General features: G+C 43.3%; 49 protein-coding genes, 17 pseudogenes and 1 other annotated feature (1 of these 67 running past the window's edge). Of the genes and pseudogenes, 42 read left to right on the top strand and 24 right to left on the bottom strand.

Annotated features, from left to right (window positions below; all coding sequences use genetic code 11):
• The 4 pseudogenes from MMY81_RS23245 to lpdA all read left to right on the top strand — a co-directional run.
• Nucleotides 1–274, top strand: a pseudogene (locus MMY81_RS23245) (alpha-ketoacid dehydrogenase subunit beta); it begins 703 nt to the left of the window's first position.
• A 115-nt stretch (nt 275–389) separates the two neighbouring features.
• Nucleotides 390–903 (top strand): annotated as a pseudogene (locus tag MMY81_RS35740) (E3 binding domain-containing protein); the annotation flags it as partial.
• Between the two features lie 128 nt (nt 904–1,031).
• A pseudogene (locus tag MMY81_RS35735) lies at nt 1,032–1,638 on the top strand (dihydrolipoamide acetyltransferase family protein); the annotation flags it as partial.
• 73 nt (nt 1,639–1,711) lie between these two features.
• Nucleotides 1,712–3,120 (top strand): annotated as a pseudogene (gene lpdA, locus MMY81_RS23215) (dihydrolipoyl dehydrogenase).
• Here the strand turns inward: lpdA and MMY81_RS35730 are convergent.
• From MMY81_RS35730 to MMY81_RS35720, 3 genes and pseudogenes are all read right to left on the bottom strand, one after another.
• Nucleotides 3,042–4,050 (bottom strand): annotated as a pseudogene (locus tag MMY81_RS35730) (BCCT family transporter). The pseudogenes lpdA and MMY81_RS35730 overlap by 79 nt on opposite strands.
• Nucleotides 4,051–4,246: 196 nt before the next feature.
• Nucleotides 4,247–4,309 (bottom strand): hypothetical protein, encoded by a 63-nt coding sequence (locus tag MMY81_RS35725; RefSeq protein WP_374562661.1) that lies wholly within the window; start codon nt 4,307–4,309, stop codon nt 4,247–4,249.
• Nucleotides 4,281–4,832 (bottom strand): annotated as a pseudogene (locus MMY81_RS35720) (BCCT family transporter). Before MMY81_RS35720 ends, MMY81_RS35725 begins: the two are co-directional and overlap by 29 nt.
• Before the next feature lie 294 nt (nt 4,833–5,126).
• Here MMY81_RS35720 and MMY81_RS23205 point away from each other — a divergent pair.
• Nucleotides 5,127–5,942, top strand: a complete 816-nt coding sequence (locus MMY81_RS23205; RefSeq protein ID WP_308215452.1) for a polysaccharide deacetylase family protein — start codon at nt 5,127–5,129, stop codon at nt 5,940–5,942.
• Nucleotides 5,943–6,087: 145 nt separating this feature from the next.
• A pseudogene (locus MMY81_RS35715) lies at nt 6,088–6,138 on the top strand (GapA-binding peptide SR1P); the annotation flags it as partial.
• A gap of 13 nt (nt 6,139–6,151) precedes the next feature.
• Here the strand turns inward: MMY81_RS35715 and MMY81_RS23195 are convergent.
• On the bottom strand, nt 6,152–7,186 hold the full coding sequence (locus MMY81_RS23195) for a DMT family transporter (RefSeq protein WP_252314716.1): 1,035 nt from the start codon (nt 7,184–7,186) through the stop codon (nt 6,152–6,154).
• Nucleotides 7,187–7,258: 72 nt separating this feature from the next.
• On the opposite strand from MMY81_RS23195, the gene MMY81_RS23190 reads away from it, so the two are divergent.
• Nucleotides 7,259–7,870, top strand: coding sequence for an XRE family transcriptional regulator (locus MMY81_RS23190; protein WP_252314715.1), 612 nt, complete (start codon nt 7,259–7,261; stop codon nt 7,868–7,870).
• Here the strand turns inward: MMY81_RS23190 and MMY81_RS23185 are convergent.
• Nucleotides 7,860–9,335 carry an aminotransferase class I/II-fold pyridoxal phosphate-dependent enzyme gene (locus tag MMY81_RS23185; RefSeq protein WP_252314714.1) on the bottom strand — a complete coding sequence of 492 codons (1,476 nt, stop codon included), beginning with the start codon at nt 9,333–9,335 and terminating at the stop codon, nt 7,860–7,862. The two genes, MMY81_RS23190 and MMY81_RS23185, sit on opposite strands and share 11 nt — an antisense overlap.
• Before the next feature lie 95 nt (nt 9,336–9,430).
• Here MMY81_RS23185 and MMY81_RS23180 point away from each other — a divergent pair, with 95 nt between their 5' ends.
• Both MMY81_RS23180 and MMY81_RS23175 read left to right on the top strand, forming a co-directional pair.
• A complete protein-coding gene (locus MMY81_RS23180; protein WP_252314713.1) occupies nt 9,431–10,393 on the top strand; it encodes an NAD(P)H-dependent flavin oxidoreductase in 963 nt (320 codons plus the stop codon).
• A gap of 1 nt (nt 10,394) precedes the next feature.
• Nucleotides 10,395–10,673 (top strand): UPF0223 family protein, encoded by a 279-nt coding sequence (locus MMY81_RS23175; RefSeq protein ID WP_252314712.1) that lies wholly within the window; start codon nt 10,395–10,397, stop codon nt 10,671–10,673.
• A 47-nt stretch (nt 10,674–10,720) separates the two neighbouring features.
• Here the strand turns inward: MMY81_RS23175 and MMY81_RS23170 are convergent.
• Nucleotides 10,721–11,295: pseudogene (locus MMY81_RS23170) on the bottom strand (YktB family protein).
• Nucleotides 11,296–11,558: 263 nt separating this feature from the next.
• Here MMY81_RS23170 and MMY81_RS23165 point away from each other — a divergent pair.
• From MMY81_RS23165 to MMY81_RS23150, 4 genes and pseudogenes are all read left to right on the top strand, one after another.
• Nucleotides 11,559–11,747: a hypothetical protein gene (locus MMY81_RS23165; RefSeq protein ID WP_252314711.1), complete on the top strand. Its 189-nt coding sequence runs from the start codon at nt 11,559–11,561 to the stop codon at nt 11,745–11,747.
• A 180-nt stretch (nt 11,748–11,927) separates the two neighbouring features.
• On the top strand, nt 11,928–12,725 hold the full coding sequence (locus MMY81_RS23160; RefSeq protein ID WP_252314710.1) for an inositol monophosphatase family protein: 798 nt from the start codon (nt 11,928–11,930) through the stop codon (nt 12,723–12,725).
• A 219-nt stretch (nt 12,726–12,944) separates the two neighbouring features.
• A pseudogene (locus tag MMY81_RS23155) lies at nt 12,945–13,792 on the top strand (MIP/aquaporin family protein).
• 221 nt (nt 13,793–14,013) lie between these two features.
• Complete coding sequence (locus MMY81_RS23150) at nt 14,014–15,330, top strand: CitMHS family transporter (protein WP_252314729.1); 1,317 nt, start codon at nt 14,014–14,016, stop codon at nt 15,328–15,330.
• Nucleotides 15,331–15,453: 123 nt separating this feature from the next.
• Here MMY81_RS23150 and MMY81_RS23145 read toward each other — a convergent pair.
• The 3 genes from MMY81_RS23145 to MMY81_RS23135 form a co-directional block, all read right to left on the bottom strand.
• Nucleotides 15,454–16,814 (bottom strand): IS1182 family transposase gene (locus MMY81_RS23145; protein ID WP_374561984.1). Its coding sequence is split into 2 segments (ribosomal slippage): nt 15,454–16,233 and nt 16,236–16,814, totalling 1,359 coding nucleotides; the frame shifts between segments, so codons are not numbered across the junction.
• 122 nt (nt 16,815–16,936) lie between these two features.
• Complete coding sequence (locus MMY81_RS23140) at nt 16,937–17,638, bottom strand: response regulator (RefSeq protein ID WP_252314709.1); 702 nt, start codon at nt 17,636–17,638, stop codon at nt 16,937–16,939.
• Between the two features lie 15 nt (nt 17,639–17,653).
• The gene (locus MMY81_RS23135; RefSeq protein ID WP_252314708.1) at nt 17,654–19,255 is read right to left on the bottom strand and encodes an ATP-binding protein; all 1,602 of its coding nucleotides are present in this window, start codon (nt 19,253–19,255) and stop codon (nt 17,654–17,656) included.
• Nucleotides 19,256–19,450: 195 nt separating this feature from the next.
• Here MMY81_RS23135 and MMY81_RS23130 point away from each other — a divergent pair, with 195 nt between their 5' ends.
• Nucleotides 19,451–20,362: a Gfo/Idh/MocA family protein gene (locus tag MMY81_RS23130; protein WP_252314707.1), complete on the top strand. Its 912-nt coding sequence runs from the start codon at nt 19,451–19,453 to the stop codon at nt 20,360–20,362.
• Between the two features lie 58 nt (nt 20,363–20,420).
• Here MMY81_RS23130 and MMY81_RS23125 read toward each other — a convergent pair whose 3' ends face one another.
• The gene (locus MMY81_RS23125) at nt 20,421–21,266 is read right to left on the bottom strand and encodes a DegV family protein (protein ID WP_252314706.1); all 846 of its coding nucleotides are present in this window, start codon (nt 21,264–21,266) and stop codon (nt 20,421–20,423) included.
• A gap of 198 nt (nt 21,267–21,464) precedes the next feature.
• Between MMY81_RS23125 and MMY81_RS23120 the strand changes: the two genes are divergently transcribed.
• The 5 genes and pseudogenes from MMY81_RS23120 (at nt 21,465) to MMY81_RS23100 (ending at nt 24,919) form a co-directional block, all read left to right on the top strand.
• Nucleotides 21,465–21,929, top strand: coding sequence for a flavodoxin (locus tag MMY81_RS23120; protein WP_252314705.1), 465 nt, complete (start codon nt 21,465–21,467; stop codon nt 21,927–21,929).
• Between the two features lie 136 nt (nt 21,930–22,065).
• Nucleotides 22,066–23,046, top strand: a complete 981-nt coding sequence (locus MMY81_RS23115; protein WP_252314704.1) for a zinc-binding metallopeptidase family protein — start codon at nt 22,066–22,068, stop codon at nt 23,044–23,046.
• A gap of 185 nt (nt 23,047–23,231) precedes the next feature.
• A pseudogene (gene map / locus MMY81_RS23110) lies at nt 23,232–23,944 on the top strand (type I methionyl aminopeptidase).
• Nucleotides 23,945–23,966: 22 nt separating this feature from the next.
• Nucleotides 23,967–24,620, top strand: coding sequence for an O-methyltransferase (locus MMY81_RS23105; RefSeq protein WP_252314703.1), 654 nt, complete (start codon nt 23,967–23,969; stop codon nt 24,618–24,620).
• Nucleotides 24,621–24,679: 59 nt separating this feature from the next.
• Nucleotides 24,680–24,919, top strand: coding sequence for a hypothetical protein (locus MMY81_RS23100; RefSeq protein ID WP_120192376.1), 240 nt, complete (start codon nt 24,680–24,682; stop codon nt 24,917–24,919).
• Nucleotides 24,920–24,932: 13 nt separating this feature from the next.
• Here MMY81_RS23100 and MMY81_RS23095 read toward each other — a convergent pair whose 3' ends face one another.
• Complete coding sequence (locus MMY81_RS23095) at nt 24,933–25,112, bottom strand: DUF5325 family protein (RefSeq protein ID WP_120192375.1); 180 nt, start codon at nt 25,110–25,112, stop codon at nt 24,933–24,935.
• Between the two features lie 182 nt (nt 25,113–25,294).
• Between MMY81_RS23095 and typA the strand changes: the two genes are divergently transcribed.
• Nucleotides 25,295–27,127 carry a translational GTPase TypA gene (gene typA / locus MMY81_RS23090; RefSeq protein WP_252314702.1) on the top strand — a complete coding sequence of 611 codons (1,833 nt, stop codon included), beginning with the start codon at nt 25,295–25,297 and terminating at the stop codon, nt 27,125–27,127.
• A 45-nt stretch (nt 27,128–27,172) separates the two neighbouring features.
• Entirely contained in the window at nt 27,173–27,526 is a 354-nt protein-coding gene (locus MMY81_RS23085; RefSeq protein ID WP_120192373.1) for a YlaH-like family protein, read from the top strand.
• A gap of 103 nt (nt 27,527–27,629) precedes the next feature.
• On the opposite strand, the gene MMY81_RS23080 is transcribed toward MMY81_RS23085, so the two are convergent.
• Nucleotides 27,630–27,830: a YlaI family protein gene (locus MMY81_RS23080; RefSeq protein ID WP_252314701.1), complete on the bottom strand. Its 201-nt coding sequence runs from the start codon at nt 27,828–27,830 to the stop codon at nt 27,630–27,632.
• 212 nt (nt 27,831–28,042) lie between these two features.
• On the opposite strand from MMY81_RS23080, the gene MMY81_RS23075 reads away from it, so the two are divergent.
• Nucleotides 28,043–28,498: a pyridoxamine 5'-phosphate oxidase family protein gene (locus MMY81_RS23075; protein ID WP_252314700.1), complete on the top strand. Its 456-nt coding sequence runs from the start codon at nt 28,043–28,045 to the stop codon at nt 28,496–28,498.
• Between the two features lie 89 nt (nt 28,499–28,587).
• Entirely contained in the window at nt 28,588–29,916 is a 1,329-nt protein-coding gene (locus MMY81_RS23070) for a PhoH family protein (protein ID WP_252314699.1), read from the top strand.
• Here the strand turns inward: MMY81_RS23070 and MMY81_RS23065 are convergent, their stop codons facing one another.
• The gene (locus MMY81_RS23065; protein ID WP_252314698.1) at nt 29,917–30,420 is read right to left on the bottom strand and encodes a peptidyl-prolyl cis-trans isomerase; all 504 of its coding nucleotides are present in this window, start codon (nt 30,418–30,420) and stop codon (nt 29,917–29,919) included.
• Between the two features lie 168 nt (nt 30,421–30,588).
• Here MMY81_RS23065 and MMY81_RS23060 point away from each other — a divergent pair, with 168 nt between their 5' ends.
• The 7 genes and pseudogenes from MMY81_RS23060 to MMY81_RS23045 all read left to right on the top strand — a co-directional run bounded on the left by MMY81_RS23060 (nt 30,589) and on the right by MMY81_RS23045 (nt 37,172).
• Nucleotides 30,589–30,870 carry an Fpa/YlaN family protein gene (locus MMY81_RS23060; RefSeq protein WP_120192368.1) on the top strand — a complete coding sequence of 94 codons (282 nt, stop codon included), beginning with the start codon at nt 30,589–30,591 and terminating at the stop codon, nt 30,868–30,870.
• Between the two features lie 156 nt (nt 30,871–31,026).
• Nucleotides 31,027–33,337 (top strand): annotated as a pseudogene (gene pyc, locus MMY81_RS23055) (pyruvate carboxylase); the annotation flags it as partial.
• A gap of 28 nt (nt 33,338–33,365) precedes the next feature.
• Nucleotides 33,366–33,596 (top strand): hypothetical protein, encoded by a 231-nt coding sequence (locus tag MMY81_RS35710; protein WP_374562635.1) that lies wholly within the window; start codon nt 33,366–33,368, stop codon nt 33,594–33,596.
• Nucleotides 33,550–34,050 (top strand): annotated as a pseudogene (locus MMY81_RS35705) (pyruvate carboxylase); the annotation flags it as partial. The gene MMY81_RS35710 and the pseudogene MMY81_RS35705, both read left to right, overlap by 47 nt.
• A 171-nt stretch (nt 34,051–34,221) precedes the next feature.
• The gene (locus MMY81_RS35700; protein ID WP_374562659.1) at nt 34,222–34,467 is read left to right on the top strand and encodes a biotin/lipoyl-containing protein; all 246 of its coding nucleotides are present in this window, start codon (nt 34,222–34,224) and stop codon (nt 34,465–34,467) included.
• 106 nt (nt 34,468–34,573) lie between these two features.
• The gene (locus tag MMY81_RS23050; protein WP_252314697.1) at nt 34,574–35,998 is read left to right on the top strand and encodes a cryptochrome/photolyase family protein; all 1,425 of its coding nucleotides are present in this window, start codon (nt 34,574–34,576) and stop codon (nt 35,996–35,998) included.
• A 1-nt stretch (nt 35,999) separates the two neighbouring features.
• Nucleotides 36,000–37,172: a GNAT family N-acetyltransferase gene (locus tag MMY81_RS23045; protein WP_252314696.1), complete on the top strand. Its 1,173-nt coding sequence runs from the start codon at nt 36,000–36,002 to the stop codon at nt 37,170–37,172.
• Nucleotides 37,173–37,333: 161 nt separating this feature from the next.
• Here the strand turns inward: MMY81_RS23045 and MMY81_RS23040 are convergent, their stop codons facing one another.
• Complete coding sequence (locus tag MMY81_RS23040) at nt 37,334–38,257, bottom strand: COX15/CtaA family protein (protein WP_252314695.1); 924 nt, start codon at nt 38,255–38,257, stop codon at nt 37,334–37,336.
• A 294-nt stretch (nt 38,258–38,551) separates the two neighbouring features.
• On the opposite strand from MMY81_RS23040, the gene MMY81_RS23035 reads away from it, so the two are divergent.
• The 6 genes and pseudogenes from MMY81_RS23035 (at nt 38,552) to MMY81_RS23010 (ending at nt 44,170) form a co-directional block, all read left to right on the top strand.
• Nucleotides 38,552–39,439, top strand: a complete 888-nt coding sequence (locus MMY81_RS23035; protein WP_252314694.1) for a UbiA family prenyltransferase — start codon at nt 38,552–38,554, stop codon at nt 39,437–39,439.
• A gap of 58 nt (nt 39,440–39,497) precedes the next feature.
• Nucleotides 39,498–40,601, top strand: a complete 1,104-nt coding sequence (gene coxB, locus MMY81_RS23030; RefSeq protein ID WP_374562657.1) for a cytochrome c oxidase subunit II — start codon at nt 39,498–39,500, stop codon at nt 40,599–40,601.
• Nucleotides 40,602–40,623: 22 nt separating this feature from the next.
• Nucleotides 40,624–42,507: a cytochrome c oxidase subunit I gene (gene ctaD / locus MMY81_RS23025; RefSeq protein WP_120192362.1), complete on the top strand. Its 1,884-nt coding sequence runs from the start codon at nt 40,624–40,626 to the stop codon at nt 42,505–42,507.
• A 1-nt stretch (nt 42,508) separates the two neighbouring features.
• Nucleotides 42,509–43,120: pseudogene (locus MMY81_RS23020) on the top strand (cytochrome (ubi)quinol oxidase subunit III); the annotation flags it as partial.
• Complete coding sequence (locus tag MMY81_RS23015) at nt 43,109–43,474, top strand: cytochrome C oxidase subunit IV family protein (protein WP_308215454.1); 366 nt, start codon at nt 43,109–43,111, stop codon at nt 43,472–43,474. The pseudogene MMY81_RS23020 and the gene MMY81_RS23015, both read left to right, overlap by 12 nt.
• 129 nt (nt 43,475–43,603) lie before the next feature.
• Nucleotides 43,604–44,170 carry a DUF420 domain-containing protein gene (locus MMY81_RS23010; RefSeq protein WP_252314693.1) on the top strand — a complete coding sequence of 189 codons (567 nt, stop codon included), beginning with the start codon at nt 43,604–43,606 and terminating at the stop codon, nt 44,168–44,170.
• A gap of 46 nt (nt 44,171–44,216) precedes the next feature.
• On the opposite strand, the gene ytvI is transcribed toward MMY81_RS23010, so the two are convergent.
• The 3 genes from ytvI to MMY81_RS22995 all read right to left on the bottom strand — a co-directional run bounded on the left by ytvI (nt 44,217) and on the right by MMY81_RS22995 (nt 46,341).
• On the bottom strand, nt 44,217–45,281 hold the full coding sequence (ytvI, locus tag MMY81_RS23005) for a sporulation integral membrane protein YtvI (RefSeq protein WP_120192359.1): 1,065 nt from the start codon (nt 45,279–45,281) through the stop codon (nt 44,217–44,219).
• Nucleotides 45,282–45,494: 213 nt separating this feature from the next.
• Nucleotides 45,495–45,761: a YugN family protein gene (locus MMY81_RS23000; RefSeq protein ID WP_308215451.1), complete on the bottom strand. Its 267-nt coding sequence runs from the start codon at nt 45,759–45,761 to the stop codon at nt 45,495–45,497.
• A 163-nt stretch (nt 45,762–45,924) separates the two neighbouring features.
• A complete protein-coding gene (locus MMY81_RS22995) occupies nt 45,925–46,341 on the bottom strand; it encodes a PaaI family thioesterase (RefSeq protein WP_252314692.1) in 417 nt (138 codons plus the stop codon).
• 273 nt (nt 46,342–46,614) lie between these two features.
• Here MMY81_RS22995 and MMY81_RS22990 point away from each other — a divergent pair.
• Together MMY81_RS22990 and MMY81_RS22985 are read left to right on the top strand one after the other, a co-directional pair.
• Nucleotides 46,615–46,907, top strand: a pseudogene (locus MMY81_RS22990) (YlbF/YmcA family competence regulator); the annotation flags it as partial.
• 63 nt (nt 46,908–46,970) lie between these two features.
• Nucleotides 46,971–47,411 (top strand): SRPBCC family protein, encoded by a 441-nt coding sequence (locus MMY81_RS22985; protein ID WP_252314691.1) that lies wholly within the window; start codon nt 46,971–46,973, stop codon nt 47,409–47,411.
• Between the two features lie 319 nt (nt 47,412–47,730).
• Here the strand turns inward: MMY81_RS22985 and cbpB are convergent, their stop codons facing one another.
• Together cbpB and MMY81_RS22975 are read right to left on the bottom strand one after the other, a co-directional pair.
• Nucleotides 47,731–48,165, bottom strand: coding sequence for a cyclic-di-AMP-binding protein CbpB (cbpB, locus tag MMY81_RS22980; RefSeq protein WP_120192647.1), 435 nt, complete (start codon nt 48,163–48,165; stop codon nt 47,731–47,733).
• A 230-nt stretch (nt 48,166–48,395) separates the two neighbouring features.
• Nucleotides 48,396–48,700 (bottom strand): annotated as a pseudogene (locus MMY81_RS22975) (MerR family transcriptional regulator); the annotation flags it as partial.
• 377 nt (nt 48,701–49,077) lie between these two features.
• Between MMY81_RS22975 and MMY81_RS22970 the strand changes: the two are divergent.
• Nucleotides 49,078–50,444: pseudogene (locus tag MMY81_RS22970) on the top strand (aspartate kinase).
• A 60-nt stretch (nt 50,445–50,504) separates the two neighbouring features.
• Here the strand turns inward: MMY81_RS22970 and MMY81_RS22965 are convergent.
• Nucleotides 50,505–51,296 carry an ion transporter gene (locus MMY81_RS22965; RefSeq protein WP_308215450.1) on the bottom strand — a complete coding sequence of 264 codons (792 nt, stop codon included), beginning with the start codon at nt 51,294–51,296 and terminating at the stop codon, nt 50,505–50,507.
• 191 nt (nt 51,297–51,487) lie between these two features.
• Here MMY81_RS22965 and MMY81_RS22960 point away from each other — a divergent pair, with 191 nt between their 5' ends.
• A complete protein-coding gene (locus tag MMY81_RS22960; RefSeq protein ID WP_252314690.1) occupies nt 51,488–52,489 on the top strand; it encodes an NAD(P)/FAD-dependent oxidoreductase in 1,002 nt (333 codons plus the stop codon).
• A gap of 40 nt (nt 52,490–52,529) precedes the next feature.
• Here MMY81_RS22960 and proC read toward each other — a convergent pair whose 3' ends face one another.
• The 3 genes and pseudogenes from proC to proB form a co-directional block, all read right to left on the bottom strand.
• The gene (gene proC / locus MMY81_RS22955) at nt 52,530–53,366 is read right to left on the bottom strand and encodes a pyrroline-5-carboxylate reductase (protein WP_252314689.1); all 837 of its coding nucleotides are present in this window, start codon (nt 53,364–53,366) and stop codon (nt 52,530–52,532) included.
• Between the two features lie 9 nt (nt 53,367–53,375).
• A pseudogene (locus tag MMY81_RS22950) lies at nt 53,376–54,622 on the bottom strand (glutamate-5-semialdehyde dehydrogenase).
• A gap of 46 nt (nt 54,623–54,668) precedes the next feature.
• Nucleotides 54,669–55,736, bottom strand: coding sequence for a glutamate 5-kinase (gene proB / locus MMY81_RS22945; protein WP_308215449.1), 1,068 nt, complete (start codon nt 55,734–55,736; stop codon nt 54,669–54,671).
• Between the two features lie 54 nt (nt 55,737–55,790).
• Nucleotides 55,791–56,010: a binding site (T-box leader), on the bottom strand.
• 115 nt (nt 56,011–56,125) lie between these two features.
• On the opposite strand from proB, the gene MMY81_RS22940 reads away from it, so the two are divergent.
• Nucleotides 56,126–56,704 carry an SDR family NAD(P)-dependent oxidoreductase gene (locus MMY81_RS22940; protein ID WP_252314688.1) on the top strand — a complete coding sequence of 193 codons (579 nt, stop codon included), beginning with the start codon at nt 56,126–56,128 and terminating at the stop codon, nt 56,702–56,704.
• Nucleotides 56,661–56,909 (top strand): SDR family oxidoreductase, encoded by a 249-nt coding sequence (locus MMY81_RS22935; protein ID WP_252314687.1) that lies wholly within the window; start codon nt 56,661–56,663, stop codon nt 56,907–56,909. The genes MMY81_RS22940 and MMY81_RS22935 overlap by 44 nt, the downstream gene beginning before the upstream one ends.
• Before the next feature lie 13 nt (nt 56,910–56,922).
• Here the strand turns inward: MMY81_RS22935 and MMY81_RS22930 are convergent.
• Nucleotides 56,923–57,671 (bottom strand): Rossmann-fold NAD(P)-binding domain-containing protein (locus tag MMY81_RS22930; protein WP_483882499.1); only part of this gene is annotated, 749 nt, incomplete at its 5' end.

Raw genomic sequence — 57,671 nt, 5'->3', positions numbered from 1 at the left:
ACCTTCGTACGATCAGTCCTATTGATATAGAGACTATTCTTGAGTCTGTAAGAAAACAAATCGTGCTGTTGTTGTTCAGGAAGCGCAGAAAATGGCTGGTATCGCAGCAAGCGTAGCAGCTGCTATTACAGATGAAGCTATTCTTCATTTGGAAGCGCCGGTTCTTCGTGTTACAGCTCCGGACACTGTCTTTCCATTTGCAGCAGCAGAAGATGTGTGGCTGCCTAATGAAACAGATGTTAAAGAGCGCGTAAAAGCAGTTATAAACTTCTAAATAAAGCAATTCAAGAAAGCAGGCTGAAAAAGAAATCAGAAACAAGGTTTCCTTTTTCAGTCTCTTTTATCCTTTATATAAAAAATGATAGGTAGCAGAAAGGGAGGCAATTATAGTGGCTTTCGAATTTAAATTACCAGATATTGGTGAAGGTATCCATGAAGGCGAAATCGTTAAATGGTTCGTCAAAGTAGGAGACACCATTAAAGAAGACGATATCCTTGTTGAAGTACAAAACGATAAAGCTGTAGTAGAGATTCCTTCTTCAGTTGATGGCACGGTTAAAGAAGTAAGGGTAGATGAAGGTGTTACAACTACTGTAGGTGAAGTCATTCTCGTTATAGATGATGGCAGTGAAGATGCACCGCAGAAGAAGCGCCGAAAAAGAACCAAAAGAAGATAAAAGTAAATCAGGTGAAGAACAAAATGCAGAAAATCCTGCAGACGAAACAGAAAAACAGCCTGATGAACAGCCATCTGAAAAGCCGGCTGCTGAAGATACAGAGGATGATGACTCCAGAGTAATCGCAATGCCATCTGTACGTAAGTTCGCCAGAGAAAAAGATGTAACATCCGTAAAGTCAGCGGAAGCGGCAAAAACGGACGAGTATTAAAAGAAGATATTGAGTCCTACTTGAGCGGCGGACAGGAAACAGAGGAAGCATCATCAGAGCCTGCTGATGCAAAAGAAGAAAGCAAATCTGCTTCTAAAGCTCCTGTTTCCCAAAACACAACTGAACTTGAAGAGCGCGTACCGATGAAAGGTATTAGAAAAGCAATTGCTAAGGCAATGGTTAATTCTAAGCACACCGCTCCTCACGTAACGCACATGGATGAAATTGATGTAACAAACCTTGTAGCAAACCGTAAAAATTCAAGCCGATTGCTGCAGATAAAGGAACAAAACTTACGTATCTGCCATATGTCGTTAAAGCACTTACTTCTGCTTTAAGAGCATATCCTTCATTAAATGCATCAATTGATGACGAAAACCAAGAAATTGTTTACAAAAACTATTATAATATAGGTATTGCTGCAGATACGGAGCAAGGACTTGTTGTTCTGTAGTAAAAGATGCTGATCGTAAATCAATTTTCATGCTTGCTGATGAAATTAATGAGCTGGCTGTAAAAGCCCGCGACGGCAAGCTCAGCTCTGATGAGATGAGAGGCGGAACAAGCACTATTTCCAACGTAGGATCTGCTCAGGGTCTCTGGTTTACTCCAGTTATTAATCACCCGGAAGTAGCAATCCTTGGTATTGGCCGTATTGAAGAAAAAGCAGTTGTACGCGATGGGGAAATTGTTGCCGCACCAATGCTTGCTCTTTCATTAAGCTATGACCACAGACTAGTGGACGGCGTAACAGCTCAAAGCGCATTGAACCACGTGAAGCGTCTATTGAATGATCCAGAACTAATCATCATGGAGGATAAGAATGGTAGTAGGAGATTTCGCAGAAGAAGTAGATACACTAATAGTAGGTTCAGGTCCAGGGGGCTATGTCGCGGCAATCCGTGCAGCCAGCTTGGACAAAAAGTAACAATCGTGGAAAAAGGCGAAATAGGCGGTGTCTGCCTTAACGTCGGATGCATCCCATCTAAGGCGCTTATTCAGGCCGGCCACCGTTTCCATGATGCACAGCATGGAAGCGAAGATATGGGAATCGCTACAGAAAAAGCAACAGTAGATTTTTCTAAAGTCCAGGAATGGAAAGCCGGCGTTGTGAAAAAGCTGACCGGCGGCGTTGAAGGACTTCTTAAAGGTAATAAAGTTTAATCGTACAGGGAGAAGCATACTTTTCTGATAAAAATCAGGTTAAGGTTTCTTCTGATGAGTATAACTCACAGACGTACAAGTTTAAAAACTGCATTATCGCTACTGGTTCAAGACCAATTGAGATTCCGACTCTTAAGTACTCGGACCGTGTGATCAATTCCACAGGCGCCCTGCAGCTTGAAGAAATTCCTAAAAAGCTGGTTGTTGTCGGTGGAGGATATATTGTGTCGAGCTTGCTACAGCCTATGCAAACCTTGGTTCTGAAGTAACTATTCTTGAAGGGGAAAAGCGGATTCTTGGCGGATTTGAAAAGCAGATGAGCCAATTGGTTGACCGCCGCCTGAAAAAGAATGGTGTAACGGTAGAAACAGAGGCATTTGCTCAATCTGTTAAAGAAACGAAAAAAAGTGTTAAGCTTACCGCCGAAGTAAAAGGCGAAGAAAAAACGTTTGAAGCGGACTATGTTCTTGTATCTGTAGGCCGCAGACCAAACACGGAAGAACTCGGTCTGGAGCAGATCGGTGTAGATATCACGGACAGAGGGCTTATTAAAATCGACAAGCAGTCCCGTACAAGCTTAGATAACATCTATGCTATCGGAGATATTGTAGATGGTCCTGCACTTGCTCATAAAGCTTCTTATGAAGGTAAAGTAGCAGCAGAAGCAATTTCCGGTGAAGCATCGGCTATTGATTATCTTGCTATCCCTCTGTAGCGTTTACAGAGCCTGAACTGGCAAGCGTCGGCTATACTGAAGACGAAGCGAAAGAAGCGGGCTATGATGCTAAAGCATCTAAATTCCCATTCCAGGCAAATGGAAGAGCACTTTCTCTTAACGACTCAGAAGGCTTTATGAAGCTCATTACCCGTAAAGAAGATGGATTGGTGATCGGTGCACAAATCGCAGGTCCTAACGCTTCTGATATGGTAGCAGAACTTGGTCTGGCTATTGAAGCTGGTATGACAGCTGAAGATGTAGCAATGACTATTCACGCCCACCCAACCCTTGGTGAAATTACGATGGAAGCAGCAGAAGTTGCTTTAGGATTACCTATCCACGTTAAATAAAATGAGTCAAAGAGCGGCTTCTTACTAAGAGGCCGCTCTTTTTTTATTTTAATGGGGTGGAAGAAGCAAATAGTGTAAATACGTAAAAAAAAGGCTGCCCATTTAGGAACAGCCTTTTGATTAAAATGATTATTTTTTTCCTGCGCTGAGATCTTCTTTTCTTTTTTGATTTTTTCTCTTTCTTCACGAAGACGTCTGCGTTCAGCCTGATTATTTAATTTATCAGCCTGCAGAATCTCATGCTCCGTCTGAAGCGATTTTAAGAGGGATACGATCATTGCCAGCATTATAAAGGTGAAAGGCAGAGCTGCAATAATCATAGCCGTCTCGAGACCGCCAATACCGCCGGAAATTAATAGGACGGCGGCAGCAGCCGAAATAATAATACCCCATGTGAATTTAACAGAGTTGGAAGGATTTAGGCTTCCATTTGTTGTTAACATTCCGAGTACAAACGTACCGGAGTCTGCTGATGTAATGAAAAATGAAACTATCACAGAATGGCCAGGACCAGTGTTATTGAGCTTAATGGAAATTGATCAAGCAGGGAGAATAAGGCAATTTCATCGCCGCGTTCTACCATGATGTTGTATAATCCCCCGCTGTTCTCTCCATCAAGGAAGATAGCGGTTGAACCAAATACGGAGAACCAAAGTCCGCTGAAATAGTCGGTACAGCAAGCACACCGATAAGGAACTCGCGAATCGTACGTCCGCGGGATACACGTGCAATAAAGGTACCAACAAATGCAGACCAGGCAATCCACCAGGCCCAATAGAAAATGGTCCAGCTTTCGAGCCATTCACGGTCACCGCTGAATGTATTTGTACTGAAACTCATGCTTGGAAGGTTTTGAACATAGCTTCCAATTGTGGTCGTAAAGGAATCCATAATATATACAGTAGGGCCTAAAATCAACACGAAAAGCATAAGCAGGATGGCAAGTACAACGTTTGTCATACTTAAGATCCGTATACCTTTGTCAGGCCGGTCATAGCTGAAGCCAGGAAGGTAATACAGTAATAACAATAATGACAACTACTTGTGTAATGTATTGTTTGTAATGAATCAAATGTATAACCAAGACCGCCGGTTACCTGTACGGCACCGAAACCAAGTGAGGTAGCTATACAAATATAGTTGCAAACACAGCAATTACATCAATAGTAGTACCAATAGGTCCATCCACTTTGTCGCCAATAAGAGGACGGAATGTAGCGCTGAATTACACCAGGCGCATCTTTTCTGAACTTAAAGTAAGCAAGAGTAAGAGCTACAATAGCGTAAATAGCCCATGGGTGAAGTCCCCAGTGAAAGAAGGAATACTGAAGCGCAGCTGCTGCTGCGGCAGTACTTTCTGCTTCCTGATCAGGAGGACGTAGAAATGGTAAGTGGTTCTGCCACACCCCAGAAAACAAGGCCGATTCCCATACCGGCTGTAAATAAAAAAGCAAACCAGGTAAAGTAACTATACTCAGGCCGCTCATACCGGTTTCCTAATCTGATTTTTCCGTACGGCTGACAATAAGAAATAAAGCAAACAACAAGAAGATTGTTGCCGCAATTAAGTAAAACCAGCCAAACGATTCTGAAATGTTAGCCTGGATTCCGCTTGTAATACTGTTCACATTTTCAGGAGCAATAACACCCCATAATATGAAAGCAATAGCAATTGCCAGGGAGATAAAGAACACGGGTGTTAGTTTCTTCATAACGGACGTCAACCACCTTTCTTCGATTTTAAAATTTTACAGCTTATAACATTATACCGATTATGCAAGTATCATGCAAAATCCCTTTAAAGCCACAAAGATTATTATAACATGGTACGGGTATGTTGCAAGTTCAGTACTAAGTAGATATAGGTCTAAAAAGTTTTATCCAGAAAAAATGATCATAAATCCATTACGTACTATCTATATATTTAACAATTTATTCCTGAAATATATAATTAATCTAATGGTTTTGATATGATATAGATATTCTACAGGTTGGAGGCATACATAGTGAAAAAGTTTATGATGATTAGTTTTACGGCTCTTGTGTTAGCAGGCTGTTCCAACAGCGGACAGGAGAACTCAGAAGCAGAAGAAGCAGAGGAAACAGATGCAGCGAATGAAGCAGCTGAACAGGAGGAAACGGATACCGAATCCGAACCAGCGCAGGAGGAAGAGCAGCAATCGGATAATGCAGCAGCTTATTCCGTGAATGAAGCGGATGCTTCTCTGCAGGCAGAGACAGAAACAGAAAATCCCGCTGTCCTTTTAACAATTGATGACGCACCTGATACATACGGGGTGGAAATGGCTGAAAAGCTGAAAGAGAGAGATATTCCAGCTATTTTCTTTGTTAATGGGCACTTCATTAACGACGAAGAAGGTAAAAAAGATCTTCAGGCGATATATGACATGGGCTTTGAGATTGGCAATCATACCATGTCGCATCCGGATCTGACATCTCTTTCCGAAGAAGAACAGAAAACGGAAATAGTAGAACTTAACAATGAAATAGAAGAAATAACAGGAGAAAAACCACAATTTTTTCCGTGCTCCGTTTGGTATGAATACGGAGTATTCAAAAGCGCTGATGGAAGAAGAGATATGATTTGGATGAACTGGACCTATGGTTATGACTGGGAACCGGAATATCAAAATGCAGAGGCCCTTGCAGACATTATGGTTAATACAGAACTGGTAAGAGACGGTGCTAATTTATTAATGCACGATAGAGAGTGGACAAACGAAGCTCTCCCGGAAATAATTGATGGTTTTGAAGAAAATGGCTATGATTTTATTGATCCGGACCACATTGAATCCAATTAAAGCATATAAAAGACTGCCCCTATTTCAGAGGCAGTCTTTTACTATTTAAATAAGTTATACTATTTAGTGTTGACAAAGTGAATGTGACATACTAATATAAAGGTACAGCATTTTTAAAACGCTTACAAAAAAGGGAGAGATTAGAATGGGAACAATTGTATGCCAGGTATGTAACGAAACAATTGAGCACTTTGAAGGAGAAAAGGTTGCTACACTGTACTCATCCTGCTCTTCATGTGGTTCTGAGAAAAAAAATAACGGACAACGGTAAATATAACCAGAAAAACCGGAGAGAAATTCTCCGGTTTTTTATTTGTCTTTTGCCTGGAGGAAAAGCTATGCATGCTGATGCCTGCTACAATAATAAAAATACCTGTCCAGGCATAGGTGTTTGGCATAGGACTTGATAAAAGAAGCCATTCGCCGACAACAACAAATAAAATCTGCAGGGATTGTGTGGCTTCTACGGAAGCGAGCGCAGTTTTATTTTTTCTGGCTGCGTTTGTTGCGATGAAAAACAAGGTAGTAGCAATGACCCCGGAACAGACAGCTACAATAAACGTCTGAACGGTCTGGTTTACAGAAGGCGGCCCTGACTGTACTAATTCTATTCCTGCGACAATAAGCCATACTGGAAGCGTGCATAACAGCATTCCTAAAATGCGCTGAAAAGTATCCAGTCTCCCGTCACAGAGGTCCATCATTTTTCTATTTCCAAGCGGATAAGCAAAAGCTGCTACGAGCACAGGAACAAGAATAAACATCATATCCTGAGAAGAGATGTAGGTAAAGGACTGGGCCTGAATAAGAGCAATACCGGATAAAATGAAAAGTGAAATCCATAAAGAACGAACCGGCCATTTATCCTTTAATTTTTCTTTGCGGCCGGCCGAAGCAGAAAGAAAAGGAGATATGAGTACTCCGGCAACAATCGTAATCTGCCATGAGCCTGCAACGAGCCACCCCGGCCCGTAGGCAGCCGCAAATGTAAGCGGGGCATAGAACAGGACAAAGCCTATAAAGCTCCATATTATCCAGGGGAGGGGCTTAGCGGCTATTTCAATGAATACTTGTTTCACTCCTCTGCGCAGAAGTACAATAAGAAGAAGGAAAGGAATCATGAATAAAAATCGCAGGGATGCACTCCATGCCCAGCTTCCGCCATCCAGTTCCATAGCACGGTTTAATATAAAGGTAATCGAAAAAAATAAAGAAGCTAAGAGCCCCAGTCCCATTTCACGCATAAACTTCACCTCAATTTAAAAAGTTCATTATAATATACCATAAGTTAATTATAATTATAAGGGGGCGTCAAAATGAAAGAAGAAGATCCGCTTAGACTATCAAAAAAGCTTGGTACCATTTTAAAAAAATATCGGAAAGATCGGGGGATAGGGATTCAGGAACTTGCAGAAATGTCTTCTGTAAGTAAACTGACGTTAATTAATATTGAAAAAGGCGAAGCAAATCCATCTTTATCTATTATGTGGAAGCTGGCAAACAGTCTGCAGATTCCAATTTCTTCACTGCTCGAGGAAGAAAGAAGCATTACCATATCAAGGAGCGGAAAAGGCTATCAAATGCTTAGTGCCAATGAAGCGTGTACGCTGGAAACTGTTTTTCACACGACGCACAGCGGAAAAATAGAAATGCACCGGGCTTTTTTGAAGCCGGGCGGAAGTTATTTTTCAGAAAGCCACCAGCCGGGCGTCGTGGAATATGTAACTGTGATGAAGGGATCGGCGGCCATTGTGATTGGGGAGGAAATAGTCGAGCTGAGACAGTGGGACAGCGTAAACTTCACCGCTGACGTAGAGCACGGATACGTAAACAGAAAGGAGGGAAGAAACCGTTCTTCATTTTGTTATGACATATTCGGGCACTACTACATAAAAAAAGAAGCACACTGCTGTGCTTCTAACGAATAGGCCGTGCTTCTTTGATAACACGTATTTGTTCAAGGGAAGAATCTTCCGGTCCCTGAACAGGAAGCCCGGCCGCGGCATTTTCTTTAATATAAACAATGTTTGTTTCCGTAATCACTTCACCGGGAAGCAGAACGGGAATACCGGGGGGATAAATCATAACAAATTCAGCAATAATCCGGCCGGCACTTTCTTCAAAGGGAATCGTTTCCGTAGGTGCATAAAAAGCATCGCGCGGAGGGATGGCAAGAACCGGGATGTCTGGAAGGTGAATGGAGACTGGACTTCCAAGTTTACCAGCTCCGACAAACGTTTCGGAAAGATTCCTGAGGGCACGTAATAAAAAATCTGTATCGCTTCTATCGTCGCCAAAGGAGATAATACAGAGAATGTTATATAAATCAGAAAGCTCAATTTCAATATTGTACTGGGAGCGAAGCCATTTTTCTACTTCATAGCCGGTTATTCCAAGATCGGCAACAGAGATTAATATTTTTGTCGGATCAAGGGCAAAAGCGGCATTGCTGTCTAGCATTTCCCGGCCCGGACAGTACAGGCCGGGAATGGCATTAACTTCTTTTCTCACGGACTCAGCAAGAGCGATAGTCTGCTCCAGCAGACGCTCTCCCTGGGTGGCAAGATACTTTCTTGCTGTATCCAAAGAAGCAAGAAGGAGATAAGACGTGGAGGTGGTAGTGAGCATGCTCATTACTGCCTGGACGTGATGGGGATCCACCAGTCCTTTCTTCACGTTTAATACAGAACTCTGCGTCATGGATCCTCCAAGTTTATGAACGCTTGTAGCGGCCAGGTCAGCACCTGCCTGCATAGCGGATAAGGGGAGATCCGGGTGGAAATGAATGTGAACGCCGTGGGCTTCATCAACCAGAACCGGTATACCGGACTGATGGGCGGTATCAACGATCAGCTTTAAATCAGCGGAAACGCCGAAATAAGTAGGATTAATGACCAGAAGAGCTTTCGCCTCAGGATGCTCCTGCACAGCTGTCTGAACAGAAGCAGGGGTAATACCATGCGAAATTCCCAGTTTTTTATCAAGTTCCGGATAAATAAATACCGGAACGGCACCGGCGAAAATGATCGCTGACATAATTGATTTATGCACATTGCGCGGAACGAGAATCTTATCACCGGGAGCGCAGACAGATAATATCATTGTCATAATTGCGCCGCTTGTTCCCTGTACCGAAAAAAAGGTATAATCAGCAGAAAATGCGTCGGCGGCAAGCTCCTGTGCTTCATGGATGATGCCATGCGGATGATGAAGGTCGTCGAGCGGTTCAATATTTATTAGATCTATAGATAAAGCATTATGGCCGATAAAATCCCGGAACTCAGGATTCATTCCTTTTCCTTTTTTATGGCCGGGAATATGAAAAGGTTTTGGTTCGGCGGAAGCATGCTTTAATAATGCGTGAAATAAAGGCGTTTCCCATTGGTTGAGCATATGACGGCTCCTTCTATTAAAAATTCAAAACAAGAAAAAGTATACCAAACATACAGGCTGGTGCAAACAAATACTATTTGCTGGAGGCAGAAATTATGGACTGGACAACCCGTATTACATCTATGCTGGGAATCAAATATCCAATTATTCAGGGAGGGCTTGCTTATTTAGCCTACTCGGATCTGGCAGCAGCCGTATCAAATGCAGGCGGACTCGGTCAGATCACGGCGATGTCTTTAAATAATGAAAAAGAGCTGGTGGAGGAAATACGTAAAGTCCGTATGAAAACGGATCGTCCTTTTGGCGTAAACTTTGCTATCGGTCAGCACGGCCGCCCTTTTGAACATATGGTGCAGGCAGCTGTTGAGGCAGAAGTTCCTGTCATCTCCATGACAGGAGGCAACCCCAAACCTATTTTGGACATGCTGGAACATACCTCAATTAAAAAGCTGGTTCTCGTGGCTGCTAAACGGCAGGCGGTAAAAGCAGAAGAACTTGGCGCGGATGCTGTCATGGTTGTCGGCCAGGAAGGTGGAGGGCATTTAGGCCGCAATGATACCGGCACGATGGTGCTTATCCCACAGGTCGTCGATGCTGTTTCCATCCCGGTTATTGCTTCCGGCGGTATTGGAGATGGTCGTGGATTGATGGCTGCTTTTTCGCTCGGAGCAGAAGGTATTGAAATGGGGACAAGGTTTATCGCCACAAAAGAATGCGTACATGCCCATCACGTTTACAAGCAGGCATTGATAGAAGCTGGCGATGGTGATACGGTAGTAATCAAAAGAACGCTGGGCGCTCCTGCCAGAGCGCTTAAGAATACATGGACAGAACAGATACTGGAAGCAGAAGAACAAAATCCTTCTTACGAAAATATAAAGCATCTGATCAGCGGAGAAGCAAATAAAGCCTATATATATGAAGGAAAAAAAGAAAATGGATTCGGCTGGGCGGGCCAAATTGCTGCTTCTATAGACGACTGTCCCAATGTGGAAACACTAATTAACTCATTAATCGGACAGGCAGAACAAATCCGTAACAGATGGAAAGGAGAATAACATGGAAGAATCAGTAAATATCCCAATTTCAATGGATTGGTCTACAGAAGAAGTGGTAGATGTAGTGGAGTTTTTTACAATTATTGAAAAAGCATACGACAAAGGAGTAAAAAAAGAAGTACTCCTGGATCATTACAATCGTTTTAAAAAAGTGGTCCCTTCAAAATCCGAAGAAAAAACACTCTGCGGTGAATTTGAAGGAAAAACAAAAGTCTCATGCTGGCACACTGTGCAGGCTGCGAGAAAAGCAGAAAGCGCAGCGCTTATTAAAATGAATTAATAAATAAAGCCCTTCCGGAATTATTTCCCGGAAGGGCTTTATTTAAGTTATTGATACTGCTTCTCTTTTTCAAAAGAAAGCTGATAAAATGGGATCAGCTGCCTCATAACAGAAAGAGCTTCATTAAAAAATGCTTCACCGTCCTGAAGAACGGTGTCTCCAGCGGGATAATGACGGCCAATCAGTAATTCGCCTTTTTTCACATCGCGGAAACGCTTCAGCATAGTTGACAATTCGTCTTCGGAAAGATTCTCAAGTGCATAAGCCTCTTTTTCATATGATCCGGAGAAATAACAAATTCACCGGGGAGATTTTCGAACATGTCCAGCTGCTCCAGAAAACGATCGGCAGCTTTTGCTTTGTCAGGCATTTCATATATAAAAGCAAGCCATACAAAAACATGGTCATCAAACATTCCTACCTGAAAATGTGGGTGTTTTTTATAGCCTCTTTTATTATCCGCAATCCCAAGCCAGGTATCATTAGGTGGATTTACTTTGCGGCGGGCGTGTTTTGCAATATGCAGAAACATTTCTTTATTGAGCTCCATCGTCAGTTCTTCAGAAAGAGCCGTACCAAGCTGCTGGAATTTAGGCTGGATACGCTCTTGTATAGCTTTCATCCGGCCATCCAGCCCTTCAATAGAAAATGCATCAAAATCGTGCTGCGAAAATCCTTTAAAGTCCATGTGTGTTTCCCCCTTTTTTCCAATAGATACATCATATCCGTTATTAAAAAAAGTCGCAAATATTAGCAGGAGATTTTTTGTTGCTTTTCATTAATCATGTGATATACTATCAGAAACAAAATGTCTGAAAATTTTGTTATATGTGCCGATGCAGCCAGGTCCAGAGAATATCCATTTTAAAAAGGGGTGTGGAGACGATGGAACAAGTCATAGAAACGCTGAAAAGAAGAGATGCCGAAGAGCGGATTCCAGTATTGAAGCTTGAAATAGACTATGAACTCGTGACGCTGCATGATGCATTAATACAAAATTGTATGGATGAAATCGCCAACTGTAAAGTCAGGCTGGAAAAATTCCGGCAGGAACTAATACGGCTTGAAGTATAATAAATAAATGCACCCAGCAGGCAGAACAATGAATAAACTTTCTTTTACACAAGTGAATATCCAATAAATAAGAGTCCGCCGCAGGCGGGCTTTTCTTTTTCATGCGTTATGGTTACAAGCGACATTTTTCGGGAAATAAGATAAGATGTAGAAACAGACACAATAGTAGGAGTGGTCAAGTTGAGAATAAACTATTCAGAATTATTACATATAGTGAAGGATTGGGTTGAAGAAGCAGGGGAAACGATAAGAACCTCTATGGATAAACCTTTAAATATAGAAACAAAATCAAATGCGAACGATTTAGTAACAGAAATGGACTATCAAACAGAAGCTTTCTTTAAAGAAAAAATAGCGGCTCATTACCCGGACCATCAAATGCTGGGGGAAGAAGGAACAGGAGAGTCGCTTCGGTCTACTAAAGGTGTGCTCTGGATTATAGATCCTATTGACGGTACGACTAATTTTGTTCACCAGCAGTATAACTTTGCCATCTCTATAGGAGTTTTTGAAGATGGCGTAGGGCAGCTGGGTATTGTCTATGACGTGATGAAGAGGGAATGGTTTACAGCTCTTAAAGGGGAAGGCGCCTTCCAAAACGATAAAAAATTGGAAAAAAGAAAACCGGTAACGCTTGAAAAAGCAATAGTCGGCCTGAACAGCCGCTGGCTTGTTTGGGAGCATAAAAATGGCGGGGAAAAGCTCCATGATTTGGTACATAAATCTAGAAGTGCCCGTTCCTATGGTTCAGCTGCGCTGGAATTATGCTATGTCGCCTGCGGAAGGCTCGATACGTATATTAATCTTCGACTATCTCCCTGGGATTATGCAGGAAGTTTAATTATATTAAAAGAGGTAGGAGCGTCAGCTACGACATTTTCTAATGAAAATCCCTCCCTCTTGGAAAAGGGAACGTTTATTGCAAGTGCTCCTTCACTTCACGAGGAATTATTGTCTTATATGCCGGAAATAAAGTAAAAAAAGTCTTTGACAACGTTTTCATATGCGTTTATAATCAAGTTAAGTTAATGAAGAGCTACTAAGAGAAAATGAGACCAGTAGATATTTTTCACGCCGATAGTATCGTGATTAATTTTCCACTGGTCTTTTTTGCGTAGCGATAGCAGTAACCTAGGAAAAGCAACTTTTATTTTCTGAATATTTATAATTTTTTAACAATATAAAGGAGGAACAAACATGTCGCCATTTATTGGAGAACTGCTGGGCACAATGATACTTATTATTTTCGGTGGTGGTGTTGTAGCAGGCGTAGTATTGAAGAAATCAAAATCAGAAGGGTCCGGCTGGATAGTTATTACTATTGCCTGGGGTCTCGGGGTAGCAATGGCTATTTATGCGGTAGGACAGATAAGTGATGCGCATATTAATCCAGCTGTAACGGTTGGTCTTGCAATGGCAGGAGATTTCCCTTGGGCAAGCGTACCAGGCTACATTGCAGCTCAGGTGATTGGAGCATTTATTGGAGGCACACTCGTATGGCTTCACTACTACCCTCATTTCAAAGAAACAGAAGATCAGGGTGCAAAACTTGCAGTTTTTGCTACAGATCCGGCAATTCGTTTCCGGCCTTCCAACTTTTTTGGTGAAGCACTCGGTACATTTATGCTGGTATTTGGAATCCTTGCTATCGGAGCAAATGATTTTACAGAAGGATTGAATCCTCTCATTGTAGGGGCATTAATTATTGTTATCGTTTATCTCTCGGCGGTACTACCGGATATGCAATTAACCCGGCACGTGATTTTGGACCGCGGCTTGTACACTTTTTCATGCCTATTGCAGGTAAAGGAAAGTCAGACTGGGGCTATGCCTGGGTACCAATAGTAGGACCGCTCCTTGGCGGATCACTCGGGGCACTCAGCTATAATTCCTGGTTCAATGGAATAACAACGCCGGCTTATTTTATCGTATTAGCTGTATTCTTGGCTGTTCAACTTACAACTATTATGATGGAGCGCAAATCAACGAAACAAGACAGACCAGGACGCAATATTGTTCATGAAAAAGCAACACCTAAAATATAACGTTCAACAGCTCTCTGCTAAAAGCAGAGGGCTTTTTTTTGTTCATTTTTATGAGCAGAATGTTTTTAACTTTCTTTTCATTTCAATATGTTTCTAAGGTTACACTCAAAAGAATTGTCTGATAAATTTAGCAAATAAATATTTTACTTTTTTTATGCAAGCGTATACAAAAAGGAGCAAACCGAAGATAGAGTGGAGGAGGAACGAATAATGACTAGTTTATTTTTATAACGATTTTTACTATTGTTACCCTGCTTATTACTAAAAAAATATCTCCTGTAGTAGCATTGATACTTATTCCCGTTATTAGTGCACTGCTTCTGGGGACCGGTGCCGCTGAATTGACAGGGTATTTTGAGGATGGTATCGATGCCGTCATATCTGTCGTCATTATGTTTATATTTGCTATATTGTTTTTTGGAATTATGCAGGATGCTGGTTTATTTGATCCAATAATAAAAAAACTTGTTTCCCTTACAAGAGGAAATGTGATAATCGTAGCAATGGTAACTATAGCCATCGCAATCATTGCGGGACTTGATGGATCAGGGGCGTCAACCTTTCTTATTACGATCCCTGCACTACTGCCTTTATACAAACGACTGCATATGAGTCCCTATTTATTAATGCTGCTTGTTGTCCTGAGTATTGGAGTGATGAACCTGCTTCCCTGGGCAGGACCGATCGGGAGAGCGGCTTCTGTATTGAATATGGATCCTGTCGAATTATGGAGGCCTCTCATTCCTCTTCAGCTTATAGAAATCGGACTGCTGTTTATTATCGGCGCTTTGTTTGGGTGGAGAGAAAAGAAACGTATAGAACAAAAATTTGGTATAGAAGCGTACCGTGAATCAGCTGCAGCAGTAGATGTATCTGCAAAGGAAATGACTGTTAATGAGGAAGAACGGGAAAAGCTGAGAAGGCCGAAACTGCTGTGGATTAATATTCTGCTGACTGCTGGGGTAATAGGCATGCTGATGAGCGGCTTCCTTCCTTCCGGCTTTGTGTTTATGATAGGACTTGCGATAGCACTTCCGTTGAATTACCCAAAAGTGGATGAGCAAATGGACCGCATTAAGGCCCACGCACCAAATGCCCTGATGATGGCAGGTATTATTTTAGCTGCGGGTTCCTTTTTAGGAATTTTAGAAGGAACGGGAATGCTTGATGAAATGGCAGGAGATATTGTTAACCTGCTGCCGGCTGTTTTTATTCCATATCTGCACATTATTATTGGATTGTTCGGTGTTCCATTTGATTTAGTATTAAGTACAGATGCTTACTACTTTGCCTTAGTTCCAATTGTAGAACAAATTGTCTCTCAGGCAGGAGTAGCTTCTACAACGATTATATATACATTGGTAATTGGAAATATCATTGGAACGATGGTGAGTCCATTTGCCCCTGCTTTATGGCTTGGACTTGGCCTTGCCGGTATTGAGATGGGCAGGCATCTGCGCTATTCGTTTTTCTGGGTATGGGGGTTCAGCATCATTCTATTAGGCGTTGCATGGATGATTGGCATTATAGGAGTATAGAAAAAGCACCTGCCCCGGCAGGTGCTTTTTACAGGTTGTTGAGAAATGAAAGAAACAAGGTTGTTTTTTCCCGTGGATCGTTCGATCCACGTTTTTTTCACTTCTTTCGCAAAAAATCGTCCTCTAAGCCGACCGTTTGGCGAGATAGAGGGCGATTTTTTTCATGTTTTGACAGGCAGCGGTGAGATGGGCCTGCGCTTGGACAGACGGGTGCCCGCGATACCGCGTGTACCGAAAACCGTGGAGCTCTTTGGCATCGCCAAAGCTCCGTTCGATGGTCTGGCTGCGTAAATGGTACAAGGCTTTTCCTGTCTTCGTTCGTTTTCTTGCTCGCGCCCGGTCTTTCCCATCCTCCCATATATGTCGGCTAATTAACCGGGAGGAAGCGGCAGGCGAAAAACAAGTCTCCCGCATCGGACAGCCCTGACAGTCCTGCGGGCGGGAACGATACTGACGATATCCTTCCCGATCGGTAAGGCGGTAGGTCAACATACAGCCCATCGGGCATACATAGGCTTTTTTGGACGCGATGTATCGAAACTTCCGTTTCGGCAGGTACCGGCGGCTTTTTCCGTAGCGACGGTATCCCATCACCGCATAAATTCCCTGCTCTTCGAGCTTTTTGCACAAATAGCCTGTAAAATAGCCGGCGTCGAGCGCCACCGCCTCTACCGGGAAATCAAACGTAGCCCGCTGCACCTCCAGTCGGTCCAGATACGGATCCGCATCGTGGACGTTACCGGGCGTGATATAGGTATCGGTAATGATATTATATTTGGCGTCCACCGTCCGGTGGTCGAGGTAGAAAAATCCCTGCGGTTTGCCATCTCGCATCATGAATCCACTATCCGGATCAGTCCGACTGATTCGGGTCATCGCTGGGTCGGCGGGCTTCCTCTCCTTCCGGGGTCCGAGCGCTTTTTTCCTTCTTTTTCCCGATCGGCTTGCACTTCGGCTTCCAGTTCTGCTAGATAGGCAGGAACTTTGGGGGATTTGGCTTTACGTAGAAATTTGTTTTTATTGGCATTCGCTTTGACATGGGTGGAGTCACTCACTAAAATCCGACCGTCCACCAATCCATGGCCCTCTGCTTGATGAACAATGGCATTAAAAATATCTTCAAATACGGTGGTATCCAGAAACCGGGTCTGACGGTTCCAGCTGATCGTGGAATGATCTGGAATGCGATCCGTCAGAGAAAGACCAAGAAACCAACGATAGGCGACGTTGGTCTGAAGCTCTTTTTCCAATTGCCGTTCCGAACGAATGCCATAAAAATAGCCGATAAACATCATTTTAAACAACGTGATCGGTGGAATGGAGGGCCGACCGATGGTCGGCGAATAATAGGCAGCCAGTTTTTCTTCAATAAACTGAAAATCAATCATCGTATCAATGGTGCGGAGAAAGTGATCAGCGGGCACCAGTTCTTCTACAGAAACAGTCACTTGATCGCGTCGATGGTTTTTGGCTTTGCCAAGCATCTTAGGATCGCCCCTTTTCTTTTCAGTATACGACCATTCCAGCTGCTTGCCCACAAAAAAACTGCCGAGAAAGAAAACTTTCTCGACAGCCTGGAAAAAGCACCTGCCCCGGCAGGTGCTTTTTAATTTTTACGGGCTGTAACCTGGTAAAGACGCTGAGGCCTTCCCGGGTCTCCGTAGCTTGAAAATACTTCTGCATAATTTATGCTGGCCAGATATTCCAGATAACGCCGGGCTGTAGGGCGGCTTACCCCTGCCAGGCCGGCAGCTTTTGCCGCAGAAACGCCCGCCTGCTCTTTATTAAGGGAATTTTTAATATGTTCAAGTGTGGCAGGATCGATTCCTTTAGGAAGAACTTCGTCCAGTCGGGAAGCCGTGTTTTTTTTCTGATGGATAAGCCGGTCGATATCCTCCTGTTCAAGCTCTCCCTGCTGCTGAAGCATGGCATGATGGCTGGCATATTGCTTCAGTGTTTCCTGAAACCGCTGAAAATCTATCGGCTTTAAAATATAATCATAAATACCGGATCGAATTGCTTCCTGTATCGTTTCAGTCTCGCGGGCAGCCGTAATCATAATAATATCAAGCTTTCCGTATAACTCCCGTATTTCACGAAGAAGGGAAAGGCCGTCCGCATCCGGAATATATACATCGAGAAGAACTAAGTCTGGAAGCGAGGGACAGCTTTTAAGAAAATCTATTGTTTCCCGGGCTGTTTTGGTTTTATTGACAACCTGGTACGAGGCACCGTTATGAACCGCATCTTCGATGATACCGGCAACTCTAAAGTCGTCTTCTACAATTAATACACTTAGCGTGGTCAACGCCGATTCCTCCTTTTATTTAGGGATCACTGCAATAAAGCAGGCACCGCCGTATTCTCCTTCTTCTACATAAATGAAGCCGCCTGCTTCCTTTACCTGGATATGGCAGAGATGAAGTCCAATGCCGCGGCCTTTTTCCTGTCTTGTCGTTATTCCTTTTTCAAATAAAGAATCTGCCACATCCTCAGAAATACCAGGACCATTATCTTCAACTTCTATAATAATATTGTCACCGGCATCATGAAAATGAATCCACACAGCTGGATCAGGCTGCCCTGCCAATGCGTCAAAGGCGTTCTCGATTAAATTCCCGATAACGGTTAACAACGTTCTGCGCTGTTGTTCGGACAGTGGAGAGGCTAAGCTGCTTTCCTCGTCAATATGCATGGCTGTTTTTAATTCAGAAGCCTGATTGTACTTTCCGAGTAAAAGTCCTGCCAGTGCCGGATCAGATACATTTTTGATGAAAAACTGCAGGCGGCTCTGCTGGATATTGGTTTCTTCTTGTATATACTGAACGGCTTCTTCTTTTTTTCCAAGCTGGAGCATTCCTGAAATAGTAAATAACTTGTTGAAAAATTCATGTGCCTGCGCTCTCAATGTGTCTGCATACTGCAGCGTCTGGGATAGTTCCTTCGCCATTACATCCAGCTCGGACTTATGGTGAAAGGAAGCAACTGCTCCTACAGGCTCTTTTTCATGTTTAATCGGAATAAGACTCAGTATTAAAGTCGTGTTATCAAATGGTATTTCCTGCTTCGACAAGCTTTCTCCGGAATGGTACACATCTTCTACCAAAGAAGCAGGGATCAGGCCGACGAGATAATTTTCTTTTTCATCTCTATGGGAATATTGTAAGGAAGCTGCAATAGTGGAAGCAGCGTGGTTAATTAAAGTTGGCTTAAAGTGGCGGTCAAAAGCAATAATTCCCTCATAAGTAGTCTGCAGTATCGTTTCTTTTTGAAGATAAAGCTGTGAAATTTCGGCCGGTTCCAGGCCGAATAATTGTTTTTTAATATGATAGGCAATAAACACGGCACCTATAATACTGACGGTCAGCAGAAAAGCCAGAAGGATCATGATTTCTGTACGAAATGCGTTTATCGTATCATTTACTTCATTTACAAGGAAACCAACAGATACAACTCCGATAATTGTACCGTCTTCATCATAAACAGGTGCCTTACCGCGGATAGAGGGACCAAGCGATCCTTCCTCCCGGCTTACATAGCTTTCGCCCCCGAGCAGAGCGCGTTCATTGTCCGCTCCGATCATCTGCTCTCCTATACGATTCTGTTCTGGATGGGAGTAACGTATTTCCTCGGTATTGCCTACTACAATAAATTCAGCATCGGTCTGCTCGCGCATCGGGTCCACTATCGGCTGAATAAAAGCTTCAGGATTTTCTCTGCTGAATGCTTCCTGTATGTCAGGTATATTGGCTACTGTAATTGCAAGATTCAAAGCATTATCACCTACATTTTTTTCGAGGGAATCGGAAAGCACTACGAATACAAAAAAGGCAGCTGTGCCAATGCTGATAACTAAAAGCACGCTCATCAATAAAATCATTTTATGCAGAAGCTTTAAGGGAAACCGCTTAAAAAAAGAAAACATATGTATCCATCCTATCCTGGGAATCTTCTTCTATTATATAGCCTTCCATAGTCAAAACTAAAGAACCACCTGGAAAGAAAAAACTCCTGGGGGATGCGCTTGAGATTTTATTAAAAGCGGCTGATGGAAAAAGAAGGATTCAGGTCAAGGCATGGACCTGCTATACTATAAAAAAACGTTCTACTGGAGGGAATTATGAAGATAGGAATAATTGGACTAGGTAATATAGCGTTAAAAGCATATCTGCCCAGTATATCCCAAATGAAGCAGATAGACATTCACTTATGCACCAGAAATGAACAAGTACTGCAGGACGTAATGGATCGTTTTCATATCAGGAATGGTCACACTTCTTTAGAAACACTCGTAGAACAAAAGCTTGACGCAGCCTTTGTTCATTCATCCACCGACTCCCATGAGAAAATAATTGATTTTCTGCTTGATCACAACATACATGTGTATGTAGATAAACCGTTAACAAATAATGCAGAGGCCACCAACCGGTTGATTGATAAAGCAAATCGATTAGGTTTATTACTTATGGTTGGATTTAACAGGCGGTATGCTAAAGTCTACCAGAAGCTTAAAGAAGTAAAAGACCCTACTATGATTCTGATGCAGAAAAACCGAACCTTCCAGTTGGATACTGTAAGAGAATTTGTGCTGGACGATTTTATCCATGTGATCGATACTGTTCTTTTTCTGTTTCCGCACGATATTGAACACGTGCATGTTTCCGGTGAAGTTAAAGAAAACTGCCTGCATCACGCAGTGGTGCAGATAACAGGCGGAGGAAGTACAGCAATCGCTGTAATGAACAGAGTGAATGGAGCATCGGAAGAGCGTGCGGAAGCGGCCGGGGCGGATGAAAAAAGAATAGCGGAGAATGTTCGGGAGCTGTATATTTTAAAAGATAAACGAACAGAAAAGCAGGGGGAGGATGACTGGGAACCAACATTAACGAAGAGAGGATTTACACCTATGATTGAAGATTTCCTGTCTGCAGTTCGGAATGGTTCATCTCCTTCGGAAAACACAAATGACCAGGTCCGCCTTGTGCATGAACTGGCCGAAGATATTATTCGAAAATTAGAATTCAGTAAGTAATGATAGTTCCAATCTATTAAGATGAATCTACAAGCTCCCTTGCGGCAGCTTGTTTTTATTATTCCTCTAATTCGTACATAAAAGCTATGGCACCGGGACCTGTATGCGTGCTGATAACCGGTGTAGTGTCCTCAATGGGAATGGTAAGCCCGGGAGCTGTTTTTCTAATCGCCTCAGATGTTTTTAAAGCAAGGTCTTTTCCATCCGCGTGAGCAATGCCGGCTTTTTTAACGGTGCGTCCGGCAGTATCGGAAGCGAACTGTTCACTTAGAAAACGAATGACCTGAGAGGAACTTCTTACTTTTGTCACCGGCGCATATACACCATCTTCAAGAACAGCAATAGGTTTTATTTTAAGCAGAGTGCCGATCAGTCCGCGTCCTTTCCCAATACGGCCGCCTTTTATTAGATTCTCCAGAGTATGCACTACGACAAACAGGTGTGTATTTTTTTGAATCTGTTCCAATTTCGTAACTATTTCAGCCATGCATTTATTCTCGGCTGCCATCTCGCATGCTTCTTCTACTTGAAAAGACAGCGCTTTCGAAATGAATTTGGAATCTATTATAGTGACATCAGCTTCTGTCATCTCAGAAGCAGTATACGCAGCATTAATCGTACCACTGAGTCCGCTTGAGGCATGTATCGATAAAACCTGGAAACCTTCTTTATGAATCTCATCATACACCTCGGCAAAAGCACCCGGAGAAGGCTGGGAGGTTTTAGGTAATTCATTAGAAGCTTTCATTTTTTTAATAAATTCCTGTGGAGAAATATCTATCCTGTCCAAAAAGGTTTCTTCATCTATGGAAATAGAAAGCGGAACTACTTTTACTCCATACTTTAGAATGTCTTCTTCACTCATATCAAGAGTTGAATCCGTTATGATTTTTATTTTTTTCATAAATAGACGCCTGCTTTCCTATCATTTAATTAAAATCATGAAAGATCCCAGTATACCAACGTATACAAAGTGAATTAAACGTATCAAACAGGCGGGGAGAAGTCAATGTCAGAACTTTCTAGTATCGGGGATATTGACATTGATAATCATTATCATTTATGGTGGGTATATCCTGATCGTTGAAAGGAGAATGCTGCGATGGCTTCTATTCTACTTGTTTTTGCCAGCTTATCCGGAAATACAGAGGAAATAGCTGATATTATACAGAGTCAACTCAAGCCTCATGCAGATGTAACAAGAAGGCATATCGATATGGATGATATCGAAGCTGCAGAACTGGAAAGCTACGATGGTATATTATTTGGAACGTACACATGGGGAGATGGAGATCTGCCTTATGAACTGGAAGACTTCTATGACGATATGGAAGACATTGATCTGAAGGGGACGCCGGCCGCCTGCTTTGGTTCATGTGATTCCTCCTACCTGGAATATGGAGCAGCAATAGATACAGTAAGCATGAAGCTTCAGGAAAAAGGAGCCGTGCTTGTGGAACCAAACTTGAAAATTGAGCTGGATCCGGAAGGCGAAGAAATAACCCGCTGCGAGGAATTTGCACGGCAGTTTTTAGTTAAGTGGAAAATACATCTTCAAAAGGCTTAATAGAAGCAGGCATTTGGGTATGAAGAAACCCAGCTGCCTGTTTTTTGAATCATTATTTCAAAAAAACTCCTGCCGTGCTAAACTGCTTATGATATAAGCGAAACAAGACAAAATATTACCATTAGGAGGATACGGAATGGATAAATCCAGCATGGATTTTTTATTAACACTGCTCAACACTCCATCTCCTTCCGGAAGCGAAGAAGATATTCAGCGGAAATGGCTCAATTACACGAAGCCATTTGCCGACGAACAGAGAGCAGATGGAGCGGGGAACGCTATTTCTATTATTAACCCGGAGGGTACATTAAAAATCATGCTCGCCGGGCATTGTGATGAGATTGGTTTTTTGGTTAAAGATATAGATGCAGAGGGTTATATACGAGTGGAAAAACTTGGCGGTATCAGTCATAAGCCTGCGCTTGGTATGAAGGTAGACATACTGGGGGAAAAAGAAGTTGTTACCGGAGTATTCGGGGTGAATGCCGAGCATCAGGGAGGGACCGGAGACGGCTTTTCTTTTTCCGATTTGTTCATTGACTGCGGAGCGTCTAATAGAGAAGAGGTAGCAAAACTGATATCTATTGGTGATACAGCCGTTTACCATAGATCTCCAGAATTACTTTTTGGAAATAAAATCAGCGGCAGGGGTCTGGATAATCGTACAGGCGCATTTATCGCGGCAGAAACGATAAAACGTCTAAAACAGAAAACATTCCCGGCCAGCGTAGCAGCAGTTAGTACAGTGAATGAAGAAACCAATATGGGCGGAGCGTACTATGCAGGAGCTGCCATTCAGCCGGATCTGGCCATAGTAATTGATGTAACATTTGCTTACGATTATCCGGGTTCCAACCGGGGCGGTCAGCCGGAAGTAAAGCTGGGCGGAGGCCCGGTGCTCGCAGTAGGTCCTCCGGTAAATAAAAAAGCCGGCCTCGGAATAAAAGAGACAGCAGAAAAGCAGGGTATAAATATACAATATGAACTAACCCCAAGACAAACAGGAACAGACGCAGACAAGATTCGATATACGGGCAGCGGAATTACTACAGTTAATGTATCGCTCCCCTCCGTTATATGCACTCTCCTGTTGAAACAGCAAGCCTCGAGGATATAGAGGCCGTAATTACCCTGGGCGGCTTATATTGAGGATCTCGGGGCCGATACATCTTTTCAGCCGCTGATAATGGATTGATATCTATACACGTCTGAAGATAAAGATAGTATAATAAACACCATCCTGAATAAAGAAAGGATCCTTACGTTTGATTTCGTTAAAAAACAACAAGAGAGATACAGCTAATGGAGGACGCCGGTAAGCTGCTGGTAGACTGCCATAAAGAAATAGAGCAGAGAATAAAGCCGGGGGTGTCAACCAGAGAAATAGATACCTTTGTGGAAACATATTTAAAAAAGCACGGGGCCACACCTGAAAAAAAGGATACATGGGATATAAGTACGCTACCTGTGCCAGCGTAAATGATGAAATCTGCCATGGCTTTCCGAGAGCTTCTTTATTAAAAGAAGGAGATATTGTGACCATTGATATGGTAGTTAATTTAAGAGGAGGACTGGCTGATTCCGCCTGGACCCATAAAGCCGGGAAAGTTTCCAATAAGACAGAAAAATTACTGGAAGTCACGAAACATTCCCTCGATTTAGGGATAGAGCAGGCGGTGGACGGGAATAGAATTGGTGACATCGGCCATGCGATCCAAAGCTATGCAGAAAAAGAAGGCTATTCCGTAGTCAGGAATTTTTCCGGTCATGGTATTGGACGTACCATTCACGAAGATCCACAAATTCCGCATTTCGGAGAGGCCGGCAAAGGCCAGCGTTTAAAAAAAGGGATGGCGGTAACGATAGAGCCGATGATCAATGAAGGAAGCTGGCACAGCAGAATGGACAGCAATGGCTGGACAGCGCGCACGAGAGATGGGAAAAAATCGGCTCAATATGAACATACGATCATCATTACAGAGAATGAGCCTATAATATTAACCCGCCAATCATAAAATATTGTAGGAGGAATGCAGGATGAAACAAGTAAATGATTATATTCAATCCGTTTTTCAGTCAAATGATGATGAATTAACAGAGGTACTCAAATCGATCCGGGAAAACAATATGCCGGAAATTTCCGTGAGTCCGAACGTAGGAAAGATCTTAACTATGCTGGTGAAAATATCCCGTTCCAAAAACATACTGGAAATCGGTGCCCTCGGAGGGTACAGCGGTATCTGCCTTGCCAGGGGATTTGGAAAAGAAGGGCATTTAACCAGCCTGGAAGTAAATGAAGATTTTGCGCAGGTATCCAAGCAGAACCATATCCGCGCCGGATTTGAAGGCCAGACAACAATTATGGTCGGCGAGGCCCTTGATACATTAAAGCATCTAAGAGAAAGTGAAAATTCCTACGATTTTATTTTTATTGATGCGGATAAAAAAAATTATGTGAATTATCTCGATTATGCTATAGAACTTGCCAATCCCCAGGCTTTAATTGTCGCAGATAACGTTCTTGCAGGAGATACTGTGTTCAATGCCGACTTGGAAGATAAGCGCTATACGGAAGCCATCCGGCAGTTTAATGAAAAAGTAGCATCACATCCTCAGCTGGAATCCACCCTTATACCGAGTGGAGATGGAATTACTGTATCCCGGGTTGTAAAAAACGAAAACCGGGAATAATACGGACGGTGCAAATATGTTCCGGCAGCGGAAACGGCTGATCTAAGGCAGGTGAAAGAATGAAACATTTAAAAGGGAAAAAAGCAGTGATTGCCACCGTGCTGTCATTGCTGCTCCCCGGAATAGGACAGATGTATTTAAAAAAATTCATCAGCGGAATTCTTTTTTTTATAATATATATTGCGCTGTTCACAACCGTATATGCGCCTTCTATATTTGTGGCGGGAATTGCGGCTGTGCATGCCTATGCTTACGCACCGGATGAAAATAAAGCAGAAAAAAACAGCAGCGTTCAATGAACACTGCTGTTTCTTATGCGTTGGACTGCTGCTTCACACGTAATTTTCTCGCTCCATAAAAGGATACGAGCAAACCGGCAATACATAGTACAGCAATCAAAAGAGAGCCTTCCGCAACAGCAATGCCAAGGCTGGCAATACTGAAAGTAGCAAGAAAGGCGAGGAAAAGAAATACCCATTTTACTGCAGTCATCGTAGTAAACACCACTTTTCGCTATTACTTTATTCTACTTAATAGTCTACAATGGAATAAGAGAATTTAAAAGCATGACAGATATTTTCCCTTAATTAAGCAAAAAGTACTTCCAATCAAAAGGGAATGTGCTACAATTGATAGGTTAAGGAATGATAGTATCGGATAGGAGCGGTAAACGAATGGAATTACGTAATGATTTAAGAAATATTGCTATTATAGCTCACGTTGACCACGGAAAAACAACATTGGTAGACGAGCTGTTAAAACAGTCTGGAACGTATCGGGAAAATGAGCATGTCGATGAGCGTGCGATGGACAATAACGACATTGAAAAAGAACGCGGTATTACTATTCTTGCTAAAAACACGGCAGTAAAGTATAAAGACACCCGCATTAACATAATGGATACTCCAGGACACGCCGATTTCGGCGGAGAAGTTGAACGTATCCTTAAAATGGTAGATGGTGTACTTCTAGTAGTGGACGCATACGAAGGATGTATGCCGCAGACACGTTTTGTGCTTAAGAAAGCATTGGAACAAAAGCTTACCCCTCTTGTAGTAGTTAACAAAATTGACCGTCCTATGGCCCGCCCTGATGAGGTCGTGGATGAAGTACTTGATCTATTCATCGAGCTTGGCGCTGATGAAGAGCAGATCGAGTTTCCGGTAGTATTTGCTTCTGCAATTAATGGAACAGCAAGCATGGATTCAGATAACCAGGATGGTAAGATGGACATTCTGTTTGATGTTATCCTTGATACTGTACCGGCACCTATTGATAACAGCAGCGAGCCGGCACAATTCCAGGTTACTATGCTTGATTATAATGATTACCTTGGACGTATCGGTATTGGAAGAGTATTCCGGGGAACTATTAAAAACGGCGATCAGGTTTCTTTAATTAAACTTGATGGTACAGTTAGAAGCTTTAGAATTACAAAGCTTTTCGGCTTTATGGGATTAAAGCGTATGGAAATCGACGTGGCAACAGCCGGTGACCTTATTGCTATTGCAGGTATTGAAGACATCATGGTCGGAGAAACAATCTGCCCGGCAGATCACCAGGATCCGCTTCCGGCACTCCGTATTGATGAGCCTACTCTTCAAATGACATTTCTTGTAAACAACAGTCCTTTTGCAGGACGTGAAGGCGACTACGTTACAAGCAGAAAAATTGAAGAGCGTCTGATGACACAGCTTGAAACAGATGTCAGCCTCCGTGTGGAACACACCGAATCGCCGGATGTATGGACAGTTTCAGGACGCGGCGAGCTTCATTTGAGTATTCTTATTGAAAACCTCCGCCGCGAAGGTTATGAAATTCAAGTATCCAAGCCTCAGGTTATTATTAAAGAAGTAGATGGTGTTGTATCTGAGCCGGTTGAACGGGTGCAGGTAGACGTACCGGAAGACTATACTGGTGCAGTAATGGAATCTCTTGGAGAAAGAAAGGGAGAAATGCGTGACATGGTTAACCGTGGAGACGGTCAGGTCCGTATGGAATTTTATGTTCCTTCCAGAGGCCTTATTGGGTATTCTACGGAATTTATGGCACAGACTAAAGGTTACGGTATTATTAACCACGTGTTTGACGGCTATCGTCCCCTTCACAGCGGACAGGTCGGCGGACGCCGCCAGGGTGTACTTGTTTCTATGGAAACAGGAAAATGTACTCCTTACGGCATGATGCAGGTAGAAGACCGCGGTACCCTTTTCCTTGAGCCGGGTACGGAAATATACGAAGGTATGATCGTCGGTGAGCACACGCGTGATAACGACTTAACTGTTAACATCACTAAGATGAAGCAGCAGACAAACGTTCGTTCCGCTAACAAAGACAACACGGTTACGATGAAGCGCCCAAGAATTCTGACGCTTGAAGAAGCATTGGAATATCTAAACGAGGACGAGTACTGTGAAGTAACACCAAAATCAATCCGTCTTCGTAAAAAAATTCTTGATAAGAGTGCTAGAGAGCGCGATGAGAAGCGGAGCAAAGTATCGAAATAAAGCACTACCTCAGCATAAACGGCATTTCATGAGGAGGGAAACGTAATGAACGGCGGATCAACCAATTCCGGAGATATTGCTGTTACTCAGGACCAGCTGTCATGGACGGCCGGTATGCTTGGCATCCATGAATATCCGATTACGGGCTTTTGGCTTTTGTATGCAGCTGTAGTAATTATGTGTATTCTTGTGTTCAACATGGGTTTTGCACGAAAGCTGCCTCTGCTCAAAAACGTTATCGTTTATAGTGCCCTTCTCATAGGTGCCCTTCCTTTAACTATCTTTGCTATTGGGATGGCGGTAGTAGAGTCTTTATTTGCAGCAGCAGTTGTGCTGGCCATATATCGTCTGCGGCTGAAACGCCATAAACAAGAGCAGAACCAGCAGCCATCTGCATAAAAAAGCTTTCCCTTTTGGGAAAGCTTTTTTATTATAGCTTATACGGAGAAAAAAGAATGAATACAAAAAACGCTCCCGGGGAGCGCTTTTGACACAGCATGTTTTACCATCCATCATCCTGAGTAGGGTCACGGTATAAATGAAAATTACCGGTCTCCGCTCTTTCTTCTGTACGTTTAGCAATTCGTGCCTGGCAGGTTTCGCACATATACGTATGAATCGGGCGGTTCCGCAGTTTCTTAGCCAGCGGATTTCCATCATCAAGATCATGAATGTCATCGCAGAGTACACATTTGACTTTCATATCTAAATCCTCCAGTAGGATGAGCAATTTTATCGAGATTGTTTCATTTATAGTATAACATGAAAGATGGAAGGCTATCACTGATGAACTTCCAAAGAACGATTAGTGAACAGGAAATTAAAGGAGTTTCCACCAGAAATGTCGTATATGTAAAATAATAGGCATATGCACCGCCTGTTAAGGGAATTAAAAATACATAAGGGGGTTATGGAATGGCAAACCGAATGGAAAAAAATCTCAACGATGAACTGCTGGCTCTTCTAAAAAAAGAACGGTACATTTCATTAACTACAGTAGATTATGAAACGAAGGCTCCAGATGTGAGAGTTCTCTCGTGGATATACGCACCGGATAGAGAAACACTTCGATTTACTATTGATAACCGGTCCAAAATGATGGAAAACATGAAGCACAATTCCGGTATCGTCATTACTGTTATAGGCAACGGATCTACGTATGCGATTGCCGGCGAAGTGAAAATACTCAAAGAAGAAATAGAAGATGTGCCTATTAAGCTGGCGCTGGCGGAACTCGATATTAAGGAAGTAAAGGATATTATGTTTTACGGTGCTAAGATGACGCTGGACCCGCGTTACGAAAAAACATACGACGCGGAAGCGGCAGCAAAGCTGGATAATCAAGTGATGAAGGCCATGAAAACAGTCTGATCGTATAAGGCCTCCTCCACAACCTATAGACATCATTCTATTCTTATAAGAATAGAACAGACTTTCACTTACTTCTGGGGGGAATAACGTTGAAAAAAATATACGTGCTCGATACTAATGTGCTTCTTCAGGACCCTCGTGCTATATACCAGTTTAAAGAAAACGATGTTGTGATTCCGGCGGTAGTGCTGGAAGAAATTGATTCAAAAAAGCGGTACATGGATGAAATCGGCCGGAATGCCCGGGAGACTGCCAGAATTCTGGACAGCCTGAGAGTTGTAGGGAAGCTTCATGAAGGCGTGCCGCTTGATTCAGGTGGTTCTGTTCGCGTAGAGCTGAACCATAAATCCTATCAGTATCTAAAAGACATGTTTATAGAGGTAACAAACGATAACCGTATTTTAGCAGTAGCCCATAATCTTCATACGCAGCAGCTTGAAGAAAAAACAGGAAAAAGCGTTATTATAGTAAGCAAAGATGGGCTGGTGCGTGTAAAAGCTGACGCTCTGGGCCTGCATGCCGAAGATTTCCTGAATGACCGCGTAACGGAATTTGATAATATGTACAGAGGCAAGCGGCATATCGCTGTGTCAAAAGATCTTATTGATACCTTCTATGCAGAGAATGCGCTTCCGCTGGAACAATTAGAAGAAAAAGGGATGTACCCGCATGAATTTGTTGTGCTTCGGGACAGCGCAGGAGGGTCTTCGTCTGCTCTTTGTAAGGTTAATGCGGCAGCAACCCAGCTGGTGCCTTTTACGAATGAACACGAGCACGCCTGGGGTATTAAACCACGGAATGTGGAACAAAAAATGGCGCTCGAGCTTCTTTTACGAAACGACATTCCGCTCGTTACTCTTACGGGAAAAGCAGGAACAGGAAAAACGCTACTAACGCTTGCCTGTGGACTTATGCTTACGGAAGACTATGGCAATTACAATAAGCTGCTGGTGGCAAGACCCGTTGTGCCAATGGGAAAGGATATAGGCTATCTTCCCGGTGAAAAAGATGAAAAACTAAGGCCGTGGATGCAGCCGATCTTTGATAACCTGGAGTATTTATTTAACGCTAAAAAGCCCGGCGAACTCGATCAGATTCTAGCCGGAATGGGTTCTATTGAAGTAGAGGCACTGACGTATATTAGGGGCAGAAGTATTCCCGATCAGTTTATTATTATTGATGAAGCGCAGAATTTAACAAAACATGAAGTGAAAACTATCCTGACAAGAGTAGGGGAAGGAAGCAAAATTGTATTGATGGGGGATCCGAAACAAATTGATCACCCTTATTTAGATGAATTAAATAACGGGCTTGCCTACGTGGTGGAAGTCTTCAAAGATCAATCAATCAGCGGCCACGTAAAGCTGGAAAAGGGAGAAAGATCCGGCCTTGCCCAGCTCGCAGCCGATCTATTATAGCTAAACGATGCGGAATCCTGTCACGAAAGTGATGGGATTTTCTTTATTTTCCCCGTTTCCGTAATAAATATGAACAGGTCCGTCTTCTTTCAGGCTGGATCCGTCTTTGGAAAACCCTGCAATAAAATCTTTTGCCGTATCCAGGTCCACAATAAGTTCTGATCCTTCAGATCGTTCCACGACTACTTTGGAAGCGTCTTCCCCGGGTTCAGCATTTTCGATAAAATAGTGAAAAGGAATGCCAAAGCTGCCCTTAATCAATGTTTCTTTTTTATTGCGTACTTCGTTTGTTTTAGTACGCTTAGGAATACGGGCGCCTTCTGTCATTTCCCTGTCCCAGTGCTCGGAAGCTGCGCGTGTGTATTCTTCAAGACTCGTATCGGCTTTTTTCTCCTGCTCAAACCAAGTGGTCAAGTCAACTTTTCTGTCATCAAAAATCCACACGGTAGGATCAATGGTAATCGTGTATTTTGTATTTCCATATATGAAAAGAATAAACTCCATAATGTGATTCCTCCTTGTATATGCAATAGTACTATAATATCATAGGAGAGGAAGTCTTGGAAAACAAGCAGGATGTTTAAAAATGGTGAACTTTTCAATACTTTCTTGCATTTTTCCCGGTAAATAGATAAGATAGATTTAATTAGCTAAATATTAGGAGGGGTCACCTTGAGCGTAAAGGCAGAAACCGAACATAAAGAAAAAGCATATGCCCTTCTTGTTGCCGATGCCGAAAAAATCAGAAAACTGATTGAAGTCCAGATGGAAAACTTAACGATGCCTCAATGTCCTCTTTATGAAGAGGTATTGGATACGCAGATGTTTGGTCTTTCCCGTGAGATAGACTTTGCTATTCGTTTGAATCTTATTGAAGATGCGACGGGTAAACATATTCTTTCCGAGCTAGAGCGAAAGCTTTCTGCTTTCCATGAAGCAACAGTAAATAGTTAAAAACAAGCTGCAGGCCGCAGCTTGTTTTTTTATGTATGAAACACCCGAAAAAAATTTTCGGCTTTTGACAAAAATAAATGGCATGGTATGATAAAATATATTTGGAATTGTCAGTAAATAAACGCAAAAGAGAGAATGGAAACCGGGAGGAACGAGATGAGCCAACTGAAAAATATTAAAAAAGTATTAGTTGCAAATCGTGGAGAAATTGCGATCCGAATTTTCAGAGCGTGCACCGAGCTGCATATCCGCACCGTAGCTATTTACTCTAAGGAAGACACAGGGGCTTTTCACCGTTATAAAGCAGACGAAGCTTACCTGGTGGGAGAAGGAAAAAAGCCCATTGATGCGTATCTTGATATTGAAGATATTATTGCGACCGCAAAGGAAAATAATATTGATGCCATTCACCCAGGCTATGGATTTTTGTCAGAAAATATTGAATTTGCCAGACGGTGTGAAGAAGAAGGCATCATTTTTATCGGACCGGAAACCAAACATTTAAACATGTTCGGCGACAAAGTGAAGGCACGGACGACGGCGCTGGAGGCAGGCCTTCCTGTTATTCCGGGCAGCGACGGCCCGGTGGAAAGCCTGGAGGAGGTCCGGTCGTTTGCCGAAGCCAATGGCTATCCGTTTATTATTAAAGCATCTCTTGGCGGCGGCGGCCGCGGCATGAGAATCGTCCGCGACGCAGATTCTTTATCTGAATCGTATGACCGGGCTAAATCAGAAGCCAAATCGGCATTTGGTAATGATGAGGTCTACGTTGAGAAGTTTGTGGAAAGTCCGAAACACATAGAAGTCCAGATCCTTGGAGACTCGCATGGCAACGTCGTGCACTTATATGAAAGAGACTGCTCGGTGCAGAGAAGGCACCAGAAAGTAGTGGAGATTGCTCCAAGCGTATCATTGAGTGATGAACTTCGGGAGGAGATCTGTGAAGCTGCCGTCAAGCTGAGTAAAAATATTGATTATGTGAATGCGGGAACGGTTGAATTTCTGGTGGATCCCCACGGGGAATTTTTCTTCATCGAAGTAAATCCCAGAGTGCAGGTAGAACATACGATTACCGAAATGATTACCGGCTTTGATATTGTGCAGGCCCAGCTCTATATAGCGGACGGAAAATCCCTGCATGGGAAAGAATTAAACATACCGGAGCAGAAAGATATCAAAACGTTTGGCTATGCGATCCAGTCCCGTGTAACAACAGAGGATCCGGCTAACGATTTTATGCCTGATACCGGAAAAATTATGGCTTACCGCTCCAGCGGCGGATTCGGCGTGCGGCTTGATGCCGGAAATGGGTTTCAAGGGGCCGTTATTTCCCCGCACTATGATTCCCTGCTCGTGAAAGTATCCACCTGGTCGCTCACGTTTGAAGGCGCTGCAGCTAAAATGCTTCGGAACCTTCGCGAATTCCGGATCCGTGGCATTATCACCAACATTCCGTTTCTGGAAAACCTCGTGCAGCACAGCGGCTTTCTGAGCGGCGATTATAATACGTCCTTTATTGATCAGACACAGGAACTGTTCGTTTTCCCGAAACGAAAAGACCGGGGCACGAAAATGCTTACCTTTATTGGCGAAACGATTGTGAACGGCTACCCGGGACTGGAAAAAATGAAAAAACCGGTGCTCGACAAGCCGCCGGTACCTATTATTGAAAAAGCGGCGGAGCCTCTAAAAGGAACCAAGCAGATATTGGATGAACGCGGCCCGGAAGGGCTCGCTGACTGGGTGAAAAGCCAAAAGCAGGTGCTGTTAACGGACACAACGTTCCGTGATGCCCACCAGTCACTGCTCGCGACAAGAGTCCGGACGCAGGATCTAAAGAAAATTGCCGCACCGACGTCCCACATGCTGCCACAGCTATTTTCGTCAGAGATGTGGGGCGGGGCAACGTTTGACGTGTCCATGCGCTTTCTGCACGAAGATCCGTGGGAGCGTCTACTGCTGCTAAGAGAGAAAATGCCAAATATTCTGCTGCAGATGCTGCTTAGAGCTTCTAATGCCGTCGGATACAAAAACTATCCGGATAACGTGATTAAGGAATTTGTCGAAAAAAGTGCCGATGCCGGTATCGATGTCTTCCGTATTTTTGACTCCCTTAACTGGCTGGAGGGGATGCAGTTGGCCATTGATGAAGTGAGAAACCAGCAGAAAGTGGCGGAAGCATCGATCTGCTACACCGGTGATATTCTTGATTCTGCGCGAACGAAATATGACCTGCAGTATTATAAAGATATGGCCGTTTCTCTGGAAAAGGCAGGCGCCCATATTTTAGGTATTAAAGATATGGCTGGACTCCTGAAGCCGGAAGCGGCGTACCAGCTCGTGACCGAGCTCAAGCAGACGATTTCGATTCCAATTCATCTGCATACCCACGATACGAGCGGAAATGGTATTTTTACGTATGCGAAAGTAATTGAAGCAGGTGTCGATATTGTCGATGTCGCATCAGTTCGATGGCCGGTTAACTCTCAGCCAGCATGAACAGCCTGTACTATGCGATCAAAGGCACGGAAAGGCAGCCGGATATCGATATTAAAGCCGTCGAAGAGCTGAATGAATACTGGGACTACACCCGGAAATATTACCAGGGCTTTGAGAGCGGCATGAATGCGCCGCATACGAGGTGTATGAGCACGAAATGCCGGGGGCCAGTACAGCAATCTGCAGCAGCAGGCGAAAGCGGTCGGGCTTGGGGCACGCTGGAATGACGTGAAGAAAATGTACCGCCGGGTGAACGACATGTTTGGAGATGTGGTCAAGTGACACCGTCTTCCAAAGTGGTGGCGACATGGCTTGTATATGGTCCAAAATGACCTTTCGGAAGAAGATGTGCTGGAAAAAGGCGGAAGTCTCGACTTTCCTGATTCTGTGGTAGAGCTGTTCCAGGGATATCTGGGCCAGCCGTATCAAGGCTTTCCGAAAGACCTGCAGGACGTCATTCTTAAAGGACGCGAGGCGATCACCAATCGTCCCGGCGAAAATATGCATGATGTAGACTTTAAAAGCCTGCAGGAAGAGCTGTATAAAGAAGTAGACCGCCAGATCACCAGCCATGACTTATTGTCCTATGCGCTGTATCCGAAAGTGTATATGGATTTCGAGCGTTTCCGCCAGCAGTTCGGCGATGTCACGGTGCTCGATACGGCTACGTTCTTTTACGGGCTCCGCCTGGGTGAAGAGATCGAAGTGGAGATTGAACAGGGAAAAACGTTGATTGTGAAGCTTATTTCGATTTCCAAACCGCAGGACAATGGTACGAGAATTGTGTACTTCGAACTGAACGGCCAGCCGCGGGAAGTGAATATTAAAGACCAGAACGTAGCGGCTTCCGTTATGGAACGGCCGAAGGTAGATAAGAAAAACGCGAATCAAATTGGTGCCTCTATGCCGGGGACTGTGATTAAGACCCTGGTGGTAGATGGAGAAAAAGTAAAAAAAGGCGATCATTTGATGATCACCGAAGCCATGAAAATGGAAACGACCGTTCAGGCGCCGTTCGATGGGGAAGTGAAGTCCATTCACGTAGCGGATGGCGATGCGATTGCCACCGGCGACCTGCTGATCGAATTTTCCTCCTAATAAAAAAGGAACCGTCTGAAGACGTAATATCTTCAGGCGGTTTTTTAATTTTTAAAAACGTTTAAATGGGGTATAAGAAAAAGTGAAGCAGAGAGGATGATTAAAGATGGCAGAGACAGCACTATTATGGTTTAGAAGGGATTTACGGCTCACTGATAATCACGCGATGTATGCGCTCGAACAATGGCTGCAGGAAGATAGTTCCAGAACATGGATGGCTTTTTTCCATATAGAAAAAAAACGAATTGAAGATCCATGTCCCCACCACGATTATTTTTTTCAAAATCTGGAAGCATTCTCTAAAGAATGCAAAGAAAAAGATATCCGCCTATACATAAAAGTGGGAAAAATCGGGAAAGTATTCGAAAATTTAGGCAAAGAAAAAGAAATCAGCGCAGTTTTCTTTAACGAAGATGAAGTACCAAGGGCAGTAAAAAGAGATGAAAAAGCACGGAAGGGCCTAAAACAAGCTGTCTTTTATCCTTTTAAGGATGCTCATTTTCACGCTTCCGATGAAGTACTGAAAAAAGATGACAGCTACTATGAGGTATTTACGCCATATTACAGAAGCTGGTTTAAAAAGCAAAAAGATAAACCATTTCGTACGGATCCTGCTTTTCTTGCATCCCGTCAGGTAAACAAAGCCCTATCTGATAAAAAAGACCGGGATATATTGAAAGAGTACAATAAACAGGCTGAAACAAAATGGGAAAAAGTAAAGGAACAGGATGCCCTCGATCGTTTGGATACATTTGCTGATGACCCGGTTAAATATTACGAAAACGAACGGGATATTCTGGCAGAGGATGGAACAAGCAGGCTGTCAGCTTATTTAAAAACAGGAAGAATATCAGTGCGTACTATTTATGAGGCTCTGCTTCCAAAACTGGAAGAAGAAGATAAAGGAGCCGGGACATATTTAAGTGAGCTGGCATGGAGGGATTTTTATAATATGATTCATGTATCTCATCCTGACTTGAAAAAAAAGGAATTAAAAGAAGCCTACCAGTCCCTTAGCTGGAGTAATAATAAAGAAAACCTGGATAAATGGAAAAATGCAGAAACAGGATATCCGGTTGTTGACGCCTGCATGACTCAATTAAATGAAACAGGCTGGATGCATAACCGCGGCAGAATGATAACTGCCTCTTTCCTGGTTAAGGACTTTCTGGAAGATTGGAGGGAGGGAGAGCAGTATTTCGGCCAACGTCTGATAGACTATGATCCATCCTCCAATGCCGGCGGATGGCAGTGGGCTGCTTCCACCGGTTCAGATGCAGTACCTTATTTCCGGGTGTTTTCTCCGATACGGCAAAGTCAGCGTTTTGATGAAAATGGAGAATTTATTAAAAAATACCTGCCCGTTTTAAAAGATGTGCCTGCCCGATTCATTCATGAGCCCTGGAAAATGAGTGAAGAGGAGCAGGAAAAAGCATCGTGTATTATAGGAAAGGATTATCCAGAGCCGGCAGTGGATCATGCTGTTCAGCGGAAACGGGCTATTGCTATGTTCAAAGGAGAGGACGAATAAGGTGGAAATACGAAAAATGAAGCCGGCAGAGGTTGACCAGAATATTACACTAGGTGAATTTGCTTTTCAGTTTGAACTCTCAACGGAACAGCGGGAGGATCGTAAAAAAATCATTAAACCGGAAAATACCTGGGTGGCAGTGGAAAATAAAGAAATAGCCTCAAAGCTTACGATTTTTCCATCCGAGATTTATATTGCCGGGGAAGTAATGAAAATGGGAGGCATTTCCGGAGTAGCCACCTGGCCGGAGAAAAGACGCAGTGGATTGGTACGGGAACTGCTCCGGGCGGCCATGAAAGATGTGAAAGAGAGGGGCTGTGAAGTTTCCCTGTTATATCCGTTTTCCTTTTCATTTTATCGGAAGTTTGGATGGGAGCTGTTTGCGGATGCTAAAATATGGACACTTTCAAGCTCGCAGCTGCCCCAGCCTGTGCCTTTGGAACAAGGCACTATTTACAGGGTGACACAAAAGGCAGCGGCTGTCCTGCAGCCCATTTATGAGAAGTGGGCAGTTTCCTATACCGGCGCTGTTCTCCGCGATAAGCAGTGGTGGGAAGATATGGTGTTAAAGCGTAAAACAGGAGAAATAGCGGTGTTCAAAAACGAACAGGGAGAAGATAGAGGGTACATTATTTATAAAATAAAAAATCAAAAGATGGAAGTAAAAGAATTTATATGGCTTGATGAAGAGACAAGAACGGCTCTCTGGAGTTTCTTAGCCCAGCATGATTCAATGATAACGGAAGTAGAAATAAGGCCGGCAGTAAACGATCCAAGCCGTTTTCTGCTTGCGGATTCCAGAATCACCGAGAAGCGGGAAAGTTATTTCATGGCCAGAATTGTAGACATGACCTCCTTTCTGCAGAAATACCCACTGCACTTAAAAGAAGGGGAAGAACTTGATCTGAAAATAGAAGACGATTTTTGTGAATGGAATAAAGGATTTTACACTCTGGAAAATGTAGATGGCAGCATTCACATCCGTTTTTATCCGGGACACTCGGAAAAAGAAGGACTGGAAATGAACATTCAAACAGCAGCAGCTGTGTTTATGGGATACATCACCGCCGAACAGGCCTGGAAAGCCGGAAGAATTCAAGGGAAACCGGAGCAGGTGGCTCTTCTGCAGGCAGGTATCAGCGATTTGGAGCCATTTATATACGATTTTTTTTAATGAGCAAAAAAGCTTTCCGAAATCACGAAATCGCAGGTAAGGGATCCTTCTTTCTATGTTTTCCTCTAGTCTAAAAGAAACCGGGGATCCTGCTTATTAAAAAAACCCCCGCTACCCTTTCAAAGGGAGGCGGGGGTTTTGTGTATCTTATTAAATAGTAGTTATTTATAATGTCGGCCGACTGCCGGCTTCCTCGTGGCAATCATTACCATATATCCGAGCGTTGTAAATAAAAACGTGACGGTAATGGCATGGGTTAAGGCGGAAGCCAGGTAAGCAGTAACGTATACGACAGATATGCCGGCCGCGATCTGGACAATAGTTAAAGCAAAAACAAGAATACTTGCTGTTTTTAATGAAGCAGATGAAGCGAAGCGCCTGATGGTCCAGATCATCAAAATGGCGATAAAAATAAATAAGATAGTAGCAAATACACGATGGGCAAAATGGATGCCTATCTGAAAACCTAATGCACCGCTGATATCCGGTATAATCTGATTGTTGCAGAGCGGAAAGCCTTCACACGCATAAGTGGCATCCGTATGCTTTACATAGGCACCGGTATAAATAACAGCGTAGCAGTAGATGATAACAAACAGAAGGTAGTTTCTGTATCCTTTGCTTACTGTAGGAGCAGGGGCATTTTTTTTGTTTTCAAATGCTAAAATCGTAAGAAGAACGACGGTAGCAAAAGATATAGTGGAAATGCCAAAATGAAGAGCAAGTACAAGGCTGGAATTACCCCATATAACAGCACCGGCTCCCATCATTCCCTGAAACACAATAAAAAGGACAGCCATAAGGGCCATAAATTTTGTTTCTCTTAAGTGCGGGAGCTTTTTCCAGGCCCACACTGCCAGAATGATAACAAACAGGCCCATAAGCCCTGACCATAATCGGTGGCTGTATTCTATAATAGTTTCCAAAGCAGGCGAATCAGGTATGACTTCTCCAAAGCAGAGAGGCCACGTCGCTCCGCATCCTTCTCCGGAACCTGTCTTTGTTACAAGGGAACCTTGAATAAGTACAATTAACATTCCAATAGAAGTAAAAACACCAAAAATCTTTAAGCCAATATTGTTCACTGCTATTCACCTCAGTCCAATCTGTGCTGTATAAGTAACGAACCTATTGTAATCGTAGGGATTCTGCATATAAAAGTCAATTTAATAGTAATGAACATTTAGAGGCGTTTCGTAAACATGAATAAATTGTGAAAATAAGGAAACAGATGAAAGCGGAGAACATTTAAGCTATAATATTATAGTAAGGTTGCGGTGTGACCTTGTAATTGTTGTTTCTAACCAGTGTATTTTAATGCTACAATATAAACAGTGAAGCGTACACACAGGGGGATTAATTTAATAGGAGGTGTAATCATGAATAGGACAGAATCATCTGCTGATTCGCTTCATCATCCAGCGGCCTCCGGAAAAAACCAAGTTACTGCGCGTCCATTCTTTTTATTCAGGAGAACAGCGCTTTTATTTTCTGTATTTTTGATAACGTTTACAGTGATGCTGGCTGCAGAACCTTTTTCCAGTTTTCAATGGCAGCAGAATCTGCATCTGTTTATTCTCACTTTTGCTGGAACAGGGCTGCTTCTACAGGGGTGCTTTATGGTGGAAACCCTTCTTGGTAAAAAGCGCGGGGGCGTTACGGAAAAAAAGGATAAACAGACACTTGGCACAGGGCTTCTGGTAACAGCTGTAGGTATTATGCTGCTCTTTTCCATCAGCATGACAACCGGACTGCTTGGAACAGCCTCGGCTTTCGGATATATTATAGGATTTGCTTACTGGCTCAAGTATCGTTCAAGCTTTGGAAGTTTTATGCAGGCAGGTGTTTTCGCTGTACTTCCTTTAATTGCCTGGTCTGCAGCAGATGATTCGCTGCATGCAGCGGCCTGGATTTTGGCGTTTCTTTTTTTCATCTGGTACTGTACATACTCGCTGGCTCTTTCCGTTTTGAAAAAGGAAGAATACATAAAAGCAGGTATACCTGTACTGGCAGTAATAACTGGAAACAAAACCGCCAAACTTCAAAGCATTTTATACGCATCCGTTTTTATATTGGGAGCTCTTATGCTTGGACAATATGGAAACGTGTATCTTATATCTGTAATGGTTGGAGGGGCTGTCTGGCTGACCTGGCTGGCAGCCGGACTGAAGATGCGGTCGGATAAAAAATGGGCAGCCGGAGCACTCGCCTGCTCGATCGGATGTTTTTCTATCGTATTAATTACCATGGCAATACCGGCTTTATGAACTGCGCCAATCAGGCGTTAATATATCATTTATTAAAGAAAGAGGGGTTAAGTGAATGATGAATAAGCATACGTTTATGATGCGGCTTCTGCCTTTATCTTTCATACTGCTTTTACTGTCAGGATGCGGTGAAGAACGTCTTACTGCACTGGACCCATACGGCCCTCAGGCGGAATGGATTCTTGATAACCTGATTTTAAGTTTGTATGTGATGGCAGTAGTAATTATTGTTGTGTTTGCACTGTACTTTATCGCCGTAGTGAAATTCAGAAGAAAACCAGGTGATAATGAGTATCCTAAGCAGGTAGAAGGAAGCAAAGCACTAGAGCTTACCTGGACTATTATTCCATTATTTTTATTGGCAATTCTGGCCGTACCAACGATTACAGGTACATATTATTTTGCGGATACTACGCCTCAGGCCGCAGGTTCAAGCGGCGAGGGAGAAGGAGAAGGTGTCTCCATCAATGTAACAGGTCATCAATACTGGTGGCAGTTTGATTATGAAGATGGTTTTACCTCTGGAAATGAAGTATACATTCCTGTGGGGGAAAAAGTAGAATTTACGCTTACTGCTGAAGACGTTATCCACTCTTTCTGGGTACCGGCACTTGGCGGAAAGATTGATGCCATCCCGGGAATTGAAAACCAGCTTTGGCTGGAAGCAGATGAACCAGGCATTTATAAAGGGAAATGCGCCGAGCTGTGCGGACCTTCCCATGCATTAATGGATTTCAAAGTAGTAGCACTTGAGCGTGACGAGTATAACAGCTGGGTTGAAACAATGGCGTCTGAGCCTGCTGAACCTGAGGAAAATACAACAGCTTCAGAAGGCCGCCAGGTATTTGAAGACCAGGGCTGTATCGGCTGTCACGCTGTAGGAGGCCAGGGCACTGCCCAGGGACCCACGCTGACTAACTTTGCCGACCGGGAGACTATCGCCGGGGTCGTAGAATACAACGAAGAAAATCTTGAAGCCTGGATCCGTGATCCGCAGTCTTTCAAACAAGGAAACAATATGCAGGCTTACCCGGATATGGAAGACCAGGATATGGACGCACTGCTTGAGTATCTTGCCAGCCTGGAAGTAGAACAGCCGGCTCTTGGAAGACAAGTGGAGACAGACGGCTCAGACAGGATTGAAGAACCACAAAATGAATAAAGAGTAAGGGAGGGTAAACCCAATGGCGGATTATTCAGCAATTATAAAAGAAAAGAAAGATAAAAGCGTCTTAATGGACTGGCTTACCACAGTCGACCATAAAAAGTTAGGCGTTATGTATTTGATAGCAGGTACGCTGTTTTTCCTAAAAGCAGGCCTAATGGCAGTTTTTATGAGAATACAGCTTATGTTTCCGGAAAGTAATTTTCTGGACGGGCAGACATACAATGAATTTATTACAATGCATGGAACCATCATGCTGTTCCTTGCAGCCACACCATTATTGTTTGCTTTTATGAACTACATTATTCCTCTTCAAATAGGGGCACGGGATGTAGCGTTTCCTTTTGTTAATGCTCTTGGTTTTTGGATTTTCTTTTTCGGCGGGCTGCTATTAAGCGTCAGCTGGTTTTTCGGAGGTGCTCCCGATGCGGGGTGGACAGCTTATGTTCCGCTGTCAGCTGGAGATTACGGGCATTTAGGAATGGATTTCTATGTTATCGGTCTTCAAATAAGCGGTATTGGAACATTAATCTCCGCTATTAACTTTATCGTAACGATTGTAAACATGCGTGCTCCAGGTATGACGATGATGAGAATGCCGCTTTTCTGCTGGACCTCACTCGTTACTTCCCTGCTGATCGTATTTGCTTTTACGCCTTTGGCTGCCGGACTTGCGCTTCTTATGCTTGATAGATTGTTCGGCGCTCAGTTCTTTTCTCCGGACAGCGGAGGAAATGCCGTTTTATGGCAGCATATTTTCTGGATTTTCGGTCACCCGGAAGTATATATTTTAGTGCTGCCGGCTTTCGGAATCATTTCCGAAGTTATACCTGCCTTCTCCAGAAAGCGTTTATTCGGGTATACGGCAATGGTATTCGCTACATTGATTATTGCTTTCCTCGGATTTATGGTTTGGGTCCACCACATGTTTACCGTTGGTATTGGTCCGGTAACAAACTCTGTTTTCGCTATTGCTACTATGGCAATAGGAATACCTACTGGTATTAAAATATTTAACTGGCTCTTCACGATGTGGGGCGGTAAGCTTACGTTTAATACAGCTATGCTCTGCGCTTCCTCTTTTGTCCCTACCTTTGTGCTGGGTGGTGTAACAGGTGTTATGCTTTCCATGGTGCCGGTCGACTATTTGTACCATGACACGTACTTTGTAGTAGCCCACTTCCACTACATAATTGTTGGGGGTATCGTTCTCGGGCTGCTGGCCGGATTGTACTACTGGTATCCAAAAATGTTTGGACATCATTTAAATGAAAAGCTTGGTATGCTGATGTTCTGGATGTTTTATATTGGTTTTCACATGACATTCTTTGTTCAGCATATTCTCGGCCTTATTGGAATGCCAAGACGGGTATACACGTATCTGGAAGGGCAGGGTATGGATACGATGAACCTGATTTCTTCTATTGGAGCATTTCTAATGTCTGCGGGTATTATCGTACTGGTTATTAACATCGTATACTCTGCATTAAAATCAGAGCGTGTAGTAGTAAGTGATCCTTGGGATGCCAGAACACTGGAATGGTCAACTCCTACTCCAATTCCAGAGTATAATTTCGCCCAGGTTCCACAGGTACGCTCTCTTGATCCTTTATTCTATGAAAAGATTCATGGAGACGGAAAAATGAAACCGGCTGAACCATTATCCGATATTCATATGCCAAACGGCTCTATTTTACCCTTTATTATTGGGATTGGCATGTTCGTATGGGGATTTGGCATGATTATGCTTAATATGGAAAATGCTATCATAACTCCTTACGCCGTCATTATTCCAGGTTTTCTGCTTACATTTGGTTCCATGCTTGTGCGTTCGATTAAAGAGGACCACGGCTACCATATTACAGTGGAAGAATTAAAAAAGCTGGAAAAGGAGGTAAGTTAACATGGCCGATCACGTAGATATGACAAAAGGCCTTCCTTCCAACCCCGAAAAAGCAACGTTGGAAGGAAGAAATAAATTTCTCGGTTTTTGGATTTTTCTAAGCGGTGAAACAATCATGTTTGCCACCTTCTTTGGAGCTTTTCTCGGATTAAGGGAAGGAACGGCAGGCGGCCCGACGGCGGAAGAATTATTCCAGCTGCCGCTTGTATTTATTATGACGATGCTTTTGTTAACCAGTTCACTTACAAGTGTTCTTGCCATGTATGCGATGAAACGGAATAATTTTAAAGCCATGATGATCTGGATGAGCACTACGGTGCTGTTAGGTCTTGCGTTTCTTGGTTTAGAAATCTATGAATTTGTGGAATATGTACATCATGGGCTTGGTTATACGACAAGTGCTTTTGGCTCTTCTTTCTATACGCTTGTCGGACTGCACGGGGCCCACGTTGTATTCGGCCTGGCATGGATCAGCACACTGCTTATCCGCTATGCGAAATCCGGTATAACATTAACAAATGCCCCCAAATTTTACGTGGCCAGTCTTTACTGGCATTTCATTGACGTTGTGTGGGTATTTATATTTACTGTCGTTTATCTTATGGGAATAGGGGAGCTTAACATGTCAAATGAGTTATCCAAACCATTCGAAAAAAGCGCGCTTTCAGAAGAAGACCTGTATAAGATGAACAAAGAAAAGAAAGTACAGATTACTTCGTTTGCTTTTATGATTTTTCTAACTTTCCTGGCATTTATTGCGGTGGCAACGGAAATGGTGGCTCCGGCCTTTGCCGTTCCATTTATACTTGTACTGGCAGGGATGCAGTTTTTTCTGCAGATGTTTTACTTCATGCACTTGAAAGATAAAGGACATGAATGGGCAAATACTTTTATCATTGCAGGTGTGGTACTTTCTACTCCAGCATTAATTGCATTAACGTTTCTGCTTGGTATGACAAAATATTAAAAAAGAAACGGTCTTCCACTGGGAGACTGTTTCTTTTTGCTTGTTCACTGATTTGTTAGAGATTAGAGGGGAATGACAGCTTCTTTCCTGTATAATGAAGAACAGATAAATAGAGAAATGGGGGAGAAGATGAGTAAATCTTCAAATCAAGTATCAACACAGCAAAAAGGTACTTCTGATAAAAGCCATGTGGCGATAGTAGTTATCCTTACTATTGTTATTAATGGCCTCGTCACCCTTCTATTTTTTATGGAAGGACTGGGCGGAGACGTTGAAGGTTTTGATTTAACCATTCTGCCGATGATGAATGCTATTTTTAACAGTTTTACAACGGTCTTTTTATTTACGGCGCTGTTTTTTATTTTACGAAAAAATATTACGATGCATAAGCGTTTTATTTACGCAGCCTTTACATCCACTGCGTTGTTTCTTGTAACCTACCTGACGTATCATGCGCTTTCGGAATCAACGGCTTTTGGCGGCTCTGGAGCCATTGCTGCTATTTATTACTTTATTTTAATTTCGCATATCATCCTCGCGATTATTATTGTGCCGCTTGCGTTGTGGACGTTCTTGAAAGGTATAACGTCCCAGGTGGAAAAGCACCGAAAAATTGCCAGGTGGACCATGCCGCTCTGGCTTTATGTCAGCATAACGGGAGTAATTGTTTATTTAATGATTTCCCCTTACTATTAAAGAATAAAAAACGGACTGCTCAAAAGAGCGGTCCGTTTTTGTCAGTTTAAATTTTAAAATCAAGCTTAATGAGGCCTGCTTCCCTGGCGGATGTAAAAGCAATGACAGCCAGAGGACCTACGATAAAGCCGATAATGCCCAGCAGGGAAAGGCCGATGTATAAAGATATCAAAGTAGCCAGCGGTGATAAGCCAATGTGATGGCCCATTACTTTAGGTTCAACCGTACGGCGGATAATGAGAAGGATAATTCCGAGTACTAGCAGCTGCGTACCAAGCACAGCATCTCCTGCCAGGTATTGAAATATCGCCCAGGGGGCAAGTATAGCAATAGAACCGATGATAGGAATAAAGTCAATGACCCATATAACCAGAGCCATCACCAGAGCCACTTCAGGCGCAATAAAGTATAAGCCAATATAAGTGACGGTAACAATAATCAGACTGACCAGGAACTGCGCCTTAAAAAAGCCTATAATAACCTTTCCAAGACGGGCGGTCATAAAGTGGACTTTCTGAGCTGTTTCCACTTTCATGAAAGAATACATCTTCCTGCTCAAACGGGGAAGGTCCATCATAAATAGGAACAATGCGATTAAGTATACAATAAATGACACAAGGTATCCTGGAATAGAAGCAACGATACTTGTAACGGTATTTAGAAACTGGCCGTCCGTAAAGCGATTACGAAAGTTATTAAGCATATCCGTTATCTGGGCATTGATTTCGTTAATGACATCAGGCGGGAGATTCATTCGATCATAGGTATTCTCAATAGAAATCTGCATATCATTCCATGAGCGATTCACTTCAGCTATGTAATCCGGCAGATTTTCCACAAATAAAATAGCCTGTGTTACCACCTGGGTAATAATTAAATACCCGGCGATTCCGAGAGAAATAAGAAATAGGGTGAAGACAACCATAACGGCAATAGAGCGCCGCCATTTGGCCTTTTCATTTAACAGCCTGACGAGAGGTGACAGGGCAAGAGCTGTAAGCAGGGCAAGTATAATAGGTCCTGAAACCGGAAGAATAAAAACTAAAGCTATAATAATTAAAACAACAGATAAAAAACGGATCAAATTCTTTTTCGTAAGCAACGATGACACAGCTATACCCCTTTCAGACATTCGGACAAGATAGTATAACAATTAGTATATAGGATTTGATAGAAGAGAACAAAATATTTATCCCGGAGAAATAGAAAAGAAGCTGATATCAGCTTCTTTTTTGTTACGTTTTAGCTTTTAGAACATCCCATACTGCTTTTGTTTTATCCCTGCATTTTTGAATGATTTTTTCCGGAAATTCTTCATCGTATTCTATCCCGTGCGGATAATAGTGTCTTCCAAATAAGGCGTGAGGATTTGAACGACTGTGTCTTCAGCCGGAATATCTCCTTCTACTGCGTAAGCCGGGATACGCAGGTAATATGTCGCGTCATCAGTACGGTCAAAAAATTTATAATCAAATGTTACACGTTCGTAATCCCACTGCCCGGCGTGAATAAAACCCGCATCTTTAATAATCCTATGTAGCCTGCCGAACGTGATTTGAGTGCCCTCAAATTCATAGTCTGTAATTTGCATGTGCAGTACCCCCATTTATCCATATAGTCTTATCTTAATATTAAAATAAAGCGTTTGCAATGGAAGAGACATAATTTCATGTTCTACGTCAGAAAATCAATTACATAAAAGGTGCCGGTTCCATAAGCAATAATTTGATCTTTTTCATCTTTAATTGTAGAAGCTAAAAAAAGCGTTTTTGAACTTTGGATATAACTTCGGAACGGCAGTATAAATAATCTCCTTTTCCGGGTTTTAAATAATTCACTTTTATTTCCATTGTAACAGCAGCCTTTTTTGAGGGAGTGGAATGATTGGCCAGGGTGCCCATACAGGTATCCATTAATGTAGCCGTTACGCCGCCGTGGACAATTTCAAGCGGATTTTGAACGCCCTTATGAATCGGTATGCGTATCTGATAGCTCCCATCTTCATTCCAATCGCCTTCGGCCTGAATCCAGCCGCTGACATAAGACGGATGATGTCCTTCGTGTTTCTGTCTGAGTCCGTTTAAAAACTGCTGCAGTACTTCTTTTTCCTCGTCTGTGGCGGACTGCAGAAAATCCTGAATATCTGTAGATAGGGTTTTTGTATCAGTCATATAGAATCCTTTCCTAGTGCTTTGATATGAATATTGTAGCAATCAGTCCCGGCTCTGCCAATTAAATCTTCGAACAAAGGCCGGTTACATGTATACTCCCGGTAGGAGTGCCATCATGAACAGTACTGCATATACATCAACACCAGCTGACATTTTAACAGCATCAGAGGAGCTGACAGCCTTGTTGTTTGCCTCTGATATATATTTACCTACACAAGGGCCAAAACGAAATGGAAACCGATAAAGAAGCCCGCAGGCTATTTCTGAATTCAACGCATGGAAGACCGCTATGAGGAAGTTCAGCGCTTCGGAAAATATCATCCTGACTACAAAATGGTTTCAAAAGAAATCCGTCTTAAAAAAAGGGAAATGGATTTCATCCAGCTATTACTGCTTTTAAAAAAGCGGAAAAAGATCTGGAAACCCTTTTAAATGAAATTTCCGGCGAAATTGCAGGGGCCGTTTCCCCAAACATAAAAGTACCTACAGGTAATCCATTTTTCGATAATGCTTCCTGCGGAAGCGGCGGATGTGGATCCGGCGGTTCGTGTGGATGCAGTGCATAAGCAGCCTTTACCTGTTTCAAGATTTTTTCTTTTATCCAGTAATCGCTGTCAAGGAGGAATAGTATGTTTAAAGGAAGTATTGAGTACCAGACTATCGTAAAAGCTCCTAGAAGCGAAGTGTGGAATTTCTTTCAGGACTCTAAAGCGCTGGAAGAGCTGACGGATTTTCCGAAGGTGACAGTATTATCCAACGGAGAATCAAAAGCCGGGGAAACAGTGAAGATTCAAATTGAAGCGGGGCCGTTGAAGGTCAACTGGCTTTCTGCGATTACGGACAGCAAAGAGGAAGAATTTTTTGTGGATAAAGGAAAAGAGATTCCATTTCCTTTAATCAAATGGAAACACACTCATTCTTTTCAAAAACTGGCTGAAGGAGAGCTCACAGGAATTACCGATCATGTAGAGTTCGAAAGCTATGTCCCGTCTGTATTCATTAAAGCAGGTTTGTATAATATGTTTAAAGACAGGGAAAAAGCGCTGCAGAGCCAATTTAAGGATAACTAAAAGAGCCGTCCGGGGGACGGCTCTTTCCAGGCTGTTGAAAAAATAAAAAAATAGGTATTTTTATACAAAACCTTTACAGGGGATGCTTTCCGCAGGCCGAGCCTTAAGCTAAAGAGGAAAAACGTCTCTTTATCTTTTCTTATGGCTTTTTCTGCAGGAGTCATCCCTGTTTATTTTCTTTTATTCTTTTCATAAAAGACTTTAAAAACATTCGAGATCACGTATAGATATACAAAATGGAACACTTTCTCGACAATCTGAAAAGAGCCGTCCGGAGGGACGGCTCTTTCGGTTTGCGGCAGTTGCCAGAGTATGTTTATTACTTTTCAAAATGACGGTGGATTAAAGCAAGAATGGATCGTCTTGTTAAAATACCGACAAACGAGTGGTCATGATCTTCAATGCAGACAAAGGGATGGTTAATAGAAAGCATCAGCGCTTTTCCAAAGGTTTCATCTTTGTGCATTCGAGGAACTTTCGGAGACATTACGTCTTTTACTTTATAATCGTGAAGGCGCTCCATTTCAATACGTTCAATTCCCAGGATGGAATCCAGAATATGGGCTTTGCTGATCTGGCCCTGCACCCGGTAGGATTTATCAAGCACAGGAATAGCGGTGTACCCTGATTTAATCAAAATAAGTAAAGCATGGTCAAGCGGATTTTCAAGCTGGACGTGCGCCACTTTTTCATCTGATACAATAAGCTGTTTTATTTCATTATCCATGATCTGGCTGTTTTTTAGTGTTTGCATGTGTTTCATCACTTTCTTTCTGTAGGCGCTGCCGCGCCGGAAGTTTCAATAAAGCATCTCAGCACAAAGTGTGGCACTCAGAGTGGCTGTGAAAAAGCTGATACTCTTTAATCGTATTCTCAAAAAATAGGAAAGTCAAGAAAATATTGTAAGCGTTCCATAAAGAAGAACGAAGGTATGCCGCCACTTACATATACCCTTTTACTTTTATATTTAATCCAAAATATTTTTTTCCGCAGGTTGAAAGCAGCATTCAGCTGACCCGAAGCATTTTGTCGCGAAGTTCTGAATTCTTCATTTTCTTCTGTTCCATCCGGCGTATCTCAAACGTCTGCATCCCATCTTCCATTTTATCAGCTATGTCAATAAGGCGTTCTACATCTCCAAAAGAATATTTTCTGGTGCCTCCGGAAGACCGTTCCGGAAATATCAATTTTCTCTCTTCGTAATATCTTATTTTTCTCTCCGACAAGCCTGTAAGTTCACTAATAACCCCTATTGTAATGACTTTTTTGTCTTTGTAGTTTGAAGACATCTACAAGCGCCCCTTTTTCTCTAATGTTTCTAACAACATATCATAAAATCTCACATAGTAAATGCACATTGTTAGATTTCCTCACATGATTGAGATCCTTTTCTGCCTTTCATACGTTATACTAAAAGAAGAAACAAAAAAAAAGCCTGGTTGAAAGGAAATGTTCAATCTCCGGGCAGATGAAAGGAAAGCAGGATATATACAATATCCAATGCGTTAGGCAAAAGAGCTTCCGTAAGGGCGTCTAAGCGCTCTATACGTGGTGTCAGCAGAATAAATGTCCTTTGTGGCAGTTCAATATTTGTGATAAGCTAATGTTTGTGAAATTTTCAGAATTTAAATTAAAGGAAATTATTTATTTGGGAGAGTGTGAACGAATGAATGTAGCAAAATTTGGGGGATCTTCTCTTGCTGATGCAGGGCAGATCAAAAAAGTAGCGTCAATCATCACAGCAGATACAGATAGAAAAATTATTGTCGTTTCCGCACCTGGAAAAAGAAGCGATGAAGATACAAAAGTAACGGACCTGCTGATACATTTAGGAGAAACCGCGCTGGCTGGAAAAGATACGGCAGACGCGCTTCATAACGTAGTAGAACGATTTCGTTCCATTACAGAAGAATTAGGCCTGTCTGAAGATATGCTCCGCATCATAGAGAAAGACCTGCAGGAAAGAGTCGATTACACTAAGGAAAGCCCTGAACGCTTTCTTGATCAAATGAAAGCTGCAGGCGAAGACAACAATGCAAAAGTCATTGCTGGTTATCTTCAGAGCCAGGGTGTGCTGTCAGAATACATAAATCCGGCAGAAGCCGGCCTCTATGTCAGCGATACGCCGGGTAATGCACAGGTGCTGCCTGAATCCTATGACAACCTGTATAAGCTGAGGGAACGTAAAGGCATTTTAATATTTCCTGGATTTTTCGGCTATTCCAAGGAAGGAAAGCTGGTTACTTTTTCCAGAGGAGGATCTGACATTACAGGTTCAATCGTTGCAGCCGGTATTAAAGCTGATTTATACGAAAACTTCACCGATGTGGACAGTGTGTTTGCGGCTAATCCAAAAGTAGTGAAAGATCCTGTAGCAATAAAAAGAATGACATATAGAGAAATGCGGGAGCTTTCCTATGCGGGATTTGCCGTTTTCCATGACGAAGCGCTGATTCCTGCTTTCCAAAAGTCAATTCCGGTATGTGTAAAGAACACAAATAACCCTAAAACAAGCGGAACGATGATTATTTCCGAAAGGGAGTATGCATTAAATCCCGTTATCGGTATTGCAGCCGACAAAGGCTTCAGCACGCTGTATGTGAGGAAATATCTAATGAATAGAGAAGTAGGGTTCGGCCGCAGGTTATTGTCTATTATCGAAGACGAGGGTATCTCCTACGAGCACATCCCTTCCGGTATTGATGACACTTCAGTTATTTTGGATAACAGTCAGTTGACGCCGGCTGCTGAGGAGAAAATTATCAGCCGTATTACAGAAGAGCTTGAGGCAGACGATGTTTACTTTGAAAAAGGGCTGGCGATGATTATGCTGGTTGGAGAAGGTATGCATGAAACGGTCGGTATTGCCGCAAGAGCAACGAAGGCATTAATGGAAAAAGAAATAATATCGAAATGATCAACCAGGGATCCTCAGAGGTTTCTCTGGCCTTCGGAATTAAAGAAGAACAGGTGGACGATGCGATTAGAGGCCTGTACGAAGAATTTTTCAGTACGAAGGAAGTATTGCAGTAAAAAAAGAAAAGACGGGGACCGGCAGTAATCACCGGTTCCCGTCTTTTTTCTGTTCGATTATCAGCTGTTTGAGTTCCTGTATTTCTTTCTGCAGTTCTTTGTCGTAACTTCCGGACCGTCGGCTGCTTCTTTTTCCATATTATCAGCTTTTTCTACATTACTGACAATAACTCCGATAAAAAGGTTAAAGATAATAAAGGTACCGATCAAAACGAAACTGACAAAATAAAACCATGACATGGGAGCCTGCTCCAATACAGGCCGCATTACGCCGCTTGCCCATGATTCGAGAGTAACGACCTGGAAAAGCGTTAGAAGAGTCAGCTGCAGATTGCCAAAGTATTCAGGCTCGATGTCCTGATAGAGCATCGTGCCTATAACAGCGTAAATATAAAAGAAAATACTCATAAGAAACATAATGTTGCCGAGCGAAGGGATCGTTAAAAGCAGGGCGTCCACAAGCCTCTTGAGCGATGGTATGATGGATATAGCCCGAAGTACACGGAGCACTCTTAAAATCCGGAGCACGGTAACAAAATGGGCACCGGCGAATACATGACCGGCAAATACAATTAGAAAATCAAACCAGTTCCACGGGCTTTTAAAAAATCGGTAGGAAGGTTTAAAAGCGATGATCCGGAGAACAATTTCAACAGTGAATATCCAAAGCAGGATCCTATCTGCTATGTAAAACCAATTCTGATTTCCCTGGTAGACATCAGGGTATGTTTCAATTCCCACCAAAGCAGCATTGATTAAAATAATAATCATAATCGTGTTAATAAAAATGGGACTTTCGACAAGAACAGCTAATTTATCCCGCCACGTCCGGCGTTGGCTTGACTCTTTCATAAACCTGAAAACTCCCTCTGTCCTCTATTGATGGATAATGCCGATATAGTTAGCAGTAATAATAAAACGAACACAACTATCTTATTGTACTAAAACGAGGATGTCATGAAAAGATTTCTTTCTCGACAGCCGTAGATTGAGTAAAGCTGGTCGAGGGTATAGAACATTATAGATAAAGGGGATGAGAACAGATGAAAAAGAAACGAGTAATTATTGTAGGATCAGGTCTGGCTGCATGGAGTGCACATACTTTTCTGGAAGCAAAAGGTGTAAAGACCACTATATTGGAAAAAAGCAGAGGCGTGGGAGGGCGTATGGCTACACGGCGCATCGGTGAAGGACGCGCAGACCATGGCGCCCAGTTTTTTACAGCCAGAAGTGAAGAAATGAAACAGCTTGTCCAGGAATGGCAGAAGAACGGCTGGGTTAAAGAGTGGAACAAAGGCTTTGCAGGGGCGGAAGATGCTGCCGACGGGATTATTACAGAGGACGGCGGCGACGGTCATCCCCGTTACACCGGGATGGAAGGGATGTCTCCTCTCGTAAAACGACTCTGGAAAGGCAAAGACATACATACTTCTCATCTTGTACAGTCTATAAAACCCGGAAAAGAAGGATGGATAGTTGAAGGAGAAGCAGGAGAAGATCATTTTTTCTTTTCAGCGGAAGGAGTTCTGGTCACGTCGCCTATGCCGCAGACGCTTGCATTGTTTCCTGAATTCCCGGGTTCTTCCGAAGATAAAAAAGCGCTGGAAGGACTTACGTATGAAAAAAGCATTGGATTAATGATTGCTTATTCTGGAGAAGCCGGCATCCCTGAAGCCGGCGGTATACAATGGAAAAAAGGAGACATCGCTTTTGCCGGCTGTAACTACCAAAAAGGTATTTCAAAGAAAAAAATACTGACTATTCATGCCAGCGGGGAATGGTCCGGTTCACACTGGGAAGAAGCGGATAATGTCCTGAAGGATGCACTTCTTCAAAAAATAGACTGGCTGCTTACGGATGCTGAAATACAGGAGGTGCAAGTGAAAAAATGGCGCTACGCTAAGCCGGATATGCTTTTTCCTGAAAGAAGCATCAGCTGGAAAGAACCGGCACCTGCAGCGTTTGCCGGAGATATTTTTAAAGAAGGCAAAGTAGAAGGAGCTGTTTTGTCGGGCAGGCATGCAGCCGAACATTTATTCAAATAAGCAAAAATCCCGCCGAAGGGTTGTCCTTCGGCGGGATTTTTCATTTAAAAGGGGTGGCAGTGGTATTTCCTAACTCTTTAGAACGCTCAATAGCACGCATGATAGCGGAGGTGAAATGTTCCTGAACTTGATGCTGTTCGAGCACATCGAAGGCTGCTTCAGTCGTTCCGGCGGGACTCATGATTTCTTTATACAGCTCTTTTGAGGTTTTTTCTGTGTGCTGAAGGCGCAGAGCTGCTCCAAAAAACGTTTGAATGATAAGTTCTTTGGCTTCATCTTCACGAAGGCCTGCCTGGCGCCCGGCATGTTCCATCGCTTCTACCATATAATACAAATAAGCGGGTCCGCTGCCGGCAATGCCGGTGACGGCATCCATTTTTTCTTCCGCCAGTTCTGTTACGGTGCCGATCGAACGAAATAAGGCTGCGGCTATCCGGCCATCTGTTGAAGAAGCATAGGAGCCTAAACAGATAGCTGTAGCGGAAGCCCCCACTTTGGCGGAAGTGTTCGGCATCGCTCGTATAACCGGAGGGTGGATTGCAAAAAGATTTTCCATATACATCGTAGAAATGCCGGCCATGACAGAAACAATAATCTGTTCATTTGACACTTTATGACGTATTGAATGAATAGCGTCTTCTGCATGCTTTGGCTTCATCGCCAGAATAATAACCGAGGCATCAATTGCTTCTGTTTTTTTCAGCTGAAAGGAACGGATGCCATATTCTTTTTCCAGGCGGAGAAGTTTATCTGTGTCTGAATGATTGGTCACTGAAATCTGATCAGGCTGAACAAGTTCTTTTCGAATCAGGCCCCCGATAATGGCCTCTGCCATTGCTCCAGCTCCTATAAAAGCAAACGTCTGGTTCGTAAGCATAAGTTCCCCCTATTCTTTCACCTGTCCGGTGCCTTGAATGATATATTTATATGATGTGAGCGCTTTAAGTCCCATCGGTCCCCGGGCATGAAGTTTTTGGGTGCTGATGCCGATTTCTGCACCAAACCCAAATTCGAATCCATCGGTAAAACGCGTAGAAGCGTTATGGTAAAGAGCTGCTGCATCAATACCTGCAAAAAAAGCCAGCTTATTGTCTTCATTTTCGGTCACAATAGATTCGGAATGACTGGTGCCATATGTTCTAATATGGGAAATGCCTTCTTCTGCACTGTCAATGCACTTCATGGAAACAATGTAGTCGAGGTATTCTTCCCCCAGTCAGACTCAACGGCGGCTTTGATATCAGGGTGAAGGGCCTGAATTCTTTCATCACCACGGATTTCAACACCAGCAAGAAAAAGCTCGTCAATTAGTTCACTTCCATTTTCCTGCAGCCACTTTTCATGTACAAGGATAGTTTCACACGCATTGCATACAGAAGGACGCTGGGTTTTTGCATTAATTGCAATATCAACAGCCATTTTTCTTCCGGCTGTTTCATCGATTAGAACATGGCAGTTTCCTACACCTGTTTCCAGAACGGGGATAGAAGACTGATCGACTACCGTTTGAATAAGATCGGCACCGCCCCGTGGAATGAGAACATCAAGGTATTTATTCATTTTAAACATTTCCGAAGCACCTTCACGTGAGGTATCTTCGGCAAGTTGAATGGAATCTGGAGAAAGAGAATATTTAGCCATTCCCGCATGAATTGCATCAATAATCGCCTGATTGGAATGATAGGCGGAAGAGCTTCCACGCAGAAGTGCGGCGTTTCCGGTTTTTACTGCTAGAGCTGTCGCATCAGCCGTCACATTTGGCCTTGCTTCATAAATAATGCCGACAGCGCCCAGTGGAACACGGATTTTTTTGATTTCAAGGCCGTTAGGGCGGTCCCATGCCTCTATTTCTTCTCCGATAGGATCTGGAAGAGCAGCAACATCACGAAAGCCGTCCGCCATCGTTTTTATGCGTTCTTCTGATAAACGCAGTCTGTCGAGAAGAGCCTCTGTAAATCCCTTTTCCATCCCTGCTTCTATATCCTTTTGGTTCGCCTCCAGAATAGTGAGCGTATGTTCTTCCAAAGACAAAGCCAGTTCGTTTAATATATTGTTTTTCTGCGCGGCGTTTAATACAGCTAGATCACCGGCTGCCTGTTTAACCTTAAGGCCCTGTTCTATCATTTTACTCATTTATTTCATCTCCTTCATAGCAACCCAGTCATCACGGTGGATGACTTCAGCTTTTTTGTTTAGTGTAAGCCGCAGCTTCTGTGCTCGATTTTCCTTTAATATCGGCTAATTCAGCAGAAGACATATTTACCTGGCCTTTGCCGATAAGTGTACCTTTTTCATCAACTACCTGTACGACCGAGCCGCTGGAAAAAGTGCCTTTAATTAATTTAATTCCGGCAGGAAGAAGGCTGCGTCCATTTTGAAGCAGGGCCCTTTTGGCGCCTCCATCCACGACCAGCTCACCTGATGGAAGAGAATGCATGGCGAGCCACTGCTGTTTTGATTTCAGCGTAAATTGACCGGGGTAGCCGATATACGTACCGTTTCCTTTGCCATCGATAATATCCGTCAGTTTATGCGGGCCGGAGCCGGTGCCAATAAATATGCGAAGTCCCAGCTGAAGCGCCGTCTGAGCTGCGAGTAGTTTTGATTTCATCCCGCCCGTACCGACAAGACTGCCGCTGCCGCCGGCGCCAATAAGAAGTTCATCTGTAATTTCAGAAAGAAAGTGATACTTTTTGGCGTCCGGGTTGTCTTTAGGATGCGAGTCATAAAGACCATCCACATCGGTAAGAATAAACAAATCATCTGCCTGGCATAAGCCGCCTACAAGAGCAGATAACATGTCGTTATCGCCAAACGTAAGCTCATCAACAACGATGGAATCATTTTCATTAATAATAGGGAGAACCTGTCGTTGAAGCAGTTCGGAAAGAGTGTTATAAGCATTTTGATACTGCGGCCTGTTGGAAAAGTTATCGCGGGTCAGCAGCAACTGCCCGGTCGGGATGCCGTATGCATGAAACTCTTTCGTGTACGCTTCCATAAGCAGGCCCTGCCCAACCGCTGCCGCGGCCTGTTTGCCGGCGAGCTTTACCGGGCGGGATGGATAGCCAAGCTGTCCGAAACCGGCCGCCACTGCTCCTGAAGAAACGAGAATTACTTGATGGCCCCGCTCTCTAAGACCTGCGATGGCAGACACATGTTCTTTTAGTTTTTCACCGCTCAGCCTGCCGTTAGGCGTGGTCAGCGAACTGCTTCCAATTTTAACGACAATTCGTTCCTTTTTCATTTGGCCTTTTCTCTCCCTTTTTTACCTGCTAAAACAAAAAAAGCCTCCATCCTCATAAAGGACGGAGACGTATAATCCGCGGTGCCACCTTCGTTGAAAAATGATAAGAATCATTTTTCCACTTGGAACTTTAACGCAGTTAACGATCAGGCATTCGGGCCTGACAGCTCCAGAGCAGGTTCATAAAAGAGATGTTACAGCGCCTCTCAGCCAGTGAGCGCCATTTTCTGTACGACATCCTGCATTTATTACTATTCTCTTTCGACGCTGTTTCTCTTTTTTTAATTCGGGATGATACAATAGTTGTTCATATTATGTTTCATAGAGGCGTAGTTGTCAAGCAAATAAAAGCAGTATAAATAATGCTGCCGGGAAAGAAGGATGAAACCATGAAAGCGGAGAAAACGGTAGTGGTTACCGGAGCCGGAAGCGGTCTCGGACGATATATCAGCATCGAAAGCGCAAAGCGCGGCTATTATCCTATTCTGATAGGACGATCCGGAGAAAAGTTGAGAAGCGTGCAGCGAGAGCTGGTGGGTCTGGGAGTTCCCTCCGATATAGAAGAAGCTGATATTAGAAATCATGCCGATAATAAGAGAGCGGCAGAGGCTGTTCTAAATCGCACTAGAAAAATCGATGTACTTATTAATAATGCCGGCGCCGGTTTTTTTGCAGAGGCAGACAGCCTTTCGTATGAAAAAGCAAGACAGATGATGGAAGTGAACCTGCTTGGACTGATCGACTGGACAAGCTTCTTTCTGCCCGCTTTAAAAGAGCAGCAGAACGGACGGATTATCAATATTGGTTCGATGGCAGGCAGAATAGCGACGCCTAAAGCATCTGCCTATGCCGCCAGTAAAGCCGGGGTGATTGCCCTACTCCAATGCGCTGCGGATGGAGTTGAAACCGCACCGTGTTTCTGTAATGACCGTAAACACGGGGCCGGTAAAAACACCATTTTCAAATAAAGCAGATCCAACAGGAGAGTATGAAAAATCTGTAAAGCGGTTTGCCATACGACCTGATAAACTGGCCCGGACCATCGTGAAAAATATGGAAACCCGGACAAGGGAAATTAACCTGCCCGGATATATGAACAAGGCGGCCGTGATGTACAGTTTATTTCCGAAAACGGTGGAGCAGCTTGGCAAAAGGCAGTTTATGAAAAAATAACAGCGGTTTTTAGTCAATTCTGCTCTTCTTTATAAAAACGGGAGCCGGTAATCGATTCATATACGTGAATACCGCTCATCGTAACGGCCATCGTACTTCCTCCCGGAAAAACGGAATCCCCGCACATCCAGAGCCCGGGCAGGTTTGTGCGGTGGGAAAGGCTGTTAAAAAGAGCATATCGGCTTGTTTGGGGAAAGCCGCCGACCATGCCGTTCGGCCGGTGAATATAGTGCTCCCACGCATGCGGGGCCCCGGGAAGCAGGGAAGTAAGGGCACTGGACCAGCCTGTCTGTGCCAGCAGGATTTGTTTTAGTTCTTCCAGCGTCTGTTGTTTCTGCTCGTCATAAGAGGCTCTGTTTTTCCAGCGCTCAGGACTGGTGTGGGTGGAGACGGTAAATGTTCGTTCACGTCCCGGAGCTCTAAACGTGTCCTCTTCTTCAGATAACGATACAAACATGTGCTCTTTTTCAAATGCGTTTTCCGGCCCCCACATAATCTGCTGAAACAATGGAGTATCAGAAGGAGCTTCGGTCAGTGTGCCGTACATAGAAAAAGCGCTCCAGATGGAAGTACGGCTTCTTTTCTGCCATTTTCCTCCCATTGCGTCAAAGTCAGCATCACTCATTAAAGAGGGAAGAGTCTGCACAGGCACGTTAAGAACAAGATCCTTTGCTGCAAATAGTCTGCCTCGTTTATCAACTGCTTCCCAGCGGCCGTTGTTTCTGTAAATTTTCTCGATTGTCCGCCTTTTCACAGCCTGCC

It is taken from the genome of Sinobaca sp. H24 (assembly GCF_023845525.1).
Note: the sequence above shows the minus strand (reverse complement) of the source record. Positions and strands in the feature narration are given on the sequence as shown.

Excerpts from the sequence above, each read along its gene's own strand:
- MMY81_RS23195 (WP_252314716.1), bottom strand. The coding sequence starts at position 7,186 with ATGCGTGAAATGGGACTGGGGCTCTTAGCTTCTTTATTTTTTTCGATT.
- MMY81_RS23190 (WP_252314715.1), top strand. The coding sequence starts at position 7,259 with ATGAAAGAAGAAGATCCGCTTAGACTATCAAAAAAGCTTGGTACCATT.
- MMY81_RS23185 (WP_252314714.1), bottom strand. The coding sequence starts at position 9,335 with ATGCTCAACCAATGGGAAACGCCTTTATTTCACGCATTATTAAAGCAT.
- MMY81_RS23180 (WP_252314713.1), top strand. The coding sequence starts at position 9,431 with ATGGACTGGACAACCCGTATTACATCTATGCTGGGAATCAAATATCCA.
- MMY81_RS23175 (WP_252314712.1), top strand. The coding sequence starts at position 10,395 with ATGGAAGAATCAGTAAATATCCCAATTTCAATGGATTGGTCTACAGAA.
- MMY81_RS23165 (WP_252314711.1), top strand. The coding sequence starts at position 11,559 with ATGGAACAAGTCATAGAAACGCTGAAAAGAAGAGATGCCGAAGAGCGG.
- MMY81_RS23135 (WP_252314708.1), bottom strand. The coding sequence starts at position 19,255 with ATGTTTTCTTTTTTTAAGCGGTTTCCCTTAAAGCTTCTGCATAAAATG.
- MMY81_RS23130 (WP_252314707.1), top strand. The coding sequence starts at position 19,451 with ATGAAGATAGGAATAATTGGACTAGGTAATATAGCGTTAAAAGCATAT.
- MMY81_RS23125 (WP_252314706.1), bottom strand. The coding sequence starts at position 21,266 with ATGAAAAAAATAAAAATCATAACGGATTCAACTCTTGATATGAGTGAA.
- MMY81_RS23120 (WP_252314705.1), top strand. The coding sequence starts at position 21,465 with ATGGCTTCTATTCTACTTGTTTTTGCCAGCTTATCCGGAAATACAGAG.
- MMY81_RS23115 (WP_252314704.1), top strand. The coding sequence starts at position 22,066 with ATGGATAAATCCAGCATGGATTTTTTATTAACACTGCTCAACACTCCA.
- MMY81_RS23105 (WP_252314703.1), top strand. The coding sequence starts at position 23,967 with ATGAAACAAGTAAATGATTATATTCAATCCGTTTTTCAGTCAAATGAT.
- MMY81_RS23100 (WP_120192376.1), top strand. The coding sequence starts at position 24,680 with ATGAAACATTTAAAAGGGAAAAAAGCAGTGATTGCCACCGTGCTGTCA.
- MMY81_RS23095 (WP_120192375.1), bottom strand. The coding sequence starts at position 25,112 with ATGACTGCAGTAAAATGGGTATTTCTTTTCCTCGCCTTTCTTGCTACT.
- typA (WP_252314702.1), top strand. The coding sequence starts at position 25,295 with ATGGAATTACGTAATGATTTAAGAAATATTGCTATTATAGCTCACGTT.
- MMY81_RS23085 (WP_120192373.1), top strand. The coding sequence starts at position 27,173 with ATGAACGGCGGATCAACCAATTCCGGAGATATTGCTGTTACTCAGGAC.
- MMY81_RS23080 (WP_252314701.1), bottom strand. The coding sequence starts at position 27,830 with ATGAAAGTCAAATGTGTACTCTGCGATGACATTCATGATCTTGATGAT.
- MMY81_RS23075 (WP_252314700.1), top strand. The coding sequence starts at position 28,043 with ATGGCAAACCGAATGGAAAAAAATCTCAACGATGAACTGCTGGCTCTT.
- MMY81_RS23065 (WP_252314698.1), bottom strand. The coding sequence starts at position 30,420 with ATGGAGTTTATTCTTTTCATATATGGAAATACAAAATACACGATTACC.
- MMY81_RS35710 (WP_374562635.1), top strand. The coding sequence starts at position 33,366 with ATGAACAGCCTGTACTATGCGATCAAAGGCACGGAAAGGCAGCCGGAT.
- MMY81_RS35700 (WP_374562659.1), top strand. The coding sequence starts at position 34,222 with ATGGAACGGCCGAAGGTAGATAAGAAAAACGCGAATCAAATTGGTGCC.
- MMY81_RS23050 (WP_252314697.1), top strand. The coding sequence starts at position 34,574 with ATGGCAGAGACAGCACTATTATGGTTTAGAAGGGATTTACGGCTCACT.
- MMY81_RS23035 (WP_252314694.1), top strand. The coding sequence starts at position 38,552 with ATGAATAGGACAGAATCATCTGCTGATTCGCTTCATCATCCAGCGGCC.
- coxB (WP_374562657.1), top strand. The coding sequence starts at position 39,498 with ATGAATAAGCATACGTTTATGATGCGGCTTCTGCCTTTATCTTTCATA.
- ctaD (WP_120192362.1), top strand. The coding sequence starts at position 40,624 with ATGGCGGATTATTCAGCAATTATAAAAGAAAAGAAAGATAAAAGCGTC.
- MMY81_RS23015 (WP_308215454.1), top strand. The coding sequence starts at position 43,109 with ATGGGAATAGGGGAGCTTAACATGTCAAATGAGTTATCCAAACCATTC.
- MMY81_RS23010 (WP_252314693.1), top strand. The coding sequence starts at position 43,604 with ATGAGTAAATCTTCAAATCAAGTATCAACACAGCAAAAAGGTACTTCT.
- MMY81_RS23000 (WP_308215451.1), bottom strand. The coding sequence starts at position 45,761 with ATGCAAATTACAGACTATGAATTTGAGGGCACTCAAATCACGTTCGGC.
- MMY81_RS22995 (WP_252314692.1), bottom strand. The coding sequence starts at position 46,341 with ATGACTGATACAAAAACCCTATCTACAGATATTCAGGATTTTCTGCAG.
- MMY81_RS22985 (WP_252314691.1), top strand. The coding sequence starts at position 46,971 with ATGTTTAAAGGAAGTATTGAGTACCAGACTATCGTAAAAGCTCCTAGA.
- cbpB (WP_120192647.1), bottom strand. The coding sequence starts at position 48,165 with ATGCAAACACTAAAAAACAGCCAGATCATGGATAATGAAATAAAACAG.
- MMY81_RS22965 (WP_308215450.1), bottom strand. The coding sequence starts at position 51,296 with ATGAAAGAGTCAAGCCAACGCCGGACGTGGCGGGATAAATTAGCTGTT.
- MMY81_RS22960 (WP_252314690.1), top strand. The coding sequence starts at position 51,488 with ATGAAAAAGAAACGAGTAATTATTGTAGGATCAGGTCTGGCTGCATGG.
- proC (WP_252314689.1), bottom strand. The coding sequence starts at position 53,366 with ATGCTTACGAACCAGACGTTTGCTTTTATAGGAGCTGGAGCAATGGCA.
- proB (WP_308215449.1), bottom strand. The coding sequence starts at position 55,736 with ATGAAAAAGGAACGAATTGTCGTTAAAATTGGAAGCAGTTCGCTGACC.
- MMY81_RS22940 (WP_252314688.1), top strand. The coding sequence starts at position 56,126 with ATGAAAGCGGAGAAAACGGTAGTGGTTACCGGAGCCGGAAGCGGTCTC.
- MMY81_RS22935 (WP_252314687.1), top strand. The coding sequence starts at position 56,661 with ATGACCGTAAACACGGGGCCGGTAAAAACACCATTTTCAAATAAAGCA.